Origin of the sequence: Thermococcus sp., from assembly GCF_027008145.1 — an archaeon.
Lineage (GTDB): Archaea > Methanobacteriota_B > Thermococci > Thermococcales > Thermococcaceae > Thermococcus.
Genome location: NZ_JALTCZ010000025.1, coordinates 1 through 42,264, shown reverse-complemented (window position 1 = coordinate 42,264; position 42,264 = coordinate 1). Strand labels below are relative to the sequence as shown.

The following is a 42,264-nucleotide window of genomic DNA, read 5'->3' as shown; positions in this document are numbered from 1 at the left end:
GGAGCTTACAAGTTCACGATCATCATAAAGGCTCCGAAATACGTCAACGTCAACCTCGACAAGTTCGAGGTCGCGATGGTCGGAAGAACCTTCGGATTGCTTGGGACGGACCAGATGGGTAGGCCGATAGCAGTCGGTCTGCTATGGGGCATCAGGATAGCGATAGCAATAGGCCTCTCGGTTGCGATAAGCACCGTCATCATCGGAGTCCTCTACGGGGTCACAAGCGCCTATGTGGGAGGTTGGATAGACGAGTTCCTTCAGAGGTTCAACGAGTTCATGATGACCCTGCCAGTACTCCCGATGCTAATCCTGCTCTCACTGTACTTTGGAGGCAGAATCTCCCTAAGCCAGCTGGTCGGAATCCTAGTCATCTTCGGATGGATGGGAACTGCCAAGGTGGCAAGGAGTATGGCCCTCCAGATAAAGGAGCAGACCTACATTGAGGCAGCAAGAGCCCTCGGCGCTGGAACCGGCAGGATAGTCTTCAAGCACATCGTCCCGCAGCTCCTCCCGTACGCCTTCGCCAACATAGCCCTCAGCGTTCCCGGAGCAATACTCAGCGAGGCCGGACTTAGCTTCCTCGGTCTGACCAACCCGAACATGATAAGCTGGGGCAGGATGCTGAACGACGCCCATATGAACGGTGCAACAATAAACGGCTACTGGTGGCAGGTCATTCCGCCGGGACTCGCAATAGCCACAGTCGGACTCATATTCGTCCTGATTGGTGTCTCGCTCGACACTGTCCTCAACCCGAGGCTCAAGCGCGCGTGAGGTGATTTGAATGGCCAAGGCAGTCCTCGAAGTTAAGAACCTCAAGATGTACTACTTCACCAACAAGGGCGTCGTCAAGGCAGTGGATGATATTTCATTCGAGCTCAAGAAGGGTGAAGTGATGGGACTTGCCGGTGAGAGCGGGTGTGGCAAGTCCTCCCTCGGCTTCACCCTTTTGGGCATGCCAACTCCCCCCGGCAAGATAGTTGACGGCAGCATCAAGATAGACGGCAGGGAGATAGTTGGCCTCCCCGAGGACGTCCTCAGGAAGGAAATCAGGTGGGAAAAGATCTCAATGATATTCCAAGGAGCAATGAACGCCCTGAACCCAGTCTACACCGTTGGCTATCAGATGACTGAACCGCTCCTCTACCACAAAGGTATGTCACAGGAGGAGGCACTTGACAGGGCCCAGAAGTACCTTGAGCTGGTTGGTCTTGACCCCGAGATCGTCTACCGCTACCCCCACGAGCTGAGCGGTGGTATGAAGCAGCGTGTCATCATAGCCATGGCCCTGCTTATGGAACCCAGCGTCGTTATAGCGGACGAGCCCACAACGGCTTTGGATGTCGTCGTCCAAGCACAGATCATAAACCTCATGAAGCGCCTCAAGAAGGAGCTCGGACTCTCGATGATATTCATCACCCATGACCTCAGCATACTCGCCGAGATCAGCGACCGTGTTGCCATAATGTACGCCGGAAAGCTTGTTGAAATAGGCGACAGCGAGAAGATCTACTACGAGCCAGCCCACCCCTACACCCAGAAGCTCCTCGCGGCAATACCTAGGCTTCACGAAGACGTTGAGAAGCTCGAATTCATCCCAGGTCAGCCGCCCAATCTTATCAACCCTCCGAAGGGATGCCGCTTCCATCCAAGGTGCCCCTACGCTATGGACATCTGCAGGGAACAGGTGCCCGAGCTGAAGGAGATTGATAAAGACCACTACGCCGCATGCTGGCTGCTGTGAGGTGTGAACGATGGCGGAGCCAATACTCAAGGTTGAAAACCTCAAGAAGTACTTTCCCCTCAAGAGGGGCCTCCTAGCGAGCCTCCGCGGTGAACCACAGCGCTTTGTCCACGCCGTTGACGGGGTCAGCTTCGAGATACACAAGCAGCAGGTCTTCGCCCTTGTTGGTGAGAGTGGCTGTGGAAAGTCAACAACAGGTAGGCTCATTGTCAAGCTCCTCGAGCCCACCGATGGTAAAATCTACCTTGAGGGACAGGACGTCACGGAGATAACTACCAAGGAGGAAATCCTAGCCTACAGGAGAAAGGTGCAGATGATATTCCAAGACCCCTTTGCGTCCCTCAATCCGCGCTTCAGGATATTCGATGTCCTTGAGGAGCCACTCCTCATACACGGCATCGGTGAGACCAGGGCGGAGCGCGAGGAGCTCATCTATAAGGCCCTCGAAATGGTCAAGGTCACACCTCCAGAGGACTACGTCAGCAGGTTCCCCCATATGCTTTCCGGCGGTCAGAGACAGCGTGTGGCAATAGCAAGGGCTCTCATCCTTAACCCGACGTTTATCGTAGCGGACGAGCCGGTTTCGATGCTCGACGTCTCAATCCGTGCTGAAATCCTTGAGCTGATGAAAGACCTCAAGGACAAGATAGGCGTTACCTACCTCTACATCACCCACGACCTCTCAACGGCCAGGTACTTCGCAGACTGGATAGCTGTGATGTACCTCGGAAGAATAGTTGAGATAGGACCTGCCACGAGGGTCATAGACAACCCCCTCCATCCATACACTAGAGCCCTCCTCGCGGCGGTTCCAGAACCCAAACCAGAGAGAAGAAACGTTATCAAAGAGTTACCGATCAAGGGTGAGGTCCCAAGTGCCGTCGAGATCCCACCAGGCTGCCGCTTCCATCCAAGGTGCATCTACTTCCAGAAGGGCCTCTGCGACGTCCAGCAACCAAAGCTCATCGAGTACGAGCACAACCATTGGGCCGAATGCCACCTCGTTGGCAAATTCTGACCGGTGGTCTCAATGCCTTCCCTTTCAATTATTTTCCGCTCCAAGCTATTTCTCGTGGGGCTTTCCTTTTTGATACTCGCCCTCATTCTCTCCGCGGTTTCCGTTTTCTGCTTCAACCCGATCTCGTATTCACAATCGGGCACTTTTGGAGTTGGAGACCATCTTCTGGGCAACTCAAGTTTCGAGGAGCACGTGATCACAAACAGAAGCCTGAGACTCAGCTCCAAAAACGCCAGCATAATGGTCTCCTGGGGGCCAAACTACACCCTTTACAACCTAACGGGAAACCTCACACTCCATCCGGGGGAAAGACCGACTGTAAACGTTTTTAAGGGAGAAGTGAACTACAGCTATGAGGTCAAGGGCGTCGAGTACCCATACTCTGACCTAGCGATTCCGGCGTTTGTTTTCGCGATAGTGGGTACGATACTGGCGTGGATCGGCCTTGAGAGAACCCTCAGGGGGTGAGCTCGTGAGGCTCCTTGACTACGAAAAGGCCATCGAAAGGATAGTGGACTTTATATCAGAGAGGGTCAAAGAAGCAAAGGCCGACGGAGTTGTCGTTGGCGTGAGCGGTGGGATAGACAGTGCCACAACAGCTTATCTCGCCGTTAGGGCCCTGGGAAGGAAGAAGGTTCTCGGCCTTATAATGCCCTACTACGAGAACCGGGAAGTTGAGGATGCAAAGCTCGTCTGCGAGAGCCTCGGCATACGGTATAAAGTTGTAAACATAAGGCCAATAGTGGATGCCTTCGTTCAGTCCCTTGGCTTTGGGCCCGACAAGAAGAGCCTCGGCAACATAATGGCCAGGACCAGAATGGCTCTCCTCTATGCCCACGCGAACGCTCTAAACCGTCTCGTCCTCGGGACGAGCAACAGGAGCGAGTTTCTGACGGGTTATTTCACCAAATGGGGTGACGGGGCCAGCGATTACGCACCGCTGATAAACCTCTACAAGACAGAAGTCTGGGAGATAGCGAAGCTCCTCGGAGTTCCAGAGAGAATAATTGAGAAGAAACCAACGGCCGGCCTCTGGGAGGGCCAGACCGACGAGGATGAGCTTGGAATAAGCTACCACCTGCTGGATGAAATCCTCTGGCGTCTGGTCGACCTTAAGATGCCCCATGGGGAAATCGCCAGTGAGCTTGGGGTAAGCGTTGAGACCATTGAACACGTAGAGATGCTCGTAACGTCAAGCGAGCACAAAAGAAGGCTTCCTACCGGCCCCTCCTTCTGAGGTGACCCCATGAGACGCGGCTACCTTTTGGTTTTTCTCGCTGCAAGCATGTGGGGAACCTTAGGGATATTCGCCACCTACATCTACCGCTACGGTGTTGACTCCTTCACGATGGTCTTCTGGAGAGTCCTCTTTGCACTTCTCATCCTCGGCTCCTACATTACCCTGTTCCTGCGTGAGAACCCCTTCACAAGGAAAAGGCTCTCTTTCTACGCCATCTATGGTCTCGTGGGTGTTTTTGCCTTCTACACGCTCTACTTCTACACTGTTAAGATTTCCTCGGTCGGGTTTGCAGTCCTTCTTGTCTACACTGCCCCGGCCTTTTCTGTAGTTCTGGGCCGTTTAATCTTCGGGGAGCCAATAACTACCGAGAAGGCAATTTCCCTCCTCATGGTTATGCTCGGCGTCATCCTAGTTGCGGGCAACGTGGACTTCAACGTGGGTTTTCTGCCCCTCCTCACGGGGATAAGTACGGGCTTCGTCTACTCCATTTATGGAATCATGGCGAAGTTTGGCGTCAGGGACGAGAGACCCGAGCGGGTTCTCTTCATGACACTCTTCTTCGGGTTGCTTTACCTTGCCCCCTTCGCAAAGTTCTCAGTACCCTCCGGAGCGATTCCATATCTCCTCGGACTGGCCTTTTTCCCGACGTTCCTCGGCTACGTCCTCTACAACCATGCCCTAAAAGAGGTCGAGGTGAGCAGGGCCAGCATAGTGGCAACGGTCGAACCGGTCGTTGCAATAGCCCTGGCCTACATTCTCTTCGGAGAGAAGCTGAGCTTGCCCCAGATCGTGGGGGCGATCCTCATAGTTGGGGCATCTATACTAGTCCACTCAAGGGGTGTCGAGGAGGAAGAGATTCGCTAGATCCTTTGACATCAAAAGTGGGATTTTAGGGTTTCAGGTCTAAGAGTTTAACACTCAAATGTCAAGCAAATTTTATCTTTTGAGAGCCTTCTCCTCAACCATGGGAAATGTTGAAGACGCCCTCATCAGGGAGATATACAGGATAAACGCCCACCTGCCGGCGCGGAGGACGACACTGAAGTCCCTCCTAAGCGAAGAACGACCGGGTGTGAGGCTCCGAGACGGGAGCTGGCACGGCTTCAGAAGGAGCGAGCTTGAAAAGATTGCCCTGCTCCTCGACCCGGGTGACGATGAAAAGCTCCTCCTGCCCGTTGTCCTTGAGATAGTCACGGATTTCAGGGGCTACTTCAGGGTCAGGGGCAGGACTGCGGTAAAGCTGATAGACAGGATTTTGGGGACCTATGACCCCCTCGATGAGCCGGAGGAGAGGTTATACCCGAGATACCTCCTCCCAAGGGTCAGACGCGAACTCCCAACTACAACAACCTACGCCTTCATATCGGAGTGATGGGAATGAAAGAGGAAAGGACTTTCCTCAACTACCTGGCCTTCACCGTACCCCACGTTACCGTCTTCGCCGGTGCAGTGTTTGGAATCCTCCTCCTTGTAAGGATCGACGTCAGGCTGTCGCTCGGCATTTTTGCGACCCTCTATGGAGTCATGCTCACAATAATTGGAGTTATCGTCAGGCCGCACTTCTCCCGCCTGTCAGTTTACAGGATCTACATGCTCTTCTCAATCCTTATGGGAATCCTGGGAATCGCACTCCTGCTCCCGGCACTCAGGGGTAGCCTTTAAATCCTGAACACCCTATTTTGAGCGGTGAAGAACATGCGAAAGTATTTACCTTTATTGATAGCACTGATGCTCCTTGTCTCATTCCTGCCCAATGTTTCGGCCCAGTTCGGAAGGCTCACGACGGGCGCAACGATTACTGTTGTCAGGGGCGACTACACGCAGGGTAAGCTTGTCCTCAAGAACGAGGCACCCCTAGCGTATTCGCTCATCAGCTACCAGCGCTTCTGGGTCGAGGATAAGAGGGGAGAGGGAGTGGGTGGCTTCAACCTGACGATATCCCCCCAGGTATTCTCAAGCTGGAAGAGCGGGGAGGAAAAGACCATAAACTACCGCCTGAGCTGCTCTGAGAACGTCACCCCCGGCAACTACACTCTCCACCTGAGGTTTATCGGGAAGAGCGGAGGACAGGTGGTAGTAGTCCGCGCCGAAGTGCCACTCCAGGTTCTGGCCTCACCCCTCATCTTCAAGGATGCGGAGACATACATTTCCGGGAAAGGCACATTCTCATACGCTTTCATTGGAGAGAGTGTGGTGGTTTACTCCCACGTCATCAACATAGGCCACAAAAACGTTACCGTCACCGCGAGCGTTTCCTTGGAGAGGGAAGGGAGGGAGTACTACTCCAAAAAAGAGCGCATCACCGCTGTCCCAGGGGACTCAGTGGTCAAGTTCACGGTTCCGATAGGACTCCACTATCCAGAGGGCAGCTACACTCTCAGGTATTCGCTCTCTGGGGGGGGTGGGAGCTACACCTTCACAAAGAACTTCACCGTCCTTGTTGGAGTTAAACTCGCAGGGGTCTCGCTCCAGAAAAACAGGGTAAAGCTCAACGGGAAGGACGGGGTCTACATAACGGTTCTGTCTGAAAGAAAGGCCAAAGTCAGGCTTGAGGTCGAGGTTTTCCGGGGGAACGAGAGCGTGGGGAAAACCTCAAAGGAGCTAAACCTCTCACCTGGAACCGGGGTCTACGAACTTACCCTTCCCACCAACGTCGGTGGCAACCTAACGGCTCAGGTCAGGCTCTACCTTGGAGACAGACTCGTCGGCACAAGTGAGGTTAAGTACCAGGTAATAGCCCCTCCAAAGATAGTCAACCTAAGGGCAGACTACTCCGACGGCAGGCTTTCCTTTGTGCTCTCAATCTCCAATCCCGGTGATGCGGTTGATGCCGTACTGTCCTATCTCATCTCGGAGGGCAGGAAGACCCTCTATGAGGACTCAATAGCCCATAGGATCCCCTCAGGCAACAGCACGTTGAAAATGGTCTTTCGGGTTCCCCCGGGCAACATCTCCTACTCCTTCGCCCTGAAGGCCGACGGTCATGTGAGCTCCATAAACGGGAGTGCCCTCGCAACAGTTCCACCGTCAACATCTTCGACCACCACCTCAAAAACGACTTCTTCTACCCCTACTTCTTCAAGCACTGGGACAATGACCAGCGAGGGAAGAAACTTAGCGTGGGTTGCAGTTGCCCTGATACTCCTCGTTGTCTTCGTGGTGGGAGGATGGTACTACAAGAGGGAACAGCCGAGGCACAAAAGATCAAAGCCGAAGCGTCGCTCCCCGCTCGGAAGGTTCAGGAGGCCCAAAGTTCCGAAGTTCCGCGAGAGGGACTCCCTGCCTAAGAAGTGACCAAACCTTTTTATTATCCCCTCCTAACCCCATTTTGGCGAGGGGGTAGGGGGCTCCCGGGGTGCTCCCGAGGAAGTTCCGCCCACCGCACCGGGGCCGCGGTGCCGCAAGGCACCGGCCGAGAGGCCGGGCAACGGCGCAGAAACGACACGGCCTCCGGGGGATGTGAATGAAGCGCGCGAAGGGGCTCGCGAGGGCCCCGAGCTAACCCGCAGACTATCCCGGGGGATGCGGTGAAACGGCCGTCCCGCGGGGTGCAAGGCCGAGAGAGGGGTGATGAGTTCCCGGTGCGAGCCCCGTGGTAGGCCGCTCAGTCGAATGCCCCTTGATACAGAAGGCGGGCTACAACCCCCTCGCCAAAACTACATCCAGGACAGATGCCAGCAGAATCAACGCCCCACCCATAGCTGTTTCTAAGGTTGGAACCTCACCGAAGATTAGAAAGGCATAGATCACCGCACTTAGGGGGTCTAGGTAGCTGAGGGGTGCAACTCGTTTACTTCAACTTTCTTAAGGCCGTCCATGTAGATGTAGAGTGCCAGAACTGTGTGAACGAGAACCAGCATAGTAATAGCCCAAGGGATGGACCTGCCGAGGAGGAGAAACGGGAGGAATGTCATGATGGAGAGGGACGCCAGGGATAGCTGGAGGAAAGTCAGGATTTCACCGTCAACGTCCCTTAAGGCCGCCCAAGGTTGGCTATCAGGGCGAGGGTTATTCCCTGAAAGTCTCACTGCCAACCTCAAATCCATTCCCGAGGGCTATGACCAGAAAACCACCAAAGGCCATCCCGATGAGCATTCCTCTCCTCCCAGAAACCCTCTCCCCGAGAAAGCGCCAGGAAATCAGCGTCGCCATGACCGGTGCAAGGTAGTAGACGAAGACGGCGTTTGCTATGGTCGTCCTGTCGAAGGCTGTGAAGAGAAAGACCCAGTTGAGGACCAGTGAGAGACCGAAGAGAACGAGCAGTTTCCCCTCCCTAAACGCCCCGAATGCTTTTTTGAGCTTTCCCCTGAGGGGCAGGAGTTGGAAGAGAACCAGCACGCCGAGCGAAACTCTGGCAAAAGCCACTCCAAGCCCACTTAACCCGGAGAGGCGCGAGAATATCCAACGCTCCCCCAGATGAGCATTGAGACCACTATCTCGGCCCTTCCCCCTCATTGACTGTGCTCCTCTAGCCACTCCCTGTAGGCCTCCTCGACCTCCTCCCTCCGGAACCTCGGAACGGCATCCCTGAAGGGGTTGAACCTCTCAAGCTTTCTCTCGCTGGAGCCTATGTAGGTCGTGATTAGACCCACCTTTGAGTGAAGGCTTGAAGGGAGGCGCAGAATCCTCTTGACGTCGACGGTAACACGACCGTCGAAGTAAGCCTTTGAGAAAGTTGATGAAAGCCCAAAGAGCCTGAGAAGAGACTTGTAACCTGTGCCCTCTGGGAAAGAGGCTAAGAGGCCCTTCTTAACAAAGTTCTCGACGATTCTCCTCCTCGTCTCGTCCTCAATGAGCTTTTCGGCGAGATTTTTCCTCAGACCTATGCCCAGTAGGTGGTTTAAGTTGGCCCTCTCTATGAAGTAGCCGAAGCGCAGACGGAAGGCCCTGAAATAGCCCGAGGAGAGCATTATCCTCCTGCTCTGAACGTCATCGAAGGCGATCTCCTCGGAGGCGCTTACGTAGGCCAAAATTTTCTCCCTTGCCTTCGTGTCTAGCCTTAAAGCCCAGTCGTCGAGAACCCTGATGTGGTAGCCCCTCCCGGAGTAAATTATATGTACGTTTTCAAACCCGAAGTCTTCTCTCAGAATGACCACCGTATCCCTCGCGAGCTCTTTGGCGTCTTCCAGACAGATGGGACACACCTGACCGCTCGGATGTTCGTTTTGACAGCGCCTTAGGGGAAGGTCTTTGGCGTCTATGTCGAAGACGAGTTCTGCTCCCTTCCAGCCCTCCATCCTCTCCGGGTTCTCGTAGAGGGCAACGGAGGAGTATACAGCATAGGGTGCAGTTGCTTTAACGTAGTCTTCCAGATCCCTTGAATCGGAATAGACGTTCTTCCTGTCGCTCGGACCCTCCCCGGTGTGGTCGAAGCCGAACTCCCTCAGCTCAAGCGTGTTGAGTATGAAGTCGGGTATCTTATCCGCGTCCCACTCGTCCCTGTAGTAGAGCTTCCTCTCCTCCTTACTCACTTCCCTCAGCAGCATCTTTCCTGCCCTCCCTAGCCAGTCTTCTAAGGTAGTAGGTCAGGGGGTTCTTTACCCCCCTGCAGTACTTGTCCGGCTTGCAGAGCCCGGGGGCATTGGCCCTTATCTTGTCACAGTTTGGCGGAAAGTACCAGGTAGAGTTCCCGCTGTCCTCAAGGGTAGGCCTGTCAGTTAAGCCAAAGCCGAGGTGGTACCAGACGTTCTTTATCTCGTGAGGCTGGTCCTCGAAGAGCGGTGGCGTGCACCTGTTTCCGGCCTCGATTATAACCGGGAGTATCTCCTTCTCTATGATGTCGAGACTCTCAACACAGTCCCTAACCCGGACGTCCTTCCTAGGCGGATTGGGGCATATCCTCGCGTAGCTCAGGAAGCTCGTAAGGAGAACCGTTATTGCATAGTTCCTCATGCCGGCTGGAACTCCCTTCAGGGCTTCCTTGATGCAGGGTGGGAACAGGTCGAAGCGGAGTGGCTGTGCGCCGACCTTCCCGAGTTTCTCAAGCCTCTCCTTGAAGTGCTCCTCAGCAATATTCCTCAGCCTCTCCCTTAGCTCCCCATAGAACTCAGGCAGTTCGTCGCTCATCTTGGAGAGCAGCCTAGAGGCCCTTTCAATCCTCCTCGTGAAGGCTCTCTCCCAGAGCTGGAGGGCGGTCTCCTGTGTAAGGTATGCGTAGCCCCCCCTTATGTAAACCTCCTTGAGAGAGCCGTCCCAAAGCGTTAGGAACTCAGCGAGCCTCATCCTGTACCTGAGCTTTCTCCTTTCCCTCTCGGATGGGTCAACGTTCTTATCCATCGGTTTTTCGAGTATCTTCCTGTCCCTCTCCGGCACCTCACCGGTCTGGATTTCCTCGACCATTAACATGGTTCCCGAAAGGTCGCTCCCCTTAAGCCTCTTCCCGTATAGCTTCACGAGGGCTTTCTCAACGAGCTCAAGCTCTATTCCATAGGGAGAAAGTGCCAGGGCCCCGAGTAAGGCGTAGAACCTGAAGACATCCTTGGTCTCCTCCAAGGGGCTCCTCCTGAGGAGTTTCTCGGGAGGTTCTTCCGAGGCAAGCACCCAAGCGACGAGGGTGAGCACGTCATCAACGCTCACGCTCAACGGTATCCGCTGAAGCAGTGTGAGCAGGTCACCGAACTCCTCCCTGATAAGCCTTTCAGCATCCTTCCCAAAGGGATCTTTCATTCCAGCACCCGGTGAAGCTAGGGAAAAAGCCTAAAAACACTTTCCCTCCCAAAAGTTTTATATCTATAGTGACCTAAACCTTATCGGATAGATAAACCCCATTCCTTTGGGTGATAGGTATGCTCACGAAGAGACATTTTGTTGAAAGGATCCGCAGTGGAATCCCTGGCTTTGATGGACTCATTGAGGGTGGATTTCCTAAAGGGACAACTGTTTTGGTCACTGGCCCTACCGGGAGTGGAAAGACGACCTTCGGCGTCCAGTTCGTTTACAAGGGTGCAGAGCTCTACAATGAGCCGGGTGTCATAGTGACGATGGAAGAGCGCGCCCAAGATCTCAGGCGTGAGATGAAGTCGTTCGGATGGGACATCGAGAAGTACGAGAAGGAGGGTCTGATAGCGATAGTTGATGGTGTCAGTGCAGTCGTTGGCCTCCCGTCAGAGGAACAGTACGTCCTTGAAGGGAATATCAACGCCGAAGATTTCCTCCGTTATATCTATCGAGTCGTTAAGGCAATAAACGCAGAGAGGCTCCTCGTTGACTCGATACCGTCTATCGCGTTCAGACTCAGAAAAGAGGACGAGATAAGGGAAGTCCTGCTCCAGCTGAACACCATCCTCTTGGAGATGGGCATAACATCAATCCTGACAACCGAGGCACCCGATCCAGCCCACGGCAGGATAAGCAGGTACGGGGTAGAGGAGTACATCTCAAGGGGAGTAGTTTTACTTGACTTCATAGAGAAGGAGGTCGAACTGAAGCGCTACCTTCTGATAAGAAAGATGCGTGAAACCAAGCACTCGATGAAGAAGTACCCCTTCGAGATAACCAGCGAGGGCATAGTAGTCTATCCCAGCGGTGAAATTTACTGATTCCCGTAAATTTTTTAAGCCCTTTTACTTTTACCAACTTTGATGGTTAAGACTAACATTAAAATAGTTGTTTTGATATCATCTCTCATAGTCGTCAGCCTTGCCCTTAGTCACTACTCTCCCGAGCAGGACTCCTTTACAGGCCTTTGCGTCCTTTCCAAGCCAGGATTCTCGTTGCTATACAACGGAACGGCAACCCTCGGGATTGGTGAGGAGCTCCATGTTGGGAAGGTCTATACAGTTCACGGCAGGCTGAGAAGGGCATCAAGCGGGCTCTGGATGGACGTTGCCAGCATACAAGAAAGTGGGTTAGCTTTTCCCCTCGAAACCCTGAGGGGGGCTTACTGGGACTCGGCATATCCACTAATTTTAACCCCGACAAGGATTCGCCTAGCGGTGCCCCTAAACGTTACCAGAGGCCATCTGATCTCCGCTAAGGGCATATTCTACGGCAACAGATTCTATCCTCTGGAGGTTGAAGAGTTCCAGTACCTGGAGAAGCCCGCTGACGGAATGCCCTACCTTCTCCATGGAGTCGTCACGCGCCCGGGAAACCCGGCTGAGGTGTGGAACGGGAGCGAGTCCTTCAGGGTTTACCTGCCCCATGGTGTCTCCCTCAACCCCGGGAGAAGGGTCGAGATCCTCGGCATAGCCAAGCTTTATTCTAAAATCACGCTCTATGTTGAGGATTCCAATGATGTGAGGGTTCTCGGGATGGCCGAGACAGTTCCGATTTCAAGGGCCCGCTACGGTCAGATAGCCGAGGGCGAATGCCTTGTCGTCAGGGCCGGCCGTTCTCTGGGCCTCAACTGCACAAGGCTGAGGCTCTACAACTTCAGCGCAAGGGTCGGGGACACCGTTCACTTCAATGCCCTCAGAAGGAGGTCGAGCCTCCTGTGCCTCTCCTGTAATGTTGCCAAGCCCCGCGAAGCCCTTCCCAACTCGATATGCTCTCCGGCGGAGGGCCGCTTTGGAAAGGTTGAGGGGAGGGTAGCCTGGGTAAAGGTTTACAGGAACGGTTTCGGGATAGCAAACGTGACCAACGGAACCTGCTGGATTCTACTGAAATTGTCCTCAAGACTGGGTGTTTCCATTGAGGAGAACGAGTCCATAACAGCTTACGGGGAGTTCACCACATACAGGGGCATGCCGGCCTTTCAGGTTCCTTCGAGGGAGGAGGTATGCTACGGGAGGCACTGTTAGGGATAATCACCGGGACCCTCAGCGGTGTAACCCCGGGAATTCACGTTAATACCCTCGCCCTTATTATGAGGGGCTCCCTTCCATCGGCAGTGACGCTGTTTGCCATGGGGCTGACGCATACTTTCCTCGACGTCTTCCCCTCGACTTTTCTCGGAGTCCCTGACGAGGGGAGCGCCCTATCGATTCTCCCGGCGCACAGGCTCGTTCTCAGGGGCAGGGGAATGGAAGTAGTCAGAATCGCCATCCTTTCGAGTGCCCTAGCAGTAATTCTGTCAATCCTTCTGCTTCCACTCTACACTCTGATTGCCCCGCTCTACACTCCCGGAACGGGAAAGGCCGTTGTTCTGCTCCTCTCGGCACTCCTCATAGTTAATGAGAGGAATAGGGGTTCGGCGTTTCTCATCTACCTCCTCTCCGGCTTCCTTGGGATTCTAGTCCTGTCCAGACCATTAAGAGAACCCCTCTACCACCTCTTCACAGGGCTCTTCGGGGTTCCAGTTCTTCTGGAGGGTCTCTCAAGCGAGAAGGTAACACCGGGCAGGGCGGAACCCCTCATAACCCGGGCTAGGCTGATTCTATTTTCTCTCATCGGAACCACCCTTGGCATGGTGGCTTCCCTGGTTCCTGCATTCACGGCCTCCCAGGCGGCGCTTATAGGCAGCTTTCTTTCCAAGGACGAGCGCTCCTTTTTGACTGTCGTCTACTCCGTGAATACGGCGAACTTCCTCTTTTCGACCGTCAACTACCTGCAGACCGGAAGGGCAAGGAACGGCGTGGTGGCGATGATGCCGCCGCTGGGCCTTTCCCACCTCCCGGCTTTCCTGCTCACCGCTCTGCTAACAACACTGACCGTTCTCCTCTACGGCGAACCCCTCTCCAAGGCTCTCGCAGAAGCTCTCTCAAAGGTTCCGTACAGGCTCGTAAACGGGGCGGTTGTTCTCTTCCTCATCACCCTCTCCATTGCATTTGATGGCCTGCCGGGCCTTCTGGCACTTACGGCATCCTCTATCGTAGGCCACCTGGCCCTTGAGCTCGGCGTGAGAAGAACGAACTGCATGGGGGCCTTAATGCTCCCCGTAATTCTAAGGTAGAAGAAGAAAAATCAGGCCGACTTCTCCTTGAGGATCTTCTGGAACTCGGAGTAGTCCGTGACGACCTTCTTCCCATCGAGCGTCTCGAAGTAAACTTTCTTGATCTTAACCTTCTTAACGTCCGTGTATTTCATTTCAGGGGGGTCGTATGAGCCGGGCTCAACGACTTCGTCCTCTATCACGTAGGTTCCGAGCTCCGGCTGGCCGACGTATTTCCAGACCTCATAGAAGACCTTGGGCTCGATGTGAACCTCATCCTCAAGCTCTATCCAGTCTGCACCCATCTCTTCCAAGAACTCCTTTATCACCTCGAAGTGCATAGAAACCACCGTTTTTAATAGGGAGCGAAGGGTTAAATACCTATCGCCGAAACAACGCCGGTGGTGAGAATGGCGAGGGTAATCGTTGACGCCCAGGCGGCGAGGGCAATAGGAAAGGGCGCTATGATAGTCTTCAAGAAAGGTGTTGTGAGAACCGAAGGTGAGTTTGAACCTGGGGACATCGTTGAGGTTTACACTCGCGGGGGCAAGTTCCTTGGAAGGGGCTTCGTCAACCCGAACTCGAACATAATGGTCAGGATCGTGACCAAGGACAGAGAAACGGAGATAAACAGGGAGCTCTTCCGCGAGAGAATAAGGAAGGCCAACGAGTACAGAAAGAAGGTTCTGGGCTACAACAAGGCTTATCGAATGGTCTACGGCGAGGCGGATTACCTCCCCGGCCTGATAGTTGATCGCTTCAACGAGATTGCCTCCCTCCAGATTTCGAGCGTTGGGATGGAGAGGTTCAAGCTCGACGTTGCGGAGGTCATAATGGAGGCAGAGCCAGAGATAGAGACCGTCTTCGAGAAAAACACCGGTAGGTCGCGCAGGAAGGAAGGGTTACCAGAGATAGAGCGCGTCCTTCTCGGCAAGGAGAAGTACCGCACCATCATCAATGAGGGCAAGGCAAAATTCATCGTCGACATGCGTGGGCAGAAAACCGGCTTCTTCCTCGATCAGAGGGAGAACAGGATAGCTTTGGAGAAGTACGTTAAACCGGGAATGCGCGTTCTCGATGTCTTCACCTACACAGGAGGCTTTGCAATCCATGCGGCCGTTGCCGGAGCTGAAGAAGTTGTCACGGTAGACAAGTCGCCTTGGGCCATCAACATGGTCAAGGAGAACGCCAAGCTCAATGGAGTTGAGGAGAAAATGAAGTATATCGTTGGCTCGGCCTTCCCGGTTATGGAGGAGATGATAAAGAAGGGAGAGAAGTTCGACATAGTTATCCTCGACCCACCAGCCTTCGTTCAGCACGAGAAGGACCTTAAGAGGGGCCTTAGAGCTTACTTCAACGTGAACTACGCCGGCCTTCAGCTTGTCAGGGAGGGGGGAATGCTGGTTACCGCCTCATGCTCCCAGCACGTTGATATGCAGGCCTTCAAGGACATGGTAATAGCGGCAGCCGCCAAGGCAGGAAAGTTCCTCAAGATGCTCGAACCCTATAGGACTCAGGCGCCGGATCACCCGATACTCATGGCCTCCAAGGACACCGAATACCTCAAGGCGCTCTTCCTCTACGTTGAGGACATGAAGTGAACATTGGAGAACAAAATTGAACTATTTGTACACATTTTCACGCTTTCCAAATTTGAGTATCAGAATAAGAAGTTTCTTTCTCTGGAGTTCATAGATAACTCGATAGTCGCCCAACCGGACCCTGAACGTGTTCTCCCTTCCCCTCAGCTTTTTGACGTCGAACTTTTCGGAAGGGATCGGGTTAAGCCTAAGCTCTTCAACCAGCTCACCGAATTTTTTACGCACACTTTCGGGAGCATCCTTGAGTTTCCTCAGAACTTCTCTGTGAAGGAGAACCTCGTAGCCCATTTAAGGCACCTCAAAGGCCCAGTTCCCTTTTAGCTTCTTCCCAGGGGATCCCGTTCTTCAGGGTTTCTTTGGAAAGCCTCTCAAGCTCTTTGAGTTCCTCTTCGCTTACCTCCTCTTCCCCAAGCCCACCAATCTTTAACTTGAGAAGCTCTTCCTCTATCTCGTCCAGTTTTTTCCTCATGAGCTGGATATCACGGAGTATTAGGGAGATGTTAACGCTTTCTCCCATTAAACCACCCAACCAAAATTGGGTTTTCAAAACTTAAACCTTGCGAGCCTTTCGAGGACATTCCTCAATGGCTTCATCTTGAACCCCCGGTAGAAAAGCATTTTAGGATGGTGCGCGTAACCCCATAAGATATTGACTTTCCCACGTTCCATTCAGGAAATGGGAGGAGCAGCCATGGTGGGGATATACTCCGCTGATAAACTGGGAAAGAGACGCCTTGAGATCAAGAAGGGGATGCTGAGAAAGAAAGTAATAGAAAAGGAGTATCATATATTTGAGGAGGTTCCGGAAAGTGCCACGCTGGAGGAGGAGAAGATTTACAAAAGACACCTTGTAGAGCGGTTGAAAAATCGAGAAAAAGATGGAGTAAAGATATATAATGCCACAGATAACACACCCCATATAACACATGGATATGAGCGGGAGGACCTCAAAAATAGACCGATTATGGCAAGAGACCTGCAGGACGCGATGAAGTGGAACATACTTTTCCAGCTATTGACGCATATCCCTGCCCTTTCCGGACCAGACAATCTATCAAGTTTTCACTTCGCGGAGAGAAACGCAAAGGTGCTAGAGAATTTCGTGGAAAAGACGGTGTTTGCAAAGGATAAGAAATTTGCAATGAGCGAGCTGAGAGAAAACGATATTGGCGGAATTCTAATAAGCTTCGATGAGCTGAAGAGAAATCTGGTAACACTGGAAGCAAAGAGGAGAATGGAAGAAGCCGTCGATAAAGCCATTGCAGCGGCCGAAAAGATAGCAGAGAGAAAAGTACCGTATTTCGATGAGTTTGGAAAGCGGAAGTTCAAGCAAGTATTTGAATCACCGGAAGACATATACAAAATACCCGAGTTGGTTGAGTTCCTGAAAGTTGTAAAGGAAGTTGTCCCGAAGGACGTGCTGAAAGAACCTTTGTCCATACCCCCTCGAAGCTAAAGAAATCAGAAAGGCCAACACCGTCCCCCGCAAAGTATTCACAGGTTCAAAAACAGGAGGAGAAACTCGGGACAAGAAGCTTACATGAAGATGCCAAGCTCGAAGTCCTCTCAATCCTTCAGGCATTGGAGTTCGCCGACTACTCTGAAAGCGCTAAGGCAAAAGGCAATTCAAAAGCTCTCCGAGGGGGATAGGCAAGCTGTCCCGTGAGAGGCTCACTCCAGAGAACCTCCTCAAACTTGGCCTCTACACCTTTACCATCGAGCTCATAAAGCGGGGTGAATTCAACAGGGCAGGCGAAATAATGGAGCTATAGCACAGCCAAGGCAATAGAGTTCAAGCCTTGGACATGCGGTGGACTTATATTCTCCCCCGCCGTTTTGTCTTTTGGTGGGGAGACGTGTTCGACCCGAACTGGGTCATAAAGACATACGTAGAATACGGTGAGATCATCTTTGATATCCTCACGGTTCACAGGGAAGCGTACGAAAATACTCCGCAGCAGGTTGACTTTATAGTCTCCCTCCTGCGAAAGTACCATCCAGATGCGGTGGAAGTACTCGATGTCCCCTGCGGCGACGGCAGAATAAGTCTTGGATTTCTAGAGAGGGGCTACAGAGTCACGGGAATGGATATCTCCCCAAGCTACATCAGGATTGCCTCGGAAAAGGGCCAAAAACATCCCGGGTCAAGGTTTCTGGTTGGTGATATGAGGGAGATGAACCTCAGCAGGAAGTTTGACGTTGTGATAAACTGGTTCAGCAGCTTTGGATATTTTGACGAGGCAACGAATCAAAGGGTTCTAGAAAATTTCATCGACCACCTCAAGGAGGGTGGTGTTCTCATACTTGATATCCTGAACAGGGATCACTACATCCAGAAAATGGCCGCTGTTATATACGAATGGCGCCCCGAGATACTGGTTAGGACAAGAAAAGGAAACTTCTCCTTGAGGTACTCCTTTGATCCCTACACAAGCCGCCTTACCGTTGAGGTTAAGGGGGAGAATCTAAGTGAGCCTCTCTACTACAGCATGAGACTCTACAGCCTCCACGAACTGATCAAAATGCTAAAAAGCAGGAACATGGAAGTCCTTGAAGTCTACGGGGACTATTCCGGATCAAAATACAGGTTGTTTTCACCGAGAATCATAATCGTTGCGAGAAAGAAATACCATAGGGACGATGAGGAGAAAGCACCTCCTCTGAGAGATGAAGAGACGCCCACGGTCCGAGTCCCTAAAGTGTTAAAATCAGGCTGTGCCTCCACCTAGTTCCGGCCTTGAACTTAACGTCCTTCAGCGAGTAGCCCAATTCTTTCCCCTTCTCAGTTATGGCATCTAAAAGCGGCTTCTTATCTGGGAAGAACAGGGCAACTTTCCCACCGGGCTTCAAATAGTCAAGCACCTCATCTATCAGCCTCACCGAGAAATTCTCACCATACAACCCACCACCGACGCCCTCCTTTTCCGTTAAAACGCCCTTCGTTGGGGCCTCATAGTAGGGTGGGGCCGAGAAGATAACGTCAAACCTCTCGCCTTCGGGAATTACTCCGCGGATTATTCCTCCGTCGCTCTTGATGAGCCTTATTCTCGCGCGGTTCTTCTCAACGTTCCTCCTCGCGTATTCGAAGAACTCATCATCGAGCTCAGTTGCAGTAACATCACAGTTGAATATCTTCTCCGCCATGAGGGACATCAAAGCCGTGTGCCCGGTCCCTATCTCCAGAACCCTTTCACCACCACGCAGAAACGTCTTCAGAAAGAGGTAGCGCGAAATCGGAGTGGTCACAAGGCCCCTAGGGTGATAATCTATATCAAGGTGGAAGACAGCCTTTGCTATGGCTCTGTTGTAGAGTATCCTAACTTTCCTGTTTGAGAAATCGAGCCTCCCGTGCTCGTCCATATACCTTTCAAGCTCGGGGAAGAGCTTAACTGCTTCCTTCACAGGTAAGCCCAGCTTTCTATCCTTCCAGAGGGGCATGGGAAAAGTTGGAGGGGGAATTTAAAAGCTCACCCCTTCGGGTTCATCAGCCTCCCCATGAAGAGTATCGCTTCTGTTTCTCTGTCGTAGATGAGGAAAATGAAGGGGTGATCTGCCCTGAAGACCTTGGGCTTCTCCCGCTCAACGGGGGCACTCAGGGTCATGGTAACTGCCGTTGCAGCTGCAGCCTCGGTTCCGTTCTCGGCGACGCTTATGAAGGTCTTATGAACCACGTCGCTTATCGCGAGGTTGCCTTCAGGTGAAATGCCCGAGAAGTCCAGCACCATGAAGGCTCTCTCCATGCCCATATCTGCAAGGACACCCCTCAGATGGTACTCCCTCTCAAACCTGAACTTCGGGAGGGTCACCTTCACCCTCTCTTCCCTCGTGCCGTTCATGATTTCCTCGATTAACCCGGTGCTCAGGTTGCCCTCGACGTCTTTAAACTTCCCCTTTCCGGGGAGGATTATCAGCATGACAAGTCTTCCGCCACGGTAGGGCATCACGAGGGCCTGAAGTTCGTCGTTTTCAAAGTAGGGGAACTTCACGGTCTGATGCATCATCGGAACCGTAACCGGGCCTCTCGGAGAGTGGAACGTCCCGTTCCTTGTTTCGTCCGCCCTGAACCTGCTCAACCAGTTGGCCTTGAAGTAAATCGCGTTCGTTATTATCAGCCTCGTTTCGGGGCTGGGCTTCGATACGATGTCCTTAATCCTGCCGTTCGTCCGATTCTCGACCCACGCGTTTATTTCCCTTGCAGACCCCTCAGGGTCGCTAATGAAGTCGAGGCTCTCCACATTGCCCATCTGACCTCCTCCCCGCCGTGAACGGCGAGGGTTCCAACAGTTTAACCCCTCGCCATTGACGGGGAGGTTTGAGGGGTCTCATTAAAACCCAAACCAAAACGGGTCTTCGACCCCTCCGGGAGGGCCTTCCCCCGATTACCCCTACCCGCCGTTAAACCCGGCAGGCTCGGGGTTATGGTTTTAACAACCTTCTTCAAAATGTTGAAAGCCCCAACTAAGTCCGCATTGAATACAAGCCCCGTCACGGGACACTTAAACAATCCCCGAACAAAACGGGCCCCTTCATGGGGCTTCCCACAGACGGGGCAAGTTTTTGAAGTAAAAGCCTCATCAACGACCTCAACTTGAATACCATACTCCTCCGCAACTTCTTTCAGCCTTTGAATCACCGTGTTAAACCGCCAAACGTGAGAGAGAATGAAATTTTGCCTTTTACCTTTATCGGGGTTTCTGGCAATTCCCTTCGGATAACCAACTACAATCCTCGAAACTCCGAGACGATAAAGCCTCTCTACTGTTTGTCTAACTGCCGTGTTGATGTAGTGTTTGGCCTGAAGTTTGGCCTTCTCGTGCATTCTCCTGAGTTTTCTGCTCGTTTTCGCTCCAGACTTGTTGAGTTTGGACTGGTAATCAGCAATCCTCTTTTGCCAGTAAAAGGCGATGCTCTTTAACGGCCTGCCGTTCACGAGAAAACTCTCACCGTTTTCCACATAGACAGCCATCAAGTTGTTCACTCCCAAGTCAATACCCGCTGAGAGGTTTCCTAAGGGCTTTCTTGGAACTTCAAACCAGCCTTCTTTGGTCAATTTCTGACTGACCGTCAGGCTGATTTTCGCAGACCATTTTCTTTTCACGTCGTCGTAGATGATTTCAAGCCTCCCTTGTTTGCCCTTCAAGTGTATCCTACCCTTGAACTGAATTTTTAACTTACCGAATTTTCCGAGTCCTTTAAGGATTAACTTGTTGCCTTCAATTTTGTATTGGTCGTTCCTGAGGATGATTAAGGGTTTTCTTCTCCCACCTTCCTTCAAATGGTTTGGAGGTTTTGGTTTGAGCCATTTGGGGAGTTCTCCGGACTTCTTTTTCCTTGCAAGGGAGAAGAAACTTCGCCATGCTTCAGTATTCTTCCTGCAAATCTGCTGGACTGTCGCCGAGCCAATTTCTCGCTTGAACTCCTCATAGACGATTTTCTCAGTTTTAAGAAAATCCACTGGTTTACCCTCAAAGAATTCTTGTCTTCTTAGATAATTCACTCGATTCCAGACTTTAGCCCCAATATCGGCTAACTTGAAAAGGATTTTCTCCTGTTCTTTTGAGGGCTGGAGTTTGATTGTTACGCTCCTTTTCGTTTTAACTCACGCTCCCATTGGGTTTCAACGTAGTGCTTAACAATCTCATCCGTTATGTAGCCGACTGAGGGGACAAAATAGGAGCGAGACCAGAGTCTCCCGTGAGTCGTTTTGCTCCTCAGTTCTGGAAATTCTTGGAGGAGTTTTCTGGCGGTTTTGCCCTTCAAGTGGTTCACTATTTGGGCTGGTGAGAGGTTTGGCTTTGCTTGCAGGAAAACGTGAACGTGGTCTGACATTACTTCGAGGGCAATGACTTCACACCCGATTTCTTCCGAGTATTCCTTGAGCATTTCCTTGAGCCTTTCAGCGACTTTTCCGGTGAGAATGCCCCTCCTGTATTTTGGTATCCAGACGAAGTGGTAGGTTATGAAGTGTTTTGCGTGTCGTGTTCTTTTGATTCTTGGTGATTCTGGCTTCATTGTGAATCCTTTTCTGTATTACTGCTTAAATGTTTTTCACTTTCCTGTTTGAGGGCTTGTTCAGAATTACTGTATCCCCGCCCTGAAGGACGAGGCTTTCAGAAGAAAAAAGTCATTCCGCGTGACCCCGCTCGCTCCCTCGTAAGCCATCGCAAGAGCCGTCTCAACGCTGTAGGGCGAGAAGAAGACGTTACCACCATCTTTGACCAGCTCAAGGTAGAGGTTAACGGCAAAGGCGTTGATTGCCCCAACGATGGGCCTTTCATGGCCCCCTTCCAGCACGTCGTATCTGGTGTTCGGCGAGAAGGATGATGTGGTTGATGTCGTTGACGGCCTCTCCTTCTCAGCTTGCCCTAAACAGCCTCCAACGATGGCAACGAAAAGAAGAAGGAGCAAAACGGCCCGCTTCATGAAACCACCGGGAGGTATTAGGTGGGGGAGTATAAATAGTTGGTGATGACTCTAAAGAGGTTTAAAGCAAAAAGGATCAGAGAAGAGCCAAGGCTGCCATCACCTTGGCATCCTCCACCATATTTTCTATCTTCGCGTACTCGTTGGGCTGGTGGGCGGTTTCATCCAAAGTCGCCCACACAACAGCGGGCATGCCGAGCTTCCTGAAGAAGGCGGCAAAGGTTCCACCGCCTATGCCCCCGACTTTGGCTTCTCTGCCGCGGAGCTTCTTGATCGCCTCTTTGAGCAGTCTAACGATTTCGCTGTCTGGATCCGTCGGCTTTGGAGCGTCAAGCCTCTGGAGAACATCAACATCTATCTCTGGGAGGATTTTCCCATCAATCTCTTTCAGGTATGCCCCTCTGACCTCTTCAGAGAAAGTCCTTACCTCGTTGAGGATTTCGTCGAGGCTGTAATCGGGCAGAATCCTGCAGTCGAAGACAACCTCGTGCTCTCCGGGGGCTATGTTTGGAGAATCTGCCGGGTTTTTAGCCATCGTCGGCTCGAAGGTGCTCTCAGGCGGCTCGAAGAGTTCATCCCTCCTTGAGTACTTCTCGTGGAGAAGCCTGTCGAGGTGGTAGGTCAGGTCTAGGGCAATGCGGTGGGCGTTGAGGCCCTTCTCCGGCATGCTGGCGTGAACCTGCTTTCCTTTAACCCTCAGCCTGAACCAAAGTATGCTCTTTTCAGCCACCTCGATGAAGGTTCCCTCCTCGTTTCCACCGTCCGGGACGAGAACGAGGTCGTCCTTCCTGAAAAGCTCTGGATGGTTCTTTATCAGCCATTCAACCCCGTAGTGACTACCGGTTTCCTCATCGCTGACGAAGGTGAGGATTACTGTCCGCTTTGGCCTTATTCCGAGGTTCATGAGAGCCTTCACAGCATACAGAGAGGCGACCAGGCTCTGCCCGTTGTCTTCCGCGCCCCTTCCGTAGACCTTCCCGTCCTTCACGAGGGGATTGAAAGGATCGCTTTTCCATTTGCTCAGGTCTCCTGGCGGGACAACATCAAGGTGCGTTAGAATCCACAGCCTCTCGCTTTCTTTACCTTTTTCGCCGTAGTAGTAAGCCAGAATGCTGGGCCTGACGCCGTTCTTGGCCCTTCCGTCGGGTGCTTCATAAACCTCAACCCTGTCGAAGGGCCAGTCCCTTATTATCTCAAGCAGTTTCTGGGCCTTGTCGTATTCGCCCTCGCCACCATAGTCGGGGCTTATGGCGGGGATTTTTATCAGCTCGACAAGGGTTTTCACCATCCCGTCACGGAGGTCCTCTATTTCCTTGAGTACCTTAACTAGAGTATCCCCCATACCATCACCGTAGTTGATAGGGCATCTTACTTAAACATTTTTTGCTACCCAAATGCCTTATATACTACCCCATCATACCCCTCACGTCCGCAGAAGGAAGGGAGGTGTTTGAGTGATAGAGATAACCTTCCTCGGGAGCGGTGGCGGGAGGTTCATCACGATAACTCAGTTCCGCTCCACAGGAGGATTCTACATAAAGGCTAGCAGAAACATCCACGTTGACCCAGGGCCAGGAGCCCTTGTGAGAAGCTGGCGTTACAAGCTCGACCCCAGAAAGCTTGATGTCGTTTTCGTCTCCCACAGGCACGTTGACCACTGCAACGACCTTGAGGTCATAGTCGAGGCGATGACCGGCGGAGCCCTCAAGAAGAGGGGGACGCTGATAGCATCAAAGAGCGTCGTCTACGGCGACGAAACCCACACTCCAGCGATAAGCAAGTACCACCTTGACGTGCTGGAGAGCGTCCACATACCGGAGCCAGGGAGCAAAATACCCGTAGGCGAGGAGGAATTCGTGATAACGCCGAGCCAGCATTCAGACCCAACAACCATAGGCTTCAGGATGAAAACCCGCCTCGGCGACGTCTCCTACATTCCAGATACCGCCTACTTTGATGGGCTTGTCGAGTGGCACGACGGTGCGAGGCTCCTCATAGCGGCAATAACGAGGCCCAGGGACATGGGGATTCCCTACCACCTGAGCACAGACGACGCCGTTGAGATGCTCAAGAGCATGGAGAAGAAGCCAGAAGTCCTGATAATGAGCCACATCGGGATGAAGATGCACTTCGCGAACCCCTACAAGGAGGCAAGGTACATAGAGACGGTCACGGGTGTCAAAACCTACGTCGCCAAGGAGGGCTTCAAGGTAATGATGGACAGAAAGGAAACAGCCGTGAGAACCCTCAGGCCGGCGAGGTTCGTCTGAGCTTTTCCACCTCTTCTTTCACCACCCCGTAGGCCATCTCGAAGAGCCCGTCCCTCCTCTTTTCGGTCGGCCCTTCAACGACGACCCTTATCTTCGGTTCAGTTCCACTGGGTCTAACGAGAACCCACGAGCGATCGCTCAGATTGAAGCGGTAGCCCGAAACCGTCAGGATTTCACTAATTTCTCCTTCAAGCTCCTTCTCAAACCTTTTGGCGGAGTTTTCAACGGCCCTTTCCTTCAGCTCGTCAGGGCAGAGCACGTTTGCCTTCCTTATGTAGTAGGTCGGGATGTTTTCAGCTATTATCCTTGAGAGCGGACCTTTCTCATCTATCATCTTGATTAGAAGTCCCATCGTGACGAAGCTGTCTATCCAGAGACCAAACTTCGGGTGGACAAGCTTCCAGGGTTCGCCGGCGAAAATGGCCTTATAGCGTTTTATCCCGTCGTGGGGCTGGCCGAGGGGAACGCGAACCACTTCTCCACCGGCTTTTTCGACGACCTCGTCTATCCTGGAGCCGGTGTTTATGGACACCACAACAGTTCCACCACCGTGCTCCTCCACGTACCTCTTCGCGAACAGCGCTATTACCGTGTCCTCGTCAACGTAATTTCCCTTCTCGTCGAAGACCGCTATCCTATCGGCATCTCCATCCTGGGCAACAGCTAAATCAACTTTAAGCCTCCTAACGAGCTCACCGAGGTAAGCTATGTTTTCATATCTCGGTTCGGGCTTCCTCCCAGGGAAGTGGCCGTCAACGTGGGCGTTCACGCTTATCACCTCGGCCCCCATCTCGCGGAGCAGGTATGGGGCCAAAACGCTTCCCGAACCGTTCGCCCCATCGTAAAGCACTTTGAGCTTCGTCTCGTGGTTCACGAAGTCGAGAACGGCTTGGACGTAATCCCCTACAACCTCAAGGGATCTGACGCTATTGATCTCATCCCACCGGACTTTCCTGAGGTTGCCCGAGAAGATTATTTCCTCAAGCTCCCTCTCCTGCTCCACATAGAACTCCGTTCCATCCCCGTTGAAGACCTTTATGCCGTTGTCCGTCGGGGGGTTGTGGCTTGCTGTGATCATAATCCCAGCGTCACCGTGTTCCCTCGTGGCCCAGGCTAAAGCTGGTGTGGGGATTAAATCGGCGTCGAGAACCTCCATCCCGCTCGCGAGAAGACCCGAAACCACTGCGTTCTTTAACATGACGCTTGACGTCCTCCCGTCCCTCGCAACCACGACTTTTCCAGTTTTGTACGTCCCGAGCGCCATTCCAACCTCTAGGGCCAGCTCTGGCGTTACCTTCTCCCACAGCTTTCCACGTATTCCAGCTGTCCCAAAGAGCCTCATAGCACCACCGGGCCTATTTTCCCTTCGGGTTATAAACGTATATCGCCAGTCCCCTGAAGTTGACCAGCCTCGTCCCTCTGGCTCTCGGGTCTCCCGACAGCGAGAGAATGCAAACTGGCACCTTAAGATCCTCACCGAGCCTCAGAATCGGGGCGATTATCTCGGGTGTTGGCCTTATGGAGTAGATGGCTTTGGCACCCCTATAGAGCTCAAGCTTTGGTCTGAAGAGGTCGTCCTTTACCGCGTTTATGCCGACTTTTCTGGCGTTCTCGACGGCCCTTTCATTCCAGTCAACGGCTAAAACCTCATAGCCGAGCTCTTTCAATCTCAGGGCAACCTTGAGCTGAAATCCAATCCCGGTCTCAACAATCTTTCCCCTCTCAACGGTTTCCGCTATGAAGTCAGCTAGTCTTTCAATCCCCATGGAAAAAAGTTGGAAGGGGGACTTAAAAGGCTTCAGAATATTGCTTTTCCGCTTCCCTTCTCGAAGATGTGGGCTTTCTGCATGCCGAAGACGACGTCAATTCTCTGTCCTTCACGAACTCTAGAATCGCTCCTGAAGACTCCCAAGAACCTTAGGGCACCGACGTGCAGGTGCACAATCTTCTCGCTCCCAAGGTTCTCAATGATGTCAACGTCCGCCGTGACCATGTTCTCCCCCGGAATCTTCACCTGCGCAAACAAAGCATCGTGTATGTCTTCCGGCCTTATGCCGAAAGTAACGGTTTTGCCGACGAGATTACTCTCCCTCAAAACTTCAAACTGGTCAGGCAAGAGCTTAAGCCTGAAGTCACCAAAATCAACGAACCCATCCTCAGTAAGAGTCCCCTCAAGAAAATTCATGGGTGGAGAACCAATAAAGCCAGCCACGAAAGTGTTAGCCGGCCTATCATAAACCTCCTCCGGAGTTCCAACCTGCTGGAGCTGGCCAGCGTTAATCACCGCGACCCTGTCGCCCATCGTCATGGCCTCAACTTGATCATGAGTCACGTAAATTGTAGTGACGCCAAGCTGCCTCTGGAGCCTCTTAAGCTCGGCGCGCATTTTAACTCTAAGCTTAGCGTCCAAGTTGCTCAGCGGTTCATCCATGAGGAAAACCCGGGGTCTTCTCACGATTGCCCTGCCCAACGCGACCCTCTGTCTCTGACCACCACTGAGTTCTCTTGGCTTCCTGTGGAGGAGTTCTGTTAAGCCAAGCATTTCCGCGACTTCCCTCACGCGCTTGTCTATTTCATCCTTGTGAACTTTCCTGAGTTTGAGGGGGAAGGCTATGTTATCGTAAACCGTCATGTGAGGGTAGAGGGCGTAACTCTGGAAGACCATTGCAACATCCCTGTCCTTTGGCGGGACGAAAACATCTCTTTCCGGGTCCGCTACGAGCTTGTCCCCAATGTATATTTGACCCCTCGTTGGCTCTTCCAATCCCGCTATCATCCTTAATGTGGTCGTTTTCCCACACCCACTCGGACCCAAGAGAATCATGAATTCACCATCCCCAACATACAAGTCCATATCCTTAACCGCCGTAAAACCCCCAAACACCTTCCAAACACTAACAAGCCGAACCTCCGACATCTTACCACCCCTCAAAAATTTGAAAAAGAGTCAGCGCCTCCTCCTGAGGAGGATCGGTACAATGGCTAGGGCAACGAGCAGGGCAGGACCGCATACCCTACCACCGCCGGTTGTCTGGGTGGTGCTGGTGGTCTGAGTGGCTTGGGTAGTGGTTGTAGTCGTCTGGCTGGTGGTTGTGCTGGTTGTCGATGTTGCAGTCGTTGTCGTTGGGGTCGTGGAGGTTGTCGTAGCGGTCGTCGAGGTGGTTGTAGTTGAGGTCTGGGTTGAGGTTCCTCCCTGCTCTCCGCCGGTTCCCTTGATCAGGGGTATCATGAGCACGGTGGCGAGCTTGTCGTTCTTTGCGTCATAACTGCTTAACTGCTGCTCCTGAGTCGGCTTGAACCCTGGCGGAACGAGCTCATCAATAACTCTTGGTGCAACACCGGCTATAATCGCGTCCGGATTGCCACCACCAATCCTCCACTGCTCGGCCTTAACAGCCACAGCACGCCAGTGATCCGGCCCGTAACCATCCTGAGAGCCTATAAGGACGGTCCCATATAGACCGTAGCTCATGTTGAGCTTCATGTACTCCTTGGGCATGGTCACCATTATGGCGTTCTTCGTCGGGTCAACGGAGACCTTGAGGACATCCTTGAGCTTCGTGCCGTTCGGAAGGACAACGTAGTCCTCCCATCCCTCAACCCTAATCGCAACATCCCATGGATGGTGGGGGTCGATGTTAACGTTCGCTCCCGGCCCGCCTTTGTATATCTTTATTGCTGAGGTGTTCCCTCCTTTCTTGAAGTCGAAGTACGCTTCGATCATCTGCAGACTGAACCCATTGGGCCCATTCCACGGGTTGCCTCCCAAATTCCTGAAGTAGAACACCATCAGGTAGCTGTCCTTCTGCTCTATGAGCTGAAACCTCGTGAGGTCGAAGACTCCTGGTTTGAAGACCTTGTCAGTTGGGTAAGTGTAGTTCCCAGGCCCATGATCATCGCCAACCGGATCCTTCATGTCAACCAAGACGATGCCCTTGACCTGCTTTGGGAGCTTGAGTTCAACGGGGGTGCTTATGACCGAGAGGTTGCCGTTGTGAAGTGTTGAGACGGCGAAGTAAACGTCGGTCGGGCTCTCAAGGTACTTGAAGGGCACGGTAACCTCTATTCCACCATCAACCTTTGTGGCGTTCAGCTTTGCTATAAGCTTGTAGGTATCGTAGCCGGTGGCATTATAGATCGCCACCGTCCCGTTGGCGTAGCTCACATGCGTCGTTATCATAAGGCCAACGCTCTGGGCACTGTAGGGGAAGGTCGTGTAGGTCAGCTCCTTCGGAACAGGCTGGCCGATGGTGAAGGTGTTGCCTATGAACCTGTTGGGGTTCCACAGGCTTATCTCAAAGTTGCTCAGGTTGCCCTTAACGATGAAGTGGAAGCCGTCGCTGTCAAAGTAAACGCTGACTCCCTTCGCGTAGGGGCTGAGGCTGGAGTAGTTAAGCACCTGCCCCTTCTTCAGCCCGACCGTTTCCCTCACAAGGTACGGCTGGCCATCAGGGAAGTAGTTGCCATAGAGGTAGCTCGGTGGGTTTATCCCTGCGAGTTTGTACATCTCGTAGAGGTTGTCCTTGAAGAGCCTTCCAAAACCCTGGTCGAAGCCGCTGTTTTGATCGGGTCCATACCACCAGAACCAGTCACTGCCCTCGGCACGCATGAGGTACTCAAAGGCCCTGTTCCACTCCGCTGAGGACATGCTTGATTTGTGTTCGAAGAGAGTTTTCCTGGCGAGATACAGCCAGTACCAACCCATGTTCTCCTGTCTGTCACCAATCCACGTGGAGAGCGTTCCGTCCACCCAGCTTGACTCGGGCCAGAGGTGCGGTCCCTTTACTCCAGCGAGCTTGTAGAGCTCGTCTAGGCTTGTAGCCTTCTCAAGGGCCCCGGTATGGTCTTTGAGATCGAGATAGGTCATCATCCTGGGTTTCAGTACGTTCGCCTTGTCCCCGTACATCTGGATGTACTCATCGGGTGTGACCGTCCTTATAAGGCCCTCCTTCTGGAGCTGCTCAAGCTTCTTGTATAGCATGTTCAGGAACATGTCCCCCTCATACGGGTAGTTCTCCCACGGGTTCTCACCGTCGAGTGCAATCACGTAGACCAGCGAGCCGTCATAGTTTTGTTTCTGTACTTCGAGGAGCTGGTTTACAAAATCGTTGACGGCTTGCTCCTGATTCATGCCTGCGTAGTTGAAGCCAATCCTGTCGCTCAGTTCGTGATCCCTCGGGAATATGTATATCTTGGTCCCGTTGAAGTCCGCCACCCAGGGCCTGAAGTAGTTGGTAACGTTGTAGGGGACGCCCATCCTTTCAAGGACTATCTGGTCGCTTATCACCCACTCCCAGCCGTTCTCTGCCAGGAGCTCGAGGGTTTCATCATTTAAAGTGCATTCCGCTTCCCATCCACCGTTCGGCAGAGCCTTCCCATCACCGAGGTACTCCTTGTACAGCTGCTCCCCCTTCTTAATCTGGGCCACGAAGTCGCTCTCCCATCCAAAGTCGTTGAGTATCGGTCCTATCGGGTGGGCATACGGGACGAAGGTTATTGCGTCGGGGCCGTTGCCGAGGTACTTGTTCACCGCTTTGTAATAGTCAAAGGTGTGGTTTATGAGCTCCATCTGGATGTCAAGAACAGTCTTGAGGTCATTCCTCGTGTAGCCGCCGGTGTTGACCTTATCGTAGAGGGCCTTGAGCTTGCTGTTGTTCATTATGTAGTCATGGGGAAGCCAGGCGAGGTTGAAGAGGACGGCGAGGTCGAGGTAGTCCTGATAGCTCAGACTCGATGTTATCTTTACCTTCTGCTCGTTCAGGGGGAGGTTCGCGTACTTGGCAAAGAGTGCATTTCTCTCGTTCAGCAGATCCGTGTACCTCTTCCAGAACTTCCTGATAGGATTGCCATTGCTGTCAGCCAGGGGCTCGCCGTTCCAGGGTATGGTGTTGTCAAAGAATCCGCCGGGAACTTGAAGCATTATCCACTTCTCTTGGGTTGTTAGGGGTTCCCCGTTGGCGAGCTTCCAGCTTATTCTCTCCCTGATGTCCATTGATCCGTTCATATACATGGCTATCTGCTGGATCAGCGAACCCGATAGGTCTATTGTAACGTGTATGTCGGGATACTTGGAGAGTATTGCCGGCATCCTCCAGTAATCCCTGACCGCGTGGAGCCTGACCCACGGGAGGACAAACTGCTTGGACACCGGGTCGTAGTAGAAAGGCTGGTGCATGTGCCAGACTATGACCACGTTCAGGGGCTTTGGCTCGGCTGCTCCAACTGTCTTGAGATTCGCTCCTACAATGCTTCCAGCCACCAAAATGGCAAGGAAAAGGGCAAATACCTTCCTCATGCTATCACCTCATTCCTTCAGACCTCCAACGGTGAGGCCACTCCTTATGTAGTTCTGGGCAAGCATAAATGTTACAAACACCGGTAGGGCAAACAGGAGCGCAGCCGCTGCAAAGTAGCTCCAGTCTATTCCCCTACCTATGCCACCCAGCAGGGTGTATATCCATACCGCGAGGGGCTGGTTCTCCTGCCCGAGCAAGAGACTTGCCAGGATGAACTCCGTCCATCCTCCAATGAAGGCGAATATTGCAACGGTCGCTATTCCTGGCAGTGCCATTGGAAGTAGGACGTACCTTATTATCTGCAGGTAGCTCGCCCCGTCAACTAAAGCTGCCTCGTCAAAGTCGGGGCTTATGGAGTCTATGTAGCCTTTAAGGAGCCATGTGTTGAAGGGAACGCTTCCAGCAGCGTATATGAGCGAGAGCGCTGGCAACTTGTCGTAGAGACCGAGCTTGACGACCATGCCGTAGAGCGCTATCAACCCCGCTATTCCGAGACCTCCCGCGACCTGTGTGAACATGAGGTAGAAGTAGAGCACGTGCTCCCTTCCGAAGAACTTCATGCGCGAGAACGCATAGGCCGCTGGAACAACGAAGAACAATGCCAGCAGAACCGTCAGTCCTGCCAAAATGATGCTGTTCTTGAGGTACTTGAAGAACGTTGAGTTAACGAACTTCCCCAGAAGGGTAAAGCTGGCCTTTCCGTTGCCCCTGACGATGATGTAGCCCTGCATCTTACCGGCAACGTTGATGTTTCCAACCTTACCTTCTGTTAGCGTTACATCCCTGATTATTGCGAAACCTATCTTTCCCCCGTTCTTAAGTTCCGTTAAGGTGAGCAACCCTCTTATTTTGCCGTTGAGAGTGCCTTTGGCAACGGGGGCGTTGACCGCAAAAGCGATGTTGCTGACGTTGACAGTTATCACGGCACCCGTGAAAGGCCCGTACTTTATTTTGCCCGTCATAACTCCCTTGGTAACGTAAAGCCTTCCATCTTTGACGTAGGCATCTCCCCTTATCGTACCCGTGAAATTGGTCACTATACTGTTGCCCGAGAGCCCAAAGAGAACCTCCCTGTAGGAATTCAGGCTGACATTTCTAGGTATGAGGTGCAGTTCGGTGGTCGCTAAAGTCGACGTTGGACTTATGGAGACTATGAAGATGTAGTAGACTGGAAAGAGGATTATAGACATGACGAGGATGGCCAGGAGGGTCATCCCGACGCTCTTCAGGCTTACCTTTCTCATCCCTTCGCACCCTCCTGAAGTCTTGTAATCTTAACGTTGACGTACATGTAGATTGCCAGCACAGTCGTCGCTATGACCATCACGGCAGAAGCCCTGCCGTAGTATGGCGTCGCACCGAAGGCCTTCATGAAGCCATAGAGCAGAAGGAACTTGTCCTGGAAGAGCCCGGCGTTGTAGATATAAGGCACCATGAAGTACTGGAAGCTGGCAGCACTCGTGAGTATCGTCGCGAAGGCTATCGGCTTTCCTACAGCCGGGAGGACAACGTTCCTGAACCTCTGCCAGTAGTTGGCTCCATCGAGTATTGCAGCTTCAATGAGAGTTTCGGGTACGGACTGAAGTGCGGCGGTAATGACGGTCATCATGAAGGGGTAGGCCAGCCAGACCTCTATAATGTTGAGGGCCACAAAGGCCCAAGTTGGGTCGTTAATCCAGTTTGGAGGGGAAGCAACACCTATTGATTTTAGCGCCTTGTTTATCGGCCCGAAGACGGGGTCGAACATGAACTTCCAAACGGTAACCGAGAAGAGCAGGGGAAGCGCCCAGGGTATTATAAGGAGTGAACGGTAGATGAACTTCCCCTTCACGTGCTTGCTCGTGTAGAGCAGGCTAAGGAACACACCAACAATGACCTTGAGGGTAACACTCGTGATAACGAATATCCATGTCCAGAGGAATGCATCCCTGAAACCCGGGTCGCTGAGGATCCATCTAAAGTTCTCAAGGCCCACGAAGTGCAGTGGCTCAACCGAGCTACTGGGGTTGTATATCGGGAAGTTGCCGAGCTGGGCGTTGGTGAAGGCGAGGTATACGGAATACACTATCGGCCAGAGGTTGAAAAACAGGAACGCGGTGATTCCAGGAATTATCAGGAACAAGGCCACCATTGTCGTCTTTTTCATCCTGTATCCCTCCTGAATTAGAGAAAAGAAAGAGAAAAGGCATCAACCTTTCATGCTCTGGAGTATCTCCTGCTGAGCCTTCTTGAGTATGGCCGGTATGTCCGCGGTGGCCGGATTCTTCAGTATGGCCGTGATGGCGTCAGCGACACCAGTCCAGACGGCGGCCATCTTCGGGCTCTTGGGCATCAGGTAGGCGTGCTGAACCGCTTGGGCGAAGCCGTAGAGAACCGGGTCGGCCTTGATCTGCGGGTCATCGAGAACCTTGGTGAGAACCGGTATGTAGCCTAGCTGGAGGGCGAGCTGCTTTATAACATCAGGGCTGGTCGTGAACCACTTGACGAACTTGATAGCAGCATCTAAGTTTTTGGCGCCTTTGGCGAAGTAGAAGAGCTTCACGCCACCGTATGGCCTCGGCCAGTACTCCGTGCCGTTTATCACGATGGGCGGGAGCGGCTCAACCCCGAAGTTTATGCCGGCCTTCTTGACGCTGGCTATGCTCCACGGGCCGTTGACCATGAAGGGAGCGCGCTTCTCAAGGAATATGCTCTGCTGGGTGTTGTAGTCGGGGGTTGGTGCCATGTAGGGCCATATCTCCTTGAAGAAGAACTCGAAGCCCTTTATCGTCTTCGGGTTGTCAAGGCCCGGCTGTTCGGTCTTGTCGTCGAAGTAGTAGCCTCCAAAGGCTTGGGCTATGGCCGAGATAAAGTAGGCGTTTATAGGCCAGGCGATTCCATACATCTCCTTGTTCGGGTCATAGTACTTCTGCATTATCTGCTTCATCTGGGCAAAGGTCTTCGGCGGGTTCGGAACCATGTCCTTGTTGTATATCAGGGCGACCGTCTCAGCCGCGAAGGGCATCGCATAGTAGTGTCCCTTGTACTCCATTGCCTCCCTGGCCACGGGGGCGAACTGGTTGAGAATAGCGGGGGTTATTGCATTGTCTATGGGCTGGAGGAGACCGGCCTCGGCGAACTTTCCAATCCAGTCATGTGCCCATATGAAGAGGTCAGGACCCTTTCCGGCTGGAATCGCTGCCTTCAAAGCGCTCTCAAGGTCAGACTTCTGTTCAAAGACTATCTGAACGTTCGGGCAGAGCGCCATGTACTCCGCTGCTATGCTCTGGAAGACCTGAAGTTCGTTGGGCTGCATTGCATGCCATATGACGATCTTCCCGCTCCCGCACTCGACCTGCGAGGTGCTGGTACTGGTTGTCTGGGTTGGAGAGGAAGTAGTGCCCGAAGTGGCACTTGAGGTAGTGCTTGAAGCCGTTGGACTCTGGGTCGTGGAGGGACTCGCGGTGGATGTCGTTGTTCCCCCACCGCTTATACAGCCGCTGGCCACCACGCTAAGGGCCAGAACGGCCACTAACAACAGACCAAACAACGCTTTTTTCATAACTGACCACCCTTTTATCTGGGTAGTTTAGTATCATCGCTAGTGATATATATATCTTGCGCTTCCCTGAACCTCAGGGTACCAAAGAGTACCAACTAAGGGAGGGGCTCAGCAGTGTTCACAAGTCCCCTGAAGCGGGTAGCGTAGCGCCTTTTTGGGCCCAACGATGATGAATGATGCAGGCTCAAGGAAAAGCCCATCCCTCAAAGAATCAAGCTCAACTTTAACTAGATTTGGCCCTCTGTTTATTGCCACGAGAACCCTCTCATCCCCAAGGACTCTTTCGTAGGCAATGACGTCCCCTTTGAAGTAGACCGGCCTGAAAAGGCCCACCTGAAGAGCCCTGCTCTTCCTCCTGAGCCCCATAAGCTCGCGTGTAACACCGAGAACTTCACCGTCCCAACGGCCCTCCTCCCACTCCATCGGGGTTCTTCCCGTGCCCATTCCTTCACCGGAACCCCCAAGGCCAACCTCATCCCCGTAAAACACGGCCGGAACACCCTTGTAGGTCATCAGGAAAGCCAGTGCACAGAGGTATCTGTTTCTATCTCCCCCAACGAGGTCGAGGAAACGGGGGACGTCGTGGTTGTCGAGGAAGTTGTAGGTGAAATATTCGGCCGGGCCGTAGTGGACGCTCAACATGTTTAGCTCGTTCAGGAACTCCCCTGCGTCCATTTCCCGGAAGACGAAGAACCTCAGGATAGCATCGTAGAGGAGGTAGTTCATGACCCCATGGAAGACGTCAAAGAGCCACAGCCTTCCGTCGTCCATGACCTCGCCGAAGAGATAAGCCCGCTCGGGAAGCCTCTTCCTAGCCTCACGCCAAACATCGGGCGGAACTCCATGGGCAACGTCGAGACGCCAGCCGCTTGTACCTCTCTTCAACCAGAAACCCATCACGTCGGCTATAAAATCGACCACCTCGGGGTTATCATGGTTAAGCCTCGGCATCAGCCAGACCGAGAAGAAGGTCTCGTAGTTCCAGCCGAGTTCCTTCAAGGCGTGGTACTTCTCCCTCCAAGGCGTATCCTTTTCGAGGAGACTCAGAAAATCAGATGTAACAACCGGAAACTTCAGAGGGCGGTAGAATCCCTTCCATTTACTCTTTTCCCCCTTCCTGACGACATCCTGAAAGTAGGGGTGGAAAAAGCTCGTGTGGTGGAAAACACCATCGAGGACAAGCTTTATGTCCCTCTCCTTGAGGACGCTCACGAGCTCCCTGAAGGCCTCGTCTCCCCCAAGTCTCCTGGCCACGTGGTAGTAGTCAACTATGTCGTAGCCGTGGTAGGTCATCGACTCAAAGATGGGCGTCAGGTAGAGGGCGTTGACACCAAGGTTCTCCAGATGGTCTATGTGCTCCACGATTCCCTTCAGGTCTCCCCCGTGGAAGAACTCGCCCTTCAATGGAAGTTCCTTTTCCTTGATGCCAACGGCGAACCTATCGGGCATTATTTGGTAGAAGACGCTCTCCAACGGCCAGCTGGGGGCTTTGAGCTTCCTCGGAACGGCTTTAAATGGGCCGAGTATTTCTCTCGCTCCAGAGCGACTCTCAACTAAAAAGGAGTACTCAATATCACCGCCATGGACGGGAACCACGGTCTCCCAGTATTCGAAGAGCGAATCCCTTGCCTTGAGGAACATCCCAACTTTCTCCCCCCCTAACTTGAAGGAAGCCGAGCTCAGGAGCCCCCTCCTGGCCCTCAGGAGGACGTGCGTCCTGCCGGCAAAGGAGTAGAGGTACGTAAGTGATGGCCTGTGGAAGAGCTCGTCCTCACCAGCTACCTCGGCAACGCTCACCTCCCTCTCGAACTTATAGGCAGGCCTCCTGTAGGCTTCCACCCTTGGATTCTCAGGGTCGGGTGTGAACTCTCCTCCAAGGGAAAAGGCGTAGTGCCAGAGACCCTCGGGGAGGGCAACCCTAACCTTCCACCTCGCACCATCTTCCTCCATCCTGAAGGAGCCCTCGTTGAAGGCGTTGAAGCTTCCGAGGAGATAGGCGTAGGGCTCCCCGCCTGTGGGGACTGAAAACTCGACTATGGCTACCCTTCCAAAGCGTTCGTCAGGTTCGAACCCGAAAATTTTATACACCTTCATCACCAAGGTATCACTACTGATGAATAAACTAGGGATAGTGACACTTAAAAACATGGAGGTCTCAGCATGAAGGAGGAAGAGATTGTTGAGAAGCTTCAAAGGCTCGGCCTCACGAAGTACGAGAGCCTTGCCTACATAACCCTTCTGAAGCTCGGGCCGAGCAAGGCAACCGACATAACTAAGGAGAGCGGGATCCCCCACACGAGGGTTTACGATGTCCTGAGCTCACTCCACAGGAAGGGCTTTGTTGACGTCATGCAGGGCTCACCGAGGCTTTACAAGCCCGTGAACCCCGAAGTCGTCCTTGAACGCATAAAGGAGGACTTCATCGAGGACATTGAGAACCTGAAGAAGGCTTTTATGGATCTCTACCGCGGTGTTCACGGCGAGGAACTGCCGGAGATCTGGACAATACAGGGCTTCGACAACACAGTTGAGAGGGCCGAATACGTGATAAGAACGGCCAAGCACGAGGTTCTCATAAACACCCCCTTCGAGTTCCTCAAGCTCCTCAAGAGCGAGATAAGGGCCAGGAAGGACATAATCTTTGTCATAATCAGCAACTTCGAGGAGATCCCAGACTGGCTGAAGGGGGACAACGTGATACTTGCCAGGAGCGGAGGTGCGCCGTGGCTCATGGCCAGCTGGATAATAGGGGACATCGAGTATGCCCTCTTCTTCGGTGCCCTGCCAAAGGACAGGAGAAGGGAGAAGTTCTACTCCTTCTGGGCCAAAAGCCCCAAGATAATCCAGAACTACATGCACTGGTTCTACACGATATACTTCGACAACAGCGAGGTGATAAAACCGCTCAACTATGAAAAGCTTCCCAAGCCCCTCGCCCTCGTCAACATAAGGACGCTCATCACGCTCCTCAAGTTCGCAGGGCTTCCGAGGAAGGCTGAAATCGTTGGGAAAATGGTGGAGACTAAGGGGTTAGTAAACCTCAGGGGCACCATAGTGGAGTACGAGTACACGCCCCTCACGGCCAACATAACCTTCAGGTACAACGGCAGTGAACTCAAGGTTGGCGGGATAGGTAGTTACTTCGAGGACGTCGAAGGTGAAAGATTTATTCTCTTGGAGTGATTCTCATGAGGGTGCTCTTGCTCTCCTTCGAATACCTCCCCGTCAAGGTGGGTGGCTTAGCCGAGGCCGTGACGAACATAGCGGAAGGGCTTGCTGAACTCGGCCACGAGGTCATCGTCTTTACTCCGGATCACGGAAAAGGGCTTGGAGAACCCGTTGAGAGGTTCAGGGTTCTAGCCTTCGGTGAGGAGGTAGAGGTTGAGGTAAGAAAACGCGAGGAGAACGGTGTAACCGTTTACTCCTTAGCTGGAGGATTGCTGAGCGAAAGCGATGTCTACGGCCCGGGCTGGGAGGGACTCTTAAAGAAGACTGTCCTCTTCGGAAAGGCGAGTGCTGGCCTGCTGAACGCCATCATCGAGGAATCCAAGCCAGACGTCGTCCATGCCCACGACTGGCACACCGTCTTTGCCCTCGGGCTGATAAGGAAGTACTTCGGGATAAGGAGCGTCTTCACCGTCCATCGGCTCAACAAGGGGAAGATAGCCGGCCAGTACTTCCACGAGGCAAACCTCGCTGAACTGGCTCCTTATCCAGACATAGACCCGGAGCACACAGCTGCATATGTAGCTGATATGGTGACAACAGTAAGCAGGAGCTACATGCTGGAGGAGTGGGGCTTTTTCGGAATCTTTGAGGGCAAAGTAACCCACGTTTTCAACGGCATAGACTGCTCCTTCTGGAACGAAGAGCTCATGGAAACGGCGAACTTCCCAAGGGAAGAGCGCAGGAAGCGTATCCTGGAGCGCTTTGGTCTCTCTGACGGAAAGGCGTTTATGTTCATAGGGCGCTTCGACAAGGCCCAGAAGGGCGTTGACACACTCCTGAGGGCTATTGAACTACTCTCAAACGACCCGGCCTTCGCTGAAATGCGCTTCATCATAGTGGGCAAGGGCAATCCCGAACTTGAGAGATGGGCAAAGGACGTTGAGAAACGCTTCCCGCAGAACGTAAGGGTCATCACGGAGATCCTTCCAAGGGAGACGGTAAGAGAGCTCTACGGTTCCGTTGATTTTGTCGTGATCCCATCAAACTTCGAGCCCTTCGGACTGGTTCAGCTTGAGGCGATGTGTCTCGGGGCGATCCCGATTGGAAGTGCCGTGGGAGGAATAAAAGACACCGTTATAGACGTCAGAGCCAATCCCGAGGGGGGTACGGGCTTCCTCGTTCCGCCCAGGGATGCTTTCGCCCTAGCCACTATCATGGTGACAACCAAAAACCTGGACACTGAAACCCTCCAGAGACTTAGGGAGAACGGGAAAAAGAGGGCCAGGAAAGACTTCACGTGGAAGAAGGCCTGCAGGAGATACCTCAACGTTTACACGGGGAGCGTTGACAGGGTTATGTCATTCCTCCGCTAGCGCCAGCCGAAGTTGCTCAGAAAATTCCTCTTCAACCTTTTTATTGTCCCGGAAACGCCGAGTGTTCTAAAGATGGTCTTCGAGCCGTTTATCTCCGTGACGAGCGTTAGTGCAAATCTGAGCTCTTCAACGTGCTTCCTGTCGACCCGCACAATGCCGGTCTGGCTCTTTTCATCAAACTTTATGAACCACGGCTTTGCTTTGGCAGAACCGAGAACGCCGAGCGTTGAAAGCGAGGCCTCCCATACGGCCCTCCTAACTTCCTCCTTTTTGAAGGACCTTTCACCGACGACCTGAAAGGCTATGTAGCGGTGCTTGTCTCTCAGAGTTGGGGGCAGATACTTCGGCTTCTCCCTCATGTTCCCAACTCTGTCCGCCAACCTTTTTAAGCCATGCCCCCAGGCTGAATTAGCGAGGTGAGACCTTGGTGTGGGAGACTCCTTACTTCTCATACGCCGTGCGAGAGCTCCCTAAGGGATGCCAGCTCTGCGTTAGGGGCGAGAAGCTCGTCCTCTTCACCACTGGAAAATGCCCGAGGAACTGTTTCTACTGTCCTCTAAGTCCCTGGAGAAAGGAGGACGTTGTCTACGCCAACGAGAGGCCCGTTAAGAGTGTGGACGACATCATTGAGGAAGCAATAATTCAGGAAGCCAAAGGGGCAGGCGTCACCGGTGGTGACCCGCTCGCGAGGCTCGACAGGACTGTTGAATACATTAAGGCCCTCAAGGAGAACTTTGGGGAGGACTTCCACGTCCACATCTACACCACCGGCGCCTTGGCAACCAAGAAGAACCTCGAAAAGCTCTACGATGCGGGTTTAGATGAGATACGCTTCCACCCCGACCTGTTCAATCCAAATTCGAGGCTCTTCAAGGTCGAAATCGAGAACATAAGGAAGGCCTTCGACTTCGACTGGGACGTCGGCGGCGAGATACCCTCAATCCCGGGCCAGTTCGAGAGGATGAGATGGTACGCCGAGTTTTTGGACGGCCTTGGTGCGAAGTTCCTCAACGTCAACGAGCTTGAGTTCAGCGAGACCAACCTCAGGAACCTCCTCAACAGGGGTTACAGGCCGATAAGTGACGAGAGCCCTGCCATAAAGGGCTCTCTTGAGCTCGGCCTTAGGCTCCTCAAATGGGGTGAGGAAGATACCTCACTCAGCTACCACCTCTGCACCGCGAAGCTCAAAGATGCCGTCCAACTCAGGAACAGGCTTAGGCGGATGGCGAGAAAGGTGGCTAAGCCTTACATGGAGGTAACCGAGGACGGGACGCTCCGCTTTGGAATAGCGGAATACGAGGATTTGGATGAGCTCTACGACCTTCTCGTCAACGAGGCGGAAGTACCAGAGGAATGGCTCCACATCAACCGCGAGAAGGGTAGGATAGAGATGCCGGAGGAAGTTGCGGTTGAGCTGGCGGAGGATATAGAAGGGGACGTGAAGTTCTTCGTCGTCGAGGAGTACCCGACGTGGGAGGGGATTGAGGTGGAGAGGGTTCCACTTCCCTGATTTTTAGTTTCATCCCTTGAGTTCATCCGAAAGGGTTATTTACCCCGCTGAATATTAACGGCCATGAGGGTTTTCATCAAGGACTACCTCCTCTCGTGGCTGTTCGTTATCGTCTTCTGGGTTGCTGTCTGGATTTTCGTTCCCGGGAAGGAGAAAAACTCTCGCTCCCAAACATCGTCTCGATTTTCTTCCTCCTACTCATCTTTATCCTCGTGGCTTTGTACTTCGTTGGAAGGGCCCTTGAACGCCACGGCTACTCGCGAAGGGACGTTAAAAGACTTCCAGAAATTATCGAGAAAACCCACGGGAGGCTTTACCTTCCAAAAGAGGTATTCAACATCCTCGGGGACGCCCTTGTCTTTTGGGAATTTTTCAACGGCTGTTTTGCTAACGAAGAGCCCCTTCTGGGGAGTCCTCAACGCCCTGGCAATGTTTGCGCTGATATTTTCGTTTTTCGTCCTGCTTATCTCGATGATAATCTGGGTGGTGGTATTTCCTCTCTCCCTCTACCGGATTTTTAGGGGTAAAGAACCACACAGAGGTCTGGTAGATTTTGTCGTCAAGTATAACCTCTTTCTCACGGGGGTTCTCTTGGCGGTCAGGCTCATCGCGCTTCACGCTGGTGACATCTCTGCTCCCTATGAAGCTAATCGCCTTTGGGAGAAACGACCGCGTTGTGAATGCCCTCTTCGAGCTCTCCGCTCTGAACTTCCTCTTTGGGCTGGTCGGCTTCTACGGGCTTAAGAGATTCGGAAAGGCGACGGTTTTACTACTCACTCTCATCGTCTTCGGCCAGCTGTGGGTTGTCTGGGGATTGCTGTTCAGGTAGAGCAACCTTTAAATATTTCGTGCATGCATGCACTTATAGGTGATGCCCTTGGGCAAGACGATAACCATCGCCGATGACGTCTACTACGAACTTGTCAAGATGAAGGGTAAGAAGAGCTTCTCAGAACTCCTCAGGGAGCTGATAGGTAAGAAAAAGAAGGGCAACCTCGACGTGCTTATGATAGCGTTCGGAACAATGAGTGAGGAAGAAGCCAAGGAGTTCGAGAAGGAAATGAAGGAGGTTGAGGAATGGCTCAACTCCTGGACACCAGTGTCGTAATTGAACTGTTCAAAGGGAACATGAAGGTTTCCGCCCAACTCCCCTCAGAGGGGGAGTATGCTCTCCCCTCTATAGTCCTCTTTGAGCTCCTCTGTGGCAGACTTAAGCCCAGACAGAGACTTACCCTAGAAAAGATGCCCGTTGTAAACTTCGACAGAGCAAGCGCGGAAGTTGCAGGGGAGATATTTAAAGATTTGGCCTCAAAGGGGCAGAGGCCTCCAACGAAAGACCTGCTAATCGCGGCAACTGCAATAGCCCACAATATGACCCTTTATACCTGCGATAGGGGCTTTGAGAGGTTCAAGGAATACGGGCTCAGGGTGAAAACCTTGGAAAAATAACCCCTGTGCTCCCGTTTGCATGATGATGGGTTTGGCCTTCCGAGGTGGTGGGGGTTGAGATTGGGGAAATTTCTCCTTCTTCTAAGCTTCTTTGCCGGAGTCTTCTTTCTGACGGCCCTGTTCAGCCATGCACTCTCCATCTCGCCGGAAAAAAGCCTTCCCTTTGCGGTTATTCTGGCGCTCCTCTATACTCTGGCCCATGTTATCCGAAAGGATGATAAGTTGAGAAAGTCCTGGCTCTTAAAATCCAGGGGTTTGAAGTATCTAATCTTTTTCCTGGGCTCGTTTGGGTTCGGTGTGCTCTTGTTTGGGGTTATGTATCTGGTCTTTGCATAACCGGGGACTTCCTTCGCTTCCCTCGTCGAAGTTCTCGCCTTTCTCTTTGCAGTCGGTTCTTTTCTGATGTTCCTAGCATCGGCGTTTCATAGCAGGAGTAAGACTCCCGAGAAAGTCACTTACTCTTGGCAGAACTTTCTCAAGGAGCTTTCAGCGTCTCTCCTCCTCTTTACAGTTGCATATTTCTCCGGTGTTGGCCTAGAGAAGAGCGTTTCAATGGCTCTCTACGTTTTTGTTGTCGCCGGCTGGTACTACTCCATGATGGCGCATAGGTATGTAATACCCGGGTGGATACTCAAAATCCGGGCAGTCGTTAATTTCGTTGCCGTCAGCTCGGGACTCTACCTTTTTGTAATCAAAAACGCGCTCATAAGTGTTTTAATGGGAGTGCTGTTTGCGTTTGCCTCGGAGAAGGACTACGAGATAACCAGAAAGCTCGTGGAAACGGGACTTCTGGAGAGGAGATACGCCGAAAGCGGGG

The 42,264-nt window shown here is 52.8% G+C and carries 46 protein-coding genes, 1 other RNA gene and 1 pseudogene; 25 read left to right on the top strand and 23 right to left on the bottom strand.

Features of this window, described 5'->3' with window-relative positions; all coding sequences use genetic code 11:
- The 10 genes from MVD07_RS01290 to rnpB all read left to right on the top strand — a co-directional run.
- On the top strand, positions 1 to 777 hold a 777-nt coding region (locus tag MVD07_RS01290; protein WP_297497551.1), incomplete at its 5' end, for an ABC transporter permease.
- Positions 778 to 787: 10 nt separating this feature from the next.
- Positions 788 to 1,747 (top strand): ABC transporter ATP-binding protein, encoded by a 960-nt coding sequence (locus MVD07_RS01285; RefSeq protein ID WP_297497550.1) that lies wholly within the window; start codon positions 788 to 790, stop codon positions 1,745 to 1,747.
- A gap of 10 nt (positions 1,748 to 1,757) precedes the next feature.
- Positions 1,758 to 2,765 carry an oligopeptide/dipeptide ABC transporter ATP-binding protein gene (locus tag MVD07_RS01280; protein ID WP_297497547.1) on the top strand — a complete coding sequence of 336 codons (1,008 nt, stop codon included), beginning with the start codon at positions 1,758 to 1,760 and terminating at the stop codon, positions 2,763 to 2,765.
- A gap of 192 nt (positions 2,766 to 2,957) precedes the next feature.
- Positions 2,958 to 3,233 (top strand): hypothetical protein, encoded by a 276-nt coding sequence (locus MVD07_RS01275; RefSeq protein ID WP_297497545.1) that lies wholly within the window; start codon positions 2,958 to 2,960, stop codon positions 3,231 to 3,233.
- A gap of 4 nt (positions 3,234 to 3,237) precedes the next feature.
- A complete protein-coding gene (locus tag MVD07_RS01270; protein WP_297497543.1) occupies positions 3,238 to 4,002 on the top strand; it encodes an NAD+ synthase in 765 nt (254 codons plus the stop codon).
- Positions 4,003 to 4,011: 9 nt separating this feature from the next.
- Complete coding sequence (locus MVD07_RS01265) at positions 4,012 to 4,869, top strand: EamA family transporter (protein WP_297497542.1); 858 nt, start codon at positions 4,012 to 4,014, stop codon at positions 4,867 to 4,869.
- 100 nt (positions 4,870 to 4,969) lie between these two features.
- Positions 4,970 to 5,377, top strand: a complete 408-nt coding sequence (locus tag MVD07_RS01260; protein WP_297497540.1) for a DUF61 family protein — start codon at positions 4,970 to 4,972, stop codon at positions 5,375 to 5,377.
- Entirely contained in the window at positions 5,377 to 5,667 is a 291-nt protein-coding gene (locus MVD07_RS01255; RefSeq protein WP_366078426.1) for a hypothetical protein, read from the top strand. The genes MVD07_RS01260 and MVD07_RS01255 overlap by 1 nt, the downstream gene beginning before the upstream one ends.
- A 24-nt stretch (positions 5,668 to 5,691) precedes the next feature.
- Entirely contained in the window at positions 5,692 to 7,299 is a 1,608-nt protein-coding gene (locus MVD07_RS01250) for a hypothetical protein (RefSeq protein WP_297497539.1), read from the top strand.
- Positions 7,300 to 7,336: 37 nt separating this feature from the next.
- Positions 7,337 to 7,656, top strand: an RNA gene (rnpB, locus tag MVD07_RS01245) — RNase P RNA component.
- On the opposite strand, the gene MVD07_RS10910 is transcribed toward rnpB, so the two are convergent.
- The 4 genes from MVD07_RS10910 to priL form a co-directional block, all read right to left on the bottom strand.
- Positions 7,642 to 7,755 (bottom strand): hypothetical protein, encoded by a 114-nt coding sequence (locus tag MVD07_RS10910; protein ID WP_366078425.1) that lies wholly within the window; start codon positions 7,753 to 7,755, stop codon positions 7,642 to 7,644. The genes rnpB and MVD07_RS10910 overlap by 15 nt on opposite strands.
- A 258-nt stretch (positions 7,756 to 8,013) precedes the next feature.
- Positions 8,014 to 8,370: an EamA family transporter gene (locus MVD07_RS10905; RefSeq protein ID WP_366078424.1), complete on the bottom strand. Its 357-nt coding sequence runs from the start codon at positions 8,368 to 8,370 to the stop codon at positions 8,014 to 8,016.
- A gap of 86 nt (positions 8,371 to 8,456) precedes the next feature.
- The gene (priS, locus tag MVD07_RS01235) at positions 8,457 to 9,491 is read right to left on the bottom strand and encodes a DNA primase catalytic subunit PriS (protein WP_297497536.1); all 1,035 of its coding nucleotides are present in this window, start codon (positions 9,489 to 9,491) and stop codon (positions 8,457 to 8,459) included.
- A complete protein-coding gene (gene priL / locus MVD07_RS01230) occupies positions 9,469 to 10,671 on the bottom strand; it encodes a DNA primase large subunit PriL (protein ID WP_297497533.1) in 1,203 nt (400 codons plus the stop codon). Before priL ends, priS begins: the two co-directional genes overlap by 23 nt.
- Before the next feature lie 119 nt (positions 10,672 to 10,790).
- Here priL and MVD07_RS01225 point away from each other — a divergent pair, with 119 nt between their 5' ends.
- Genes MVD07_RS01225 through MVD07_RS01215 form a run of 3 tightly spaced genes read left to right on the top strand, consistent with a single transcriptional unit; the run spans position 10,791 to position 13,837 of the window.
- Positions 10,791 to 11,543, top strand: a complete 753-nt coding sequence (locus MVD07_RS01225) for an ATPase domain-containing protein (protein ID WP_297497566.1) — start codon at positions 10,791 to 10,793, stop codon at positions 11,541 to 11,543.
- Between the two features lie 42 nt (positions 11,544 to 11,585).
- Positions 11,586 to 12,746, top strand: a complete 1,161-nt coding sequence (locus MVD07_RS01220; protein WP_297497530.1) for a hypothetical protein — start codon at positions 11,586 to 11,588, stop codon at positions 12,744 to 12,746.
- Positions 12,725 to 13,837, top strand: a complete 1,113-nt coding sequence (locus MVD07_RS01215) for a tripartite tricarboxylate transporter permease (protein ID WP_297497527.1) — start codon at positions 12,725 to 12,727, stop codon at positions 13,835 to 13,837. The genes MVD07_RS01220 and MVD07_RS01215 overlap by 22 nt, the downstream gene beginning before the upstream one ends.
- A gap of 11 nt (positions 13,838 to 13,848) precedes the next feature.
- Here the strand turns inward: MVD07_RS01215 and MVD07_RS01210 are convergent, their stop codons facing one another.
- Positions 13,849 to 14,157: a DUF5748 family protein gene (locus MVD07_RS01210; RefSeq protein WP_297497563.1), complete on the bottom strand. Its 309-nt coding sequence runs from the start codon at positions 14,155 to 14,157 to the stop codon at positions 13,849 to 13,851.
- A 69-nt stretch (positions 14,158 to 14,226) separates the two neighbouring features.
- Here MVD07_RS01210 and MVD07_RS01205 point away from each other — a divergent pair, with 69 nt between their 5' ends.
- Positions 14,227 to 15,417, top strand: a complete 1,191-nt coding sequence (locus MVD07_RS01205; RefSeq protein ID WP_297497560.1) for a class I SAM-dependent rRNA methyltransferase — start codon at positions 14,227 to 14,229, stop codon at positions 15,415 to 15,417.
- Positions 15,418 to 15,438: 21 nt separating this feature from the next.
- Here MVD07_RS01205 and MVD07_RS01200 read toward each other — a convergent pair whose 3' ends face one another.
- Both MVD07_RS01200 and MVD07_RS01195 read right to left on the bottom strand, forming a co-directional pair.
- Positions 15,439 to 15,705 (bottom strand): type II toxin-antitoxin system RelE/ParE family toxin, encoded by a 267-nt coding sequence (locus tag MVD07_RS01200; RefSeq protein WP_297497524.1) that lies wholly within the window; start codon positions 15,703 to 15,705, stop codon positions 15,439 to 15,441.
- Positions 15,706 to 15,715: 10 nt separating this feature from the next.
- Positions 15,716 to 15,934, bottom strand: a complete 219-nt coding sequence (locus MVD07_RS01195; RefSeq protein WP_297497521.1) for a hypothetical protein — start codon at positions 15,932 to 15,934, stop codon at positions 15,716 to 15,718.
- Between the two features lie 174 nt (positions 15,935 to 16,108).
- On the opposite strand from MVD07_RS01195, the gene MVD07_RS01190 reads away from it, so the two are divergent.
- Together MVD07_RS01190 and MVD07_RS01185 are read left to right on the top strand one after the other, a co-directional pair.
- Positions 16,109 to 16,873: a hypothetical protein gene (locus MVD07_RS01190; protein WP_297497518.1), complete on the top strand. Its 765-nt coding sequence runs from the start codon at positions 16,109 to 16,111 to the stop codon at positions 16,871 to 16,873.
- Between the two features lie 400 nt (positions 16,874 to 17,273).
- Positions 17,274 to 18,146: a class I SAM-dependent methyltransferase gene (locus MVD07_RS01185; RefSeq protein WP_297497515.1), complete on the top strand. Its 873-nt coding sequence runs from the start codon at positions 17,274 to 17,276 to the stop codon at positions 18,144 to 18,146.
- On the opposite strand, the gene MVD07_RS01180 is transcribed toward MVD07_RS01185, so the two are convergent.
- The 6 genes from MVD07_RS01180 to MVD07_RS01155 all read right to left on the bottom strand — a co-directional run bounded on the left by MVD07_RS01180 (position 18,112) and on the right by MVD07_RS01155 (position 23,182).
- Complete coding sequence (locus MVD07_RS01180; protein WP_297497512.1) at positions 18,112 to 18,855, bottom strand: class I SAM-dependent methyltransferase; 744 nt, start codon at positions 18,853 to 18,855, stop codon at positions 18,112 to 18,114. The two genes, MVD07_RS01185 and MVD07_RS01180, sit on opposite strands and share 35 nt — an antisense overlap.
- Positions 18,856 to 18,884: 29 nt before the next feature.
- Positions 18,885 to 19,661, bottom strand: coding sequence for a serpin family protein (locus MVD07_RS01175; RefSeq protein ID WP_297497509.1), 777 nt, complete (start codon positions 19,659 to 19,661; stop codon positions 18,885 to 18,887).
- Between the two features lie 41 nt (positions 19,662 to 19,702).
- The gene (locus MVD07_RS01170) at positions 19,703 to 20,992 is read right to left on the bottom strand and encodes a transposase (RefSeq protein ID WP_297497557.1); all 1,290 of its coding nucleotides are present in this window, start codon (positions 20,990 to 20,992) and stop codon (positions 19,703 to 19,705) included.
- 2 nt (positions 20,993 to 20,994) lie between these two features.
- Positions 20,995 to 21,429 (bottom strand): IS200/IS605 family transposase, encoded by a 435-nt coding sequence (gene tnpA / locus MVD07_RS01165; protein WP_297497506.1) that lies wholly within the window; start codon positions 21,427 to 21,429, stop codon positions 20,995 to 20,997.
- Positions 21,430 to 21,495: 66 nt separating this feature from the next.
- Complete coding sequence (locus tag MVD07_RS01160) at positions 21,496 to 21,840, bottom strand: serpin family protein (RefSeq protein WP_297497503.1); 345 nt, start codon at positions 21,838 to 21,840, stop codon at positions 21,496 to 21,498.
- A 76-nt stretch (positions 21,841 to 21,916) separates the two neighbouring features.
- Positions 21,917 to 23,182, bottom strand: a complete 1,266-nt coding sequence (locus MVD07_RS01155; protein ID WP_297497500.1) for a M20 family metallo-hydrolase — start codon at positions 23,180 to 23,182, stop codon at positions 21,917 to 21,919.
- A 112-nt stretch (positions 23,183 to 23,294) separates the two neighbouring features.
- Here MVD07_RS01155 and MVD07_RS01150 point away from each other — a divergent pair, with 112 nt between their 5' ends.
- On the top strand, positions 23,295 to 24,110 hold the full coding sequence (locus MVD07_RS01150) for an MBL fold metallo-hydrolase (protein WP_297497499.1): 816 nt from the start codon (positions 23,295 to 23,297) through the stop codon (positions 24,108 to 24,110).
- On the opposite strand, the gene glmM is transcribed toward MVD07_RS01150, so the two are convergent.
- From glmM to MVD07_RS01110, 8 genes are all read right to left on the bottom strand, one after another.
- The gene (gene glmM / locus MVD07_RS01145; protein WP_297497496.1) at positions 24,088 to 25,452 is read right to left on the bottom strand and encodes a phosphoglucosamine mutase; all 1,365 of its coding nucleotides are present in this window, start codon (positions 25,450 to 25,452) and stop codon (positions 24,088 to 24,090) included. The two genes, MVD07_RS01150 and glmM, sit on opposite strands and share 23 nt — an antisense overlap.
- A 13-nt stretch (positions 25,453 to 25,465) precedes the next feature.
- Entirely contained in the window at positions 25,466 to 25,876 is a 411-nt protein-coding gene (locus tag MVD07_RS01140; protein ID WP_297497494.1) for a UPF0146 family protein, read from the bottom strand.
- Positions 25,877 to 25,908: 32 nt separating this feature from the next.
- The gene (locus MVD07_RS01135) at positions 25,909 to 27,027 is read right to left on the bottom strand and encodes an ABC transporter ATP-binding protein (protein WP_297497491.1); all 1,119 of its coding nucleotides are present in this window, start codon (positions 27,025 to 27,027) and stop codon (positions 25,909 to 25,911) included.
- 30 nt (positions 27,028 to 27,057) lie between these two features.
- Positions 27,058 to 30,405 carry a glucodextranase DOMON-like domain-containing protein gene (locus MVD07_RS01130; RefSeq protein ID WP_297497488.1) on the bottom strand — a complete coding sequence of 1,116 codons (3,348 nt, stop codon included), beginning with the start codon at positions 30,403 to 30,405 and terminating at the stop codon, positions 27,058 to 27,060.
- 9 nt (positions 30,406 to 30,414) lie between these two features.
- Entirely contained in the window at positions 30,415 to 31,650 is a 1,236-nt protein-coding gene (locus tag MVD07_RS01125) for an ABC transporter permease subunit (protein WP_297497485.1), read from the bottom strand.
- Positions 31,647 to 32,552: a sugar ABC transporter permease gene (locus tag MVD07_RS01120; RefSeq protein WP_297497482.1), complete on the bottom strand. Its 906-nt coding sequence runs from the start codon at positions 32,550 to 32,552 to the stop codon at positions 31,647 to 31,649. Before MVD07_RS01120 ends, MVD07_RS01125 begins: the two co-directional genes overlap by 4 nt.
- A 42-nt stretch (positions 32,553 to 32,594) precedes the next feature.
- A complete protein-coding gene (locus MVD07_RS01115) occupies positions 32,595 to 33,947 on the bottom strand; it encodes an extracellular solute-binding protein (RefSeq protein ID WP_297497479.1) in 1,353 nt (450 codons plus the stop codon).
- A 108-nt stretch (positions 33,948 to 34,055) separates the two neighbouring features.
- Positions 34,056 to 36,035, bottom strand: coding sequence for a glycoside hydrolase family 13 protein (locus tag MVD07_RS01110; RefSeq protein ID WP_297497554.1), 1,980 nt, complete (start codon positions 36,033 to 36,035; stop codon positions 34,056 to 34,058).
- A gap of 72 nt (positions 36,036 to 36,107) precedes the next feature.
- On the opposite strand from MVD07_RS01110, the gene MVD07_RS01105 reads away from it, so the two are divergent.
- Together MVD07_RS01105 and MVD07_RS01100 are read left to right on the top strand one after the other, a co-directional pair.
- Positions 36,108 to 37,130 carry a TrmB family transcriptional regulator gene (locus tag MVD07_RS01105; RefSeq protein ID WP_297497477.1) on the top strand — a complete coding sequence of 341 codons (1,023 nt, stop codon included), beginning with the start codon at positions 36,108 to 36,110 and terminating at the stop codon, positions 37,128 to 37,130.
- Positions 37,131 to 37,135: 5 nt separating this feature from the next.
- The gene (locus tag MVD07_RS01100; protein WP_297497474.1) at positions 37,136 to 38,488 is read left to right on the top strand and encodes a glycogen/starch synthase; all 1,353 of its coding nucleotides are present in this window, start codon (positions 37,136 to 37,138) and stop codon (positions 38,486 to 38,488) included.
- On the opposite strand, the gene MVD07_RS01095 is transcribed toward MVD07_RS01100, so the two are convergent.
- Complete coding sequence (locus MVD07_RS01095; protein WP_297497472.1) at positions 38,485 to 38,847, bottom strand: ribonuclease P protein component 2; 363 nt, start codon at positions 38,845 to 38,847, stop codon at positions 38,485 to 38,487. The two genes, MVD07_RS01100 and MVD07_RS01095, sit on opposite strands and share 4 nt — an antisense overlap.
- Before the next feature lie 65 nt (positions 38,848 to 38,912).
- Here MVD07_RS01095 and MVD07_RS01090 point away from each other — a divergent pair, with 65 nt between their 5' ends.
- Positions 38,913 to 39,998: a radical SAM protein gene (locus tag MVD07_RS01090; RefSeq protein WP_297497470.1), complete on the top strand. Its 1,086-nt coding sequence runs from the start codon at positions 38,913 to 38,915 to the stop codon at positions 39,996 to 39,998.
- A gap of 194 nt (positions 39,999 to 40,192) precedes the next feature.
- Here the strand turns inward: MVD07_RS01090 and MVD07_RS01085 are convergent, their stop codons facing one another.
- Positions 40,193 to 40,417: a hypothetical protein gene (locus MVD07_RS01085; protein WP_297497467.1), complete on the bottom strand. Its 225-nt coding sequence runs from the start codon at positions 40,415 to 40,417 to the stop codon at positions 40,193 to 40,195.
- A 203-nt stretch (positions 40,418 to 40,620) separates the two neighbouring features.
- Between MVD07_RS01085 and MVD07_RS01080 the strand changes: the two genes are divergently transcribed.
- From MVD07_RS01080 to MVD07_RS01060, 5 genes and pseudogenes are all read left to right on the top strand, one after another.
- Positions 40,621 to 40,827, top strand: a complete 207-nt coding sequence (locus tag MVD07_RS01080; protein WP_297497465.1) for a hypothetical protein — start codon at positions 40,621 to 40,623, stop codon at positions 40,825 to 40,827.
- A gap of 48 nt (positions 40,828 to 40,875) precedes the next feature.
- On the top strand, positions 40,876 to 41,106 hold the full coding sequence (locus tag MVD07_RS01075; RefSeq protein ID WP_297417953.1) for an antitoxin VapB family protein: 231 nt from the start codon (positions 40,876 to 40,878) through the stop codon (positions 41,104 to 41,106).
- Entirely contained in the window at positions 41,076 to 41,447 is a 372-nt protein-coding gene (locus MVD07_RS01070; RefSeq protein ID WP_297497462.1) for a type II toxin-antitoxin system VapC family toxin, read from the top strand. Before MVD07_RS01075 ends, MVD07_RS01070 begins: the two co-directional genes overlap by 31 nt.
- A 60-nt stretch (positions 41,448 to 41,507) precedes the next feature.
- Positions 41,508 to 41,783: a hypothetical protein gene (locus MVD07_RS01065; RefSeq protein ID WP_297497458.1), complete on the top strand. Its 276-nt coding sequence runs from the start codon at positions 41,508 to 41,510 to the stop codon at positions 41,781 to 41,783.
- A 66-nt stretch (positions 41,784 to 41,849) separates the two neighbouring features.
- Positions 41,850 to 42,264, top strand: a pseudogene (locus MVD07_RS01060) (potassium transporter Kef); the annotation flags it as partial.

Coding starts and splice junctions, on each gene's coding strand:
- MVD07_RS01125 (WP_297497485.1), bottom strand. CDS start 31,650: ATGAGAAAGGTAAGCCTGAAGAGCGTCGGGATGACCCTCCTGGCCATC.
- MVD07_RS01215 (WP_297497527.1), top strand. CDS start 12,725: ATGCTACGGGAGGCACTGTTAGGGATAATCACCGGGACCCTCAGCGGT.
- MVD07_RS01140 (WP_297497494.1), bottom strand. CDS start 25,876: ATGGGGATTGAAAGACTAGCTGACTTCATAGCGGAAACCGTTGAGAGG.
- MVD07_RS01135 (WP_297497491.1), bottom strand. CDS start 27,027: ATGTCGGAGGTTCGGCTTGTTAGTGTTTGGAAGGTGTTTGGGGGTTTT.
- MVD07_RS01280 (WP_297497547.1), top strand. CDS start 1,758: ATGGCGGAGCCAATACTCAAGGTTGAAAACCTCAAGAAGTACTTTCCC.
- glmM (WP_297497496.1), bottom strand. CDS start 25,452: ATGAGGCTCTTTGGGACAGCTGGAATACGTGGAAAGCTGTGGGAGAAG.
- MVD07_RS01160 (WP_297497503.1), bottom strand. CDS start 21,840: ATGAAGCGGGCCGTTTTGCTCCTTCTTCTTTTCGTTGCCATCGTTGGA.
- MVD07_RS01285 (WP_297497550.1), top strand. CDS start 788: ATGGCCAAGGCAGTCCTCGAAGTTAAGAACCTCAAGATGTACTACTTC.
- MVD07_RS01255 (WP_366078426.1), top strand. CDS start 5,377: ATGGGAATGAAAGAGGAAAGGACTTTCCTCAACTACCTGGCCTTCACC.
- MVD07_RS01265 (WP_297497542.1), top strand. CDS start 4,012: ATGAGACGCGGCTACCTTTTGGTTTTTCTCGCTGCAAGCATGTGGGGA.
- MVD07_RS01260 (WP_297497540.1), top strand. CDS start 4,970: ATGGGAAATGTTGAAGACGCCCTCATCAGGGAGATATACAGGATAAAC.
- MVD07_RS01070 (WP_297497462.1), top strand. CDS start 41,076: ATGGCTCAACTCCTGGACACCAGTGTCGTAATTGAACTGTTCAAAGGG.
- MVD07_RS01155 (WP_297497500.1), bottom strand. CDS start 23,182: ATGGGGGATACTCTAGTTAAGGTACTCAAGGAAATAGAGGACCTCCGT.
- MVD07_RS01095 (WP_297497472.1), bottom strand. CDS start 38,847: ATGAGGGAGAAGCCGAAGTATCTGCCCCCAACTCTGAGAGACAAGCAC.
- tnpA (WP_297497506.1), bottom strand. CDS start 21,429: ATGAAGCCAGAATCACCAAGAATCAAAAGAACACGACACGCAAAACAC.
- MVD07_RS01175 (WP_297497509.1), bottom strand. CDS start 19,661: ATGGGCAATGTGGAGAGCCTCGACTTCATTAGCGACCCTGAGGGGTCT.
- MVD07_RS01120 (WP_297497482.1), bottom strand. CDS start 32,552: ATGAAAAAGACGACAATGGTGGCCTTGTTCCTGATAATTCCTGGAATC.
- MVD07_RS01130 (WP_297497488.1), bottom strand. CDS start 30,405: ATGAGGAAGGTATTTGCCCTTTTCCTTGCCATTTTGGTGGCTGGAAGC.
- MVD07_RS01220 (WP_297497530.1), top strand. CDS start 11,586: ATGGTTAAGACTAACATTAAAATAGTTGTTTTGATATCATCTCTCATA.
- MVD07_RS01195 (WP_297497521.1), bottom strand. CDS start 15,934: ATGGGAGAAAGCGTTAACATCTCCCTAATACTCCGTGATATCCAGCTC.
- MVD07_RS01200 (WP_297497524.1), bottom strand. CDS start 15,705: ATGGGCTACGAGGTTCTCCTTCACAGAGAAGTTCTGAGGAAACTCAAG.
- MVD07_RS01205 (WP_297497560.1), top strand. CDS start 14,227: ATGGCGAGGGTAATCGTTGACGCCCAGGCGGCGAGGGCAATAGGAAAG.
- MVD07_RS01115 (WP_297497479.1), bottom strand. CDS start 33,947: ATGAAAAAAGCGTTGTTTGGTCTGTTGTTAGTGGCCGTTCTGGCCCTT.
- MVD07_RS01210 (WP_297497563.1), bottom strand. CDS start 14,157: ATGCACTTCGAGGTGATAAAGGAGTTCTTGGAAGAGATGGGTGCAGAC.
- MVD07_RS01190 (WP_297497518.1), top strand. CDS start 16,109: ATGGTGGGGATATACTCCGCTGATAAACTGGGAAAGAGACGCCTTGAG.
- MVD07_RS01180 (WP_297497512.1), bottom strand. CDS start 18,855: ATGCCCCTCTGGAAGGATAGAAAGCTGGGCTTACCTGTGAAGGAAGCA.
- MVD07_RS01225 (WP_297497566.1), top strand. CDS start 10,791: ATGCTCACGAAGAGACATTTTGTTGAAAGGATCCGCAGTGGAATCCCT.
- MVD07_RS01100 (WP_297497474.1), top strand. CDS start 37,136: ATGAGGGTGCTCTTGCTCTCCTTCGAATACCTCCCCGTCAAGGTGGGT.
- priS (WP_297497536.1), bottom strand. CDS start 9,491: ATGCTGCTGAGGGAAGTGAGTAAGGAGGAGAGGAAGCTCTACTACAGG.
- MVD07_RS01105 (WP_297497477.1), top strand. CDS start 36,108: ATGAAGGAGGAAGAGATTGTTGAGAAGCTTCAAAGGCTCGGCCTCACG.
- priL (WP_297497533.1), bottom strand. CDS start 10,671: ATGAAAGATCCCTTTGGGAAGGATGCTGAAAGGCTTATCAGGGAGGAG.